Annotated in this window: 54 protein-coding genes, 1 tRNA gene, 1 rRNA gene and 2 riboswitches (1 of these 58 cut by a window edge); of the genes, 22 read left to right on the forward strand and 34 right to left on the reverse strand. The window is 63.6% G+C overall.

Going from position 1 to position 56,140, the window contains the following annotated elements; genetic code table 11:
- A 16S ribosomal RNA gene (locus F615_RS0106290) occupies positions 1 to 748 on the reverse strand; the annotation flags it as partial.
- Positions 749 to 1,248: 500 nt separating this feature from the next.
- Between F615_RS0106290 and aat the strand changes: the two genes are divergently transcribed.
- A complete protein-coding gene (aat, locus tag F615_RS0106295; RefSeq protein ID WP_019560324.1) occupies positions 1,249 to 2,055 on the forward strand; it encodes a leucyl/phenylalanyl-tRNA--protein transferase in 807 nt (268 codons plus the stop codon).
- Positions 2,052 to 2,795, forward strand: coding sequence for an arginyltransferase (locus F615_RS0106300; RefSeq protein WP_026330082.1), 744 nt, complete (start codon positions 2,052 to 2,054; stop codon positions 2,793 to 2,795). Before aat ends, F615_RS0106300 begins: the two co-directional genes overlap by 4 nt.
- 55 nt (positions 2,796 to 2,850) lie before the next feature.
- Here the strand turns inward: F615_RS0106300 and F615_RS0106305 are convergent, their stop codons facing one another.
- Complete coding sequence (locus tag F615_RS0106305; protein ID WP_019560326.1) at positions 2,851 to 3,495, reverse strand: 3-oxoacid CoA-transferase subunit B; 645 nt, start codon at positions 3,493 to 3,495, stop codon at positions 2,851 to 2,853.
- A 12-nt stretch (positions 3,496 to 3,507) separates the two neighbouring features.
- Positions 3,508 to 4,209, reverse strand: a complete 702-nt coding sequence (locus tag F615_RS0106310; protein WP_019560327.1) for a CoA transferase subunit A — start codon at positions 4,207 to 4,209, stop codon at positions 3,508 to 3,510.
- 93 nt (positions 4,210 to 4,302) lie between these two features.
- On the opposite strand from F615_RS0106310, the gene F615_RS0106315 reads away from it, so the two are divergent.
- On the forward strand, positions 4,303 to 4,872 hold the full coding sequence (locus F615_RS0106315; RefSeq protein WP_019560328.1) for a LuxR C-terminal-related transcriptional regulator: 570 nt from the start codon (positions 4,303 to 4,305) through the stop codon (positions 4,870 to 4,872).
- A 92-nt stretch (positions 4,873 to 4,964) separates the two neighbouring features.
- Positions 4,965 to 5,969, forward strand: coding sequence for a glycosyltransferase family 4 protein (locus F615_RS0106320; RefSeq protein WP_019560329.1), 1,005 nt, complete (start codon positions 4,965 to 4,967; stop codon positions 5,967 to 5,969).
- 35 nt (positions 5,970 to 6,004) lie between these two features.
- Here F615_RS0106320 and F615_RS0106325 read toward each other — a convergent pair whose 3' ends face one another.
- Entirely contained in the window at positions 6,005 to 6,424 is a 420-nt protein-coding gene (locus F615_RS0106325) for an acyl-CoA thioesterase (RefSeq protein ID WP_019560330.1), read from the reverse strand.
- A gap of 15 nt (positions 6,425 to 6,439) precedes the next feature.
- Positions 6,440 to 7,222, reverse strand: coding sequence for an SDR family oxidoreductase (locus F615_RS0106330; protein ID WP_019560331.1), 783 nt, complete (start codon positions 7,220 to 7,222; stop codon positions 6,440 to 6,442).
- 254 nt (positions 7,223 to 7,476) lie between these two features.
- Here F615_RS0106330 and F615_RS0106335 point away from each other — a divergent pair, with 254 nt between their 5' ends.
- The 8 genes from F615_RS0106335 (at position 7,477) to F615_RS0106370 (ending at position 18,743) form a co-directional block, all read left to right on the forward strand.
- Entirely contained in the window at positions 7,477 to 9,162 is a 1,686-nt protein-coding gene (locus F615_RS0106335) for an electron transfer flavoprotein-ubiquinone oxidoreductase (RefSeq protein ID WP_019560332.1), read from the forward strand.
- 73 nt (positions 9,163 to 9,235) lie between these two features.
- A riboswitch (glycine riboswitch) is annotated at positions 9,236 to 9,327 on the forward strand.
- A 10-nt stretch (positions 9,328 to 9,337) separates the two neighbouring features.
- A riboswitch (glycine riboswitch) is annotated at positions 9,338 to 9,458 on the forward strand.
- A gap of 57 nt (positions 9,459 to 9,515) precedes the next feature.
- Positions 9,516 to 10,640 carry a glycine cleavage system aminomethyltransferase GcvT gene (gene gcvT, locus F615_RS0106340; RefSeq protein ID WP_019560333.1) on the forward strand — a complete coding sequence of 375 codons (1,125 nt, stop codon included), beginning with the start codon at positions 9,516 to 9,518 and terminating at the stop codon, positions 10,638 to 10,640.
- A gap of 37 nt (positions 10,641 to 10,677) precedes the next feature.
- Positions 10,678 to 11,055, forward strand: a complete 378-nt coding sequence (gene gcvH / locus F615_RS0106345; RefSeq protein WP_019560334.1) for a glycine cleavage system protein GcvH — start codon at positions 10,678 to 10,680, stop codon at positions 11,053 to 11,055.
- Positions 11,056 to 11,126: 71 nt separating this feature from the next.
- On the forward strand, positions 11,127 to 14,021 hold the full coding sequence (gene gcvP / locus F615_RS0106350) for an aminomethyl-transferring glycine dehydrogenase (RefSeq protein WP_019560335.1): 2,895 nt from the start codon (positions 11,127 to 11,129) through the stop codon (positions 14,019 to 14,021).
- Between the two features lie 7 nt (positions 14,022 to 14,028).
- A complete protein-coding gene (locus F615_RS0106355) occupies positions 14,029 to 15,078 on the forward strand; it encodes a threonine aldolase family protein (protein WP_026330083.1) in 1,050 nt (349 codons plus the stop codon).
- Positions 15,079 to 15,102: 24 nt separating this feature from the next.
- Positions 15,103 to 16,494, forward strand: coding sequence for an L-serine ammonia-lyase (locus F615_RS0106360; protein WP_019560337.1), 1,392 nt, complete (start codon positions 15,103 to 15,105; stop codon positions 16,492 to 16,494).
- A gap of 123 nt (positions 16,495 to 16,617) precedes the next feature.
- Entirely contained in the window at positions 16,618 to 17,298 is a 681-nt protein-coding gene (locus F615_RS0106365; protein ID WP_026330084.1) for a response regulator transcription factor, read from the forward strand.
- The gene (locus tag F615_RS0106370) at positions 17,295 to 18,743 is read left to right on the forward strand and encodes a sensor histidine kinase (RefSeq protein WP_019560339.1); all 1,449 of its coding nucleotides are present in this window, start codon (positions 17,295 to 17,297) and stop codon (positions 18,741 to 18,743) included. Before F615_RS0106365 ends, F615_RS0106370 begins: the two co-directional genes overlap by 4 nt.
- On the opposite strand, the gene F615_RS19170 is transcribed toward F615_RS0106370, so the two are convergent.
- The 3 genes from F615_RS19170 to F615_RS0106385 form a co-directional block, all read right to left on the reverse strand.
- Entirely contained in the window at positions 18,723 to 20,123 is a 1,401-nt protein-coding gene (locus F615_RS19170; protein WP_375060583.1) for a tripartite tricarboxylate transporter permease, read from the reverse strand. The two genes, F615_RS0106370 and F615_RS19170, sit on opposite strands and share 21 nt — an antisense overlap.
- Positions 20,124 to 20,247: 124 nt before the next feature.
- On the reverse strand, positions 20,248 to 20,742 hold the full coding sequence (locus tag F615_RS0106380; RefSeq protein WP_019560341.1) for a tripartite tricarboxylate transporter TctB family protein: 495 nt from the start codon (positions 20,740 to 20,742) through the stop codon (positions 20,248 to 20,250).
- On the reverse strand, positions 20,739 to 21,713 hold the full coding sequence (locus F615_RS0106385) for a Bug family tripartite tricarboxylate transporter substrate binding protein (RefSeq protein ID WP_019560342.1): 975 nt from the start codon (positions 21,711 to 21,713) through the stop codon (positions 20,739 to 20,741). The genes F615_RS0106380 and F615_RS0106385 overlap by 4 nt, the downstream gene beginning before the upstream one ends.
- A 226-nt stretch (positions 21,714 to 21,939) precedes the next feature.
- Here F615_RS0106385 and F615_RS0106390 point away from each other — a divergent pair, with 226 nt between their 5' ends.
- The 5 genes from F615_RS0106390 (at position 21,940) to F615_RS0106410 (ending at position 27,338) form a co-directional block, all read left to right on the forward strand.
- Positions 21,940 to 23,220, forward strand: coding sequence for an ABC transporter substrate-binding protein (locus F615_RS0106390; RefSeq protein ID WP_019560343.1), 1,281 nt, complete (start codon positions 21,940 to 21,942; stop codon positions 23,218 to 23,220).
- 85 nt (positions 23,221 to 23,305) lie between these two features.
- Positions 23,306 to 24,196 (forward strand): carbohydrate ABC transporter permease, encoded by an 891-nt coding sequence (locus F615_RS0106395; protein WP_019560344.1) that lies wholly within the window; start codon positions 23,306 to 23,308, stop codon positions 24,194 to 24,196.
- Positions 24,193 to 25,041: a carbohydrate ABC transporter permease gene (locus tag F615_RS0106400; protein WP_019560345.1), complete on the forward strand. Its 849-nt coding sequence runs from the start codon at positions 24,193 to 24,195 to the stop codon at positions 25,039 to 25,041. Before F615_RS0106395 ends, F615_RS0106400 begins: the two co-directional genes overlap by 4 nt.
- A gap of 5 nt (positions 25,042 to 25,046) precedes the next feature.
- Entirely contained in the window at positions 25,047 to 26,114 is a 1,068-nt protein-coding gene (locus F615_RS0106405) for an ABC transporter ATP-binding protein (protein ID WP_019560346.1), read from the forward strand.
- A gap of 9 nt (positions 26,115 to 26,123) precedes the next feature.
- Entirely contained in the window at positions 26,124 to 27,338 is a 1,215-nt protein-coding gene (locus tag F615_RS0106410; protein ID WP_019560347.1) for an AGE family epimerase/isomerase, read from the forward strand.
- Positions 27,339 to 27,357: 19 nt separating this feature from the next.
- Here F615_RS0106410 and F615_RS0106415 read toward each other — a convergent pair whose 3' ends face one another.
- From F615_RS0106415 to F615_RS0106430, 4 genes are all read right to left on the reverse strand, one after another.
- The gene (locus F615_RS0106415; RefSeq protein WP_019560348.1) at positions 27,358 to 29,238 is read right to left on the reverse strand and encodes a carbohydrate-binding module family 20 domain-containing protein; all 1,881 of its coding nucleotides are present in this window, start codon (positions 29,236 to 29,238) and stop codon (positions 27,358 to 27,360) included.
- Positions 29,239 to 29,470: 232 nt separating this feature from the next.
- Positions 29,471 to 30,667 carry an MFS transporter gene (locus tag F615_RS0106420; protein WP_019560349.1) on the reverse strand — a complete coding sequence of 399 codons (1,197 nt, stop codon included), beginning with the start codon at positions 30,665 to 30,667 and terminating at the stop codon, positions 29,471 to 29,473.
- A 4-nt stretch (positions 30,668 to 30,671) separates the two neighbouring features.
- Positions 30,672 to 31,778: a chorismate synthase gene (gene aroC / locus F615_RS0106425; RefSeq protein ID WP_019560350.1), complete on the reverse strand. Its 1,107-nt coding sequence runs from the start codon at positions 31,776 to 31,778 to the stop codon at positions 30,672 to 30,674.
- A 166-nt stretch (positions 31,779 to 31,944) separates the two neighbouring features.
- Positions 31,945 to 32,403 (reverse strand): CBS domain-containing protein, encoded by a 459-nt coding sequence (locus F615_RS0106430; RefSeq protein WP_019560351.1) that lies wholly within the window; start codon positions 32,401 to 32,403, stop codon positions 31,945 to 31,947.
- A gap of 133 nt (positions 32,404 to 32,536) precedes the next feature.
- On the opposite strand from F615_RS0106430, the gene F615_RS0106435 reads away from it, so the two are divergent.
- From F615_RS0106435 to F615_RS0106445, 3 genes are read left to right on the forward strand one after another with little or no spacing between them, the layout of a single operon-like run.
- Entirely contained in the window at positions 32,537 to 33,844 is a 1,308-nt protein-coding gene (locus F615_RS0106435) for an O-acetylhomoserine aminocarboxypropyltransferase (RefSeq protein WP_019560352.1), read from the forward strand.
- Positions 33,841 to 34,671: an alpha/beta fold hydrolase gene (locus F615_RS0106440; RefSeq protein WP_019560353.1), complete on the forward strand. Its 831-nt coding sequence runs from the start codon at positions 33,841 to 33,843 to the stop codon at positions 34,669 to 34,671. Before F615_RS0106435 ends, F615_RS0106440 begins: the two co-directional genes overlap by 4 nt.
- Positions 34,668 to 35,003 (forward strand): Mpo1-like protein, encoded by a 336-nt coding sequence (locus F615_RS0106445; protein ID WP_026330090.1) that lies wholly within the window; start codon positions 34,668 to 34,670, stop codon positions 35,001 to 35,003. Before F615_RS0106440 ends, F615_RS0106445 begins: the two co-directional genes overlap by 4 nt.
- 6 nt (positions 35,004 to 35,009) lie before the next feature.
- Here the strand turns inward: F615_RS0106445 and F615_RS0106450 are convergent, their stop codons facing one another.
- The gene (locus tag F615_RS0106450; RefSeq protein ID WP_019560355.1) at positions 35,010 to 36,242 is read right to left on the reverse strand and encodes a YihY family inner membrane protein; all 1,233 of its coding nucleotides are present in this window, start codon (positions 36,240 to 36,242) and stop codon (positions 35,010 to 35,012) included.
- Between the two features lie 19 nt (positions 36,243 to 36,261).
- Between F615_RS0106450 and F615_RS0106455 the strand changes: the two genes are divergently transcribed.
- Positions 36,262 to 36,645 carry a DUF2069 domain-containing protein gene (locus tag F615_RS0106455; protein WP_019560356.1) on the forward strand — a complete coding sequence of 128 codons (384 nt, stop codon included), beginning with the start codon at positions 36,262 to 36,264 and terminating at the stop codon, positions 36,643 to 36,645.
- A gap of 7 nt (positions 36,646 to 36,652) precedes the next feature.
- Positions 36,653 to 38,059, forward strand: coding sequence for an FAD-binding oxidoreductase (locus F615_RS0106460; protein WP_019560357.1), 1,407 nt, complete (start codon positions 36,653 to 36,655; stop codon positions 38,057 to 38,059).
- Positions 38,060 to 38,092: 33 nt separating this feature from the next.
- Here the strand turns inward: F615_RS0106460 and F615_RS0106465 are convergent, their stop codons facing one another.
- The 21 genes from F615_RS0106465 to F615_RS0106565 all read right to left on the reverse strand — a co-directional run.
- Positions 38,093 to 38,527 carry a DUF1178 family protein gene (locus F615_RS0106465; RefSeq protein ID WP_019560358.1) on the reverse strand — a complete coding sequence of 145 codons (435 nt, stop codon included), beginning with the start codon at positions 38,525 to 38,527 and terminating at the stop codon, positions 38,093 to 38,095.
- Positions 38,524 to 39,138: an NUDIX domain-containing protein gene (locus F615_RS0106470; protein ID WP_019560359.1), complete on the reverse strand. Its 615-nt coding sequence runs from the start codon at positions 39,136 to 39,138 to the stop codon at positions 38,524 to 38,526. The genes F615_RS0106465 and F615_RS0106470 overlap by 4 nt, the downstream gene beginning before the upstream one ends.
- Positions 39,139 to 39,150: 12 nt before the next feature.
- A complete protein-coding gene (locus F615_RS0106475) occupies positions 39,151 to 39,453 on the reverse strand; it encodes a DUF2818 family protein (protein WP_019560360.1) in 303 nt (100 codons plus the stop codon).
- 18 nt (positions 39,454 to 39,471) lie between these two features.
- Complete coding sequence (gene nuoN / locus F615_RS0106480; RefSeq protein ID WP_026330092.1) at positions 39,472 to 40,968, reverse strand: NADH-quinone oxidoreductase subunit NuoN; 1,497 nt, start codon at positions 40,966 to 40,968, stop codon at positions 39,472 to 39,474.
- A 13-nt stretch (positions 40,969 to 40,981) separates the two neighbouring features.
- Positions 40,982 to 42,457, reverse strand: a complete 1,476-nt coding sequence (locus F615_RS0106485; protein ID WP_019560362.1) for an NADH-quinone oxidoreductase subunit M — start codon at positions 42,455 to 42,457, stop codon at positions 40,982 to 40,984.
- Positions 42,458 to 42,473: 16 nt separating this feature from the next.
- A complete protein-coding gene (gene nuoL, locus F615_RS0106490) occupies positions 42,474 to 44,498 on the reverse strand; it encodes an NADH-quinone oxidoreductase subunit L (protein WP_019560363.1) in 2,025 nt (674 codons plus the stop codon).
- Positions 44,499 to 44,519: 21 nt separating this feature from the next.
- Positions 44,520 to 44,828 (reverse strand): NADH-quinone oxidoreductase subunit NuoK, encoded by a 309-nt coding sequence (nuoK, locus tag F615_RS0106495; protein WP_019560364.1) that lies wholly within the window; start codon positions 44,826 to 44,828, stop codon positions 44,520 to 44,522.
- Positions 44,825 to 45,481, reverse strand: a complete 657-nt coding sequence (locus tag F615_RS0106500; protein WP_026330093.1) for an NADH-quinone oxidoreductase subunit J — start codon at positions 45,479 to 45,481, stop codon at positions 44,825 to 44,827. The genes nuoK and F615_RS0106500 overlap by 4 nt, the downstream gene beginning before the upstream one ends.
- A 66-nt stretch (positions 45,482 to 45,547) precedes the next feature.
- A complete protein-coding gene (nuoI, locus tag F615_RS0106505; RefSeq protein WP_019560366.1) occupies positions 45,548 to 46,045 on the reverse strand; it encodes an NADH-quinone oxidoreductase subunit NuoI in 498 nt (165 codons plus the stop codon).
- 25 nt (positions 46,046 to 46,070) lie between these two features.
- A complete protein-coding gene (gene nuoH / locus F615_RS0106510) occupies positions 46,071 to 47,135 on the reverse strand; it encodes an NADH-quinone oxidoreductase subunit NuoH (protein WP_019560367.1) in 1,065 nt (354 codons plus the stop codon).
- A gap of 15 nt (positions 47,136 to 47,150) precedes the next feature.
- Entirely contained in the window at positions 47,151 to 49,469 is a 2,319-nt protein-coding gene (nuoG, locus tag F615_RS0106515; protein ID WP_019560368.1) for an NADH-quinone oxidoreductase subunit NuoG, read from the reverse strand.
- Positions 49,470 to 49,481: 12 nt separating this feature from the next.
- Entirely contained in the window at positions 49,482 to 50,828 is a 1,347-nt protein-coding gene (gene nuoF, locus F615_RS0106520) for an NADH-quinone oxidoreductase subunit NuoF (protein ID WP_019560369.1), read from the reverse strand.
- On the reverse strand, positions 50,828 to 51,358 hold the full coding sequence (nuoE, locus tag F615_RS0106525) for an NADH-quinone oxidoreductase subunit NuoE (RefSeq protein ID WP_019560370.1): 531 nt from the start codon (positions 51,356 to 51,358) through the stop codon (positions 50,828 to 50,830). The genes nuoF and nuoE overlap by 1 nt, the downstream gene beginning before the upstream one ends.
- Entirely contained in the window at positions 51,355 to 52,608 is a 1,254-nt protein-coding gene (locus F615_RS0106530; protein ID WP_019560371.1) for an NADH-quinone oxidoreductase subunit D, read from the reverse strand. The genes nuoE and F615_RS0106530 overlap by 4 nt, the downstream gene beginning before the upstream one ends.
- Before the next feature lie 13 nt (positions 52,609 to 52,621).
- On the reverse strand, positions 52,622 to 53,218 hold the full coding sequence (locus F615_RS0106535; protein WP_019560372.1) for an NADH-quinone oxidoreductase subunit C: 597 nt from the start codon (positions 53,216 to 53,218) through the stop codon (positions 52,622 to 52,624).
- A gap of 10 nt (positions 53,219 to 53,228) precedes the next feature.
- Complete coding sequence (locus F615_RS0106540) at positions 53,229 to 53,705, reverse strand: NuoB/complex I 20 kDa subunit family protein (RefSeq protein WP_019560373.1); 477 nt, start codon at positions 53,703 to 53,705, stop codon at positions 53,229 to 53,231.
- Between the two features lie 15 nt (positions 53,706 to 53,720).
- Positions 53,721 to 54,080: an NADH-quinone oxidoreductase subunit A gene (locus F615_RS0106545; RefSeq protein WP_019560374.1), complete on the reverse strand. Its 360-nt coding sequence runs from the start codon at positions 54,078 to 54,080 to the stop codon at positions 53,721 to 53,723.
- A 212-nt stretch (positions 54,081 to 54,292) separates the two neighbouring features.
- Positions 54,293 to 54,377: transfer RNA gene (locus tag F615_RS0106550), tRNA-Leu, on the reverse strand.
- Between the two features lie 269 nt (positions 54,378 to 54,646).
- On the reverse strand, positions 54,647 to 55,045 hold the full coding sequence (secG, locus tag F615_RS0106555; protein ID WP_019560375.1) for a preprotein translocase subunit SecG: 399 nt from the start codon (positions 55,043 to 55,045) through the stop codon (positions 54,647 to 54,649).
- Positions 55,046 to 55,078: 33 nt separating this feature from the next.
- Positions 55,079 to 55,819, reverse strand: a complete 741-nt coding sequence (gene tpiA / locus F615_RS0106560; protein ID WP_019560376.1) for a triose-phosphate isomerase — start codon at positions 55,817 to 55,819, stop codon at positions 55,079 to 55,081.
- Positions 55,820 to 55,852: 33 nt separating this feature from the next.
- A protein-coding gene (locus F615_RS0106565; RefSeq protein ID WP_019560377.1) for an NAD(P)H-quinone oxidoreductase crosses the window boundary here: on the reverse strand, positions 55,853 to 56,140 show its 3' portion. It continues 723 nt past the right edge of the window; 288 of the gene's 1,011 nt are visible here — the last part of the coding sequence; the start codon falls outside the window, past its right edge — the gene reads right to left on this strand; it ends in the stop codon at positions 55,853 to 55,855.

Raw genomic sequence — 56,140 nt, forward strand, 5'->3', positions numbered from 1 at the left:
GTCAGTGCAGGCCCAGGGGACTGCCTTCGCCATCGGTGTTCCTCCGCATATCTACGCATTTCACTGCTACACGCGGAATTCCATCCCCCTCTGCCGCACTCTAGCCGTGCAGTCACAAATGCAGTTCCCAGGTTAAGCCCGGGGATTTCACATCTGTCTTGCACAACCGCCTGCGCACGCTTTACGCCCAGCAATTCCGATTAACGCTCGCACCCTACGTATTACCGCGGCTGCTGGCACGTAGTTAGCCGGTGCTTATTCTTCAGGTACCGTCATCACTCCGAGGTATTAGCCCAGAGCTTTTCTTCCCTGACAAAAGCGGTTTACAACCCGAAGGCCTTCTTCCCGCACGCGGCATGGCTGGATCAGGCTTGCGCCCATTGTCCAAAATTCCCCACTGCTGCCTCCCGTAGGAGTCTGGGCCGTGTCTCAGTCCCAGTGTGGCTGGCCGTCCTCTCAGACCAGCTACGGATCGTCGCCTTGGTAAGCCTTTACCCCACCAACTAGCTAATCCGACATCGGCCGCTCCAATCGCGCGAGGCCTTGCGGTCCCCCGCTTTCACCCTCAGGTCGTATGCGGTATTAGCTACTCTTTCGAGTAGTTATCCCCCACGACTGGGTACGTTCCGATGCATTACTCACCCGTTCGCCACTCGCCGGCATCCCGAAGGACCCGCTGCCGTTCGACTTGCATGTGTAAAGCATGCCGCCAGCGTTCAATCTGAGCCAGGATCAAACTCTTCAGTTCGATCTCTAAAACTCATCCGGAATTGAAGTGAACTTCACTTCTGCTTCCGTGAGCGTTCAGGAAAGTCTTTCAACTTCCCCACAAGGCATCCGCCTCAAACGCCCACGCTTATCGGCTGTATCTTGTTAAAGAACCCACACCACAAACAAAACCTTCGCTTCGTTTGCGTCGCCAATCAGTGATCAGCGAAGACCGAGATTATTGCAAGATTCTTATTTCCTTGTCAAGTGCTCGGTTATCTTTGCTGCTCGCTTTAGGCTATCTTCGGGCAATTGTTATGGCCGCCATGCTGACTCGCAGCAACCACCACTCTTGCCTTTCACGACTTCGGAAAAGCCGAAGCTTTTGCGCTAAGTCGATCAGCGAAGCCTCGCAGTTTAATCACGACTACGAGTCGGCGTCAAGCCCCTCATGACCATCCGCTGGTGGACCGTTCGCCAGGGAGGCACACGCAGTCGCCAAGTTCGCGCACAGAATGGAGGACGTTGCATCATTGACGCATGAGCACTTTGCCAATCGTGTGGTTGGAACCCGGGGAGATCGACTTTCCCGCGGTCGAGGAGGCGCTGGGCCCGGACTCGGTGGCGCCAGGCTTGCTGGCCGCCGGCGGAGATCTGTCCCCCCAGCGGCTGCGCGCAGCCTATGCCCGAGGAATTTTCCCCTGGTATGGCGCGGGGCAACCGGTGCTTTGGTGGAGCCCGGATCCGCGCATGGTGCTCGAGACCTCGCGCCTGAAGTTGTCGCGATCATTGCGCAAGACGCTGCGACGTTTCCGTCAAGATCCGCGTGCCGAGATTCGTATCGATTCGGCATTCGGGCGCGTGATCCGGGCCTGCGCTGCAACGCCCCGCGCCGGGCAAACGGGCACCTGGATCGTGCCCGAGATGGTGGAAGCGTACGAGCGCTGGCATCGTCTGGGAGAAGTGCACTCGTTCGAGACCTGGGTCGATGGAGAGCTGGTCGGGGGGCTGTACGGCATTGGCATGGGTCGGATGTTCTTTGGCGAGTCGATGTTTGCTTGGCAGACCGATGCCTCCAAGATCGCTCTGGCAGCCCTCGTGGCGTTTTGTTTGCATCACGGCATCGAAATGATCGATTGCCAACAGCGCACAGACCATTTGGCGTCACTGGGCGCACATGAGGTGCCGCGGGCTCGTTTTCTGGCCCATGTGCGGCGCGCCATCGCCTTGCCTGCTCCCGCCAGCTGGACTTTCGAGCCGCAACTGTGGGATCAGCTGCAGGCCCTGCCGCACCATGCCAACCTCGTGAGCGTGCCTTCCTCGACACAGTCCGCACCGTCCGCATGACGCATCCCAAAGAACTTCCGCTCGCGTCGCTCCAGTTCTATGCGACTGCACCTTACCCTTGCAGCTATCTGCCGGGAAGGTCGGCACGCTCGCAAGTGGCCACGCCCAGTCACTTGATCCATACCGATACGTATTCCGATCTGGTGGCCCGGGGGTTCCGCCGCAGTGGGATGTTCACTTACCGCCCTTACTGTGACGGCTGCCGTGCCTGCGTGCCGCTGCGCATCCCGGTGCAACGCTTTCAACCCAATCGCAGTCAGCGTCGGGCTCTGCGTCAACACGCCTCGCTAGAAGTGCGCGTGTTGCGACTGTGTTTCGTGCCGGAGCATTATCAGCTTTATCTGCGCTACCAATCGGGCCGTCACAGCGGCGGCGGCATGGACCACGACAGTGTGGACCAGTACACGCAATTCCTGCTCCAAAGTCGGGTGAACTCTCGGCTCGTGGAGTTTCGGCAGCCGCAGACTGGCCAGCTGAAGATGGTGTCCATCCTCGATGTGCTCAATGACGGGCTGTCGGCGGTATACACCTTTTATGAGCCGGAGCCTGGCTGCAGCTACGGCACCTACAACGTGCTGTGGCAGATCGATCAAACGCGCCAACTCGGCCTGGCTCATGTCTATCTTGGCTACTGGATCCGGGACAGCCGCAAGATGGCTTACAAAGCGCAGTTTCGCCCGCATGAGCTGTTGATCGATGGTCAATGGCGGCCCTCGGACGAGGGCGCGTCCGCCCCTTGAACGACCGAGGGGCCCCACAGGGCCCCTGCGATGACCTCGGCGCCGACGCCGCGACTCAGGCAGCCGCCAGTGCGAATTCCACCGGTGCACCGGTCTTCATCCGCACCTCGTCTTCGGTGACGCCGGGGGCAAGCTCGACACAGCAAAAACCCTGGGGCGTGATGTCGAGGACGCACAAGTCGGTGATGACGCGGTGGACCACCCCGACGCCGGTGAGTGGAAGGGTGCACTGCTTGAGCAGCTTGTGCTCACCATTTTTGGCGCAGTGCTCCATCAGCACGACCACACGGCCCACGCCGGCGACCAAATCCATGGCGCCACCCATGCCCTTGACCATCTTGCCGGGGATCATCCAGTTGGCCAGATCGCCTTTTTCACTGACTTGCATGGCCCCAAGGATGGCCAGGTTGATCTTGCCTCCCCGGATCATCGCGAAGGAGTCGGCCGAGGAGAAGAACGATGAGCCCGGCAAGGTGGTGACGGTCTGCTTGCCGGCATTGATGAGGTCCGGATCGACTTCGTCTTCCGTGGGGAATGGGCCGATCCCCAGCAGACCGTTCTCGCTTTGCAGCCAAACCTCCATGCCAGCGGGCACGTGGTTGGCCACGAGGGTGGGCAAACCGATGCCCAGGTTGACGTAGTAGCCGTCACGCAGCTCACGGGCGGCGCGCGCCGCCATCTCGTCACGATTCCAAGCCATGTGCAGTCTCCTTCAAGCAGCAGCGCGCACGGTGCGCTGCTCGATGCGTTTTTCGGGGTTGGCGTTCAGTACGATGCGGTGCACGAAGATGCCCGGCAGGTGAATCTGATCGGGATCGAGCTCACCGGTTTCGACGATTTTTTCGACCTCGACCACGGTGATCTTGCCGGCCATGGCCACGTTGGGGTTGAAATTGCGGGCGGTTTTGCGGAACACGAGGTTGCCGCATTTGTCGGCAATATAGGCTTTGACGAGCGAGACGTCAGGCACCAGCGAGCGCTCCATCACGTACTTGATGCCATCGAATTCCCGGACCTCCTTGCCTTCGGCCACCACGGTGCCCACTCCCGTGCGGGTGAAGAAGGCCGGGATGCCGGCCCCGCCAGCGCGCAGCTTCTCGGCCAGCGTTCCTTGCGGGGTGAACTCCAGCTCGAGTTCGCCGCTGAGGTACTGGCGCTCGAATTCCTTGTTCTCGCCCACATAGCTGGAGATCATCTTTTTGATCTGCCGCGTGGCCAGCAGCTTGCCCAAGCCGAAGCCGTCCACGCCAGCGTTGTTGGAGATCACGGTGAGGTTCTTCACACCGCTGGCCTGCAACGCGTCGATCAGGGCCTCGGGAATACCACACAGGCCAAAGCCGCCGACAGCCAGCATTTGGCCGTCCTTGACGATCCCTTTGAGCGCGTCGGCCGCACTGGGATAGATCTTGTTCATGCGAGTCTCCTTCGCAAGGGGGTTGGGACAAACCCACAGCGTACTACGTATCTGAATACGTAGAATCGCCTAAGCAGTCTCCTCGAGCTTGTGATGATGCCCGCACTTGCGTCCATCGATTACCGTGCCGCATTCGAGATGGCTCCCGTCGGTCTGGTGCTGTCACGCCATCGCATCATCGTCGATTGCAATCACGCGCTGGCCGAGATGTTCCGCACCTCGCGTGAAGCGCTGATCGGGCAATCGTTCCTGGTGCTCTATCCCAGCCGCGACGAATTCGAGCGCACCGGACGTCGCATCGAGCCCATTCTCGGGGCAAGCGGACGCTATGCCGATGAACGAATCATGAAGCGATCACCAGGGGATCCCCGGGGCGAGCTGTTTTGGTGCCACGTGAGCGGCCGGGCCTTCCATCGGGACACGCCGCATGCGGCGGGCATCTGGACCTTCGAGGATCTGTCATCCAAACGGCCTGTCACGCTGGAGCTGACCGGCCGCGAACGGGAGGTGGCCGCGTTGTTGATCGAAGGGCAGACCAGCAAGCAAATCGGTAAAGCGCTAGGCGTGAGCCACCGCACCGTGGACATCTATCGAGCGCGCTTGCTGCGCAAGTACCGGGCCAATACGACACCGGAGCTGGTGCAAAAGCTCATGGGGGGCTAAACCCCGTTTTTCTGTCATCGTCCTTCCGCGCGCCGTCACGACAGTGCAACGGCGATGGTCTCCAATCGAGTCGCCGTCGTCGCGGAGCGTGCATGAAGATCCTCATCGTCACGGATGCCTGGGAACCACAGGTCAATGGCGTGGTGCGAACGCTGAAAATGACCCGGCGCGAGCTGCTGGCCCTGGGTCATGAGGTGGAGGTGTTGTCGGCGCAGGGGCTTCCCACCGTGCCGTGCCCCACTGACCCGCAGATCCGCCTGGCGTGGATCTCCCGCCGCCGCATGGCCACTGTGATCGATGCCTTGAGCCCGGACTGCATTCACCTGGCCACCGAGGGTCCGCTGGGATGGCAGGCGCGGGCCGTGCTGCGGGACCGCGGGTGGCCATTCACGACCGCCTATCACAGCCGTTTCCCGGAATATGTGCATGCGCGCCTGCGCCTGCCGCCGGCTTGGACTTACGCGGCACTGCGTCGTTTCCACAACGCCGGGGTGGCCACGCTGGCGCCCACCCCGACCATCGTGGCCGACTTGCGCGCCCGCGGCTTCGTCCACGCCAGACTCTGGTCTCGGGGGGTCGACTCGTCAATGTTCACGCCGCACGGTCCACAGCTGCCGCGCGGACCCGCGCCGGTCTTTTTGTATGTCGGGCGTCTGGCGGTGGAAAAGAACATCGACGCCTTTCTGAGGCTGGACCTTCCTGGCGCAAAGTGGGTGGCCGGTGATGGGCCGCTGCGCGCCAGGCTGCAAAGTCAGTACCCCGGGGTGCGTTGGTTCGGAATCCTCGATGGTCCGACGCTGGCCCAGCTGTACCGCACGGCCGATGTATTGGTCTTTCCCAGTCTGACCGATACCTTCGGATTGGTGATGGCCGAGGCCATGGCCTGCGGGACACCGGTGGCGGCATTTCCAGCGCCGGGGCCGATCGACGTGGTAGGCCAGTCTGCCGGTGGCGTGCTCGACACCGATCTGCGCGCGGCGTGCCTGCGCGCGTTGGCCTTGCCACGCGAAGCGGTGCACGAATATGCCCGCCGCTATTCCTGGCGCGCCGCAACAGAACAGTTCGTCGCCGCCCTGCAGCCGCTTGAGCCAAGGTAGTCGCTGGCAGCCCGCAGTCGCAGGCATGCATGACTTCAGCTGACGGCTGCCCTCAGCCAGTCCGGCATCGGCACCGAGGTCTGCCGCGGGAAGTCCACCCACACCAGGGTCGCGCCTCCGGCCGCATCGATCTGGCCGGGGCAGTCGGTACGCTCGAGCGTGATGAAGGTGTCCACGCTGCTGCGACCAGGATTGGCCACGTAGTGACGGGCCAGCAACGTGCCTGGAAAGGTGATCTGGCGATAAAAGTTGCAAAAGGCATTGACGATGACCGGCCCCGTGCCGCGGGGGTCTGGCGCGCCGCCCAGCCGATGCAACCAATCGATGCGCACTGTTTCGAGATAGCGAAAGTACGCAGCATTGTTGACATGACCCATGGCGTCCATGTCGCCCCAGCGGATAGGAATCAGCATCTCATGGACGAGCTTTTTGTGCTCGGGGATGTCGATACGCATGTCCGAGCCGATCCTTTAGAGGGCGAAACCGTCATCAGCGGCGATCACGGCCCCATTGATGAAATGGCTTTCGTTGGAACAGAGCATCACGAGCAAAGCATCCAGGTCTTTGGGCTCACCGAGGCGTTTGCGCGGCAGCATTGCGATGAGTTTTTGACCTTGTTCGGTCTGCCAGTGATGGTGGTTGATCTCGGTGTCGATGTACCCGGGACAAATGGCATTGACGTTGATGCCGTACTTGCCCCACTCCAAGGCCATCGCACGAGTCATGTGGATGACCGCCGCTTTGCTCATGCAATACACGCCGATCTGGCCGAGCACCCGCAGGCCCGCCATGGACGCGATGTTGACGATGCGGCCGCCGATGAAGGTGCCTGGCGCGGCACCGCGCGCGCGAGCCAGCATGCGCTTGCCGACCTCTTGAGCCACGAAAAAGGCCCCGCGGGTGTTGGTGTCGAAGACGTAGTCGTAGTCTTCGGGCGTGACATCCACCAGCTTCTGAGTGGTGCTCACGCCGGAATTGTTGACCAGGATATCGATCGCCCCCACCTCGGTCTCGGCATGGGCCACGGCCGACCGGATGCTGTCGGTGTCCGTGACATCCATGCCCACCACATGGGCATCTCCTCCCAGGGCCTCGATCTCCGAGCGCAGGGTTTTGAGCCGCTCGACCCGACGGCCCGCGAGCACGACGGCTGCCCCGGCGCGAGCCAGAGTGCGGGCGAACTGTTCGCCCAAACCGCTGGATGCGCCGGTGATCAGGGCCACACGGCCGGATAAGTCGATGCTGTAACTCATGCGGGCCTCTCGGAAATGCGTGAAATGGGCTCGAAACCCGGGGACCCCAAGCATAACGAGACCCCGAGGCCGGTCCAAGCCTGTCGCACGGCCGACAGCGGCGCCTCGAGCGCCTGCGCTAGAGTGCACTGTCGAGCATCGAATCGAACGATCGTTCGATTTTCCGCCGCAACCCGATAGAATCCTGGTCATGCGGGGTGGACGCGTCGGCATCCCCCCAGGCGACCCCCTATCCATTCAAAGAGGAAGACACGATGACTGCGCAAGAGATCCTGGAGCAGTACGGCCCGCGCGAATCCATGGAATATGACGTCGTGATCGTCGGTGCCGGCCCTGCAGGGCTGGCCACGGCCATCCGGATCAAGCAGCTGGCCGCCCAGAAGAACCAGGACATATCGGTCGTGGTGCTGGAGAAAGGCTCGGAGCCAGGGGCCCATATTCTGTCGGGCGCGGTGATGGATCCTCGCGCGATGAACGAGCTGTTTCCGAACTGGAAGGAGCTGGGCGCACCGCTGAACCAGCCAGTCACCGCCGATGATGTGCTCACGCTCACCGAGACCGGTAGCACGCGCATTCCAGACTTTTTCGTGCCACGCAACTTCCACAACAAGGGGTGCTACGTCATCTCGCTGGGCAAGGTGGTCAAATGGATGGCCGAGCAAGCCGAAAGCCTAGGGGTGGAAATCTTTCCAGGGTTCCCCGCGGCCGAAGTCCTGTATGACGAGCAAGGCCGCGTGCGCGGCGTGGCCACCGGCAATATGGGCATCGGCAAGGATGGCAAGCCCACGGATCATTTCCAGCTGGGGATGGAACTGCTCGGCAAATACACCATCTTCGCCGAGGGCGCACGCGGGCATCTGGGCAAGCAGCTCATCGCTCGCTACAAGCTCGACGAGGGCAAGGATCCGCAGACCTATGCCATTGGCATCAAGGAGTTGTGGGAGATCGACCCGGCCAAAGCCAAGCCGGGCCTGGTGGTACATACGGCCGGCTGGCCCATGGATGATCAGACCTTCGGCGGGGGTTTCCTTTATCACCTCGAAGACAACAAGGTCACGTTGGGTTTCGTGATCGGGCTGGATTATCAGAATCCCTGGCTCAGCCCCTTCGAGGAGATGCAGCGCTGGAAGACGCACCCGGCCATCCGCGCGCACATCGAAGGTGGCAAGCGCTTGAGTTATGGCGCTCGTGCCATCAACAACGGCACACCCCAAGCCCTGCCCAAGACCGTGTTTCCTGGCGGCGCCTTGGTGGGCTGCGATGCGGGCTATTTGAACGCGGCGCGCATCAAGGGCAGCCATGCCGCCATCAAGAGCGGCATGCTGTGCGCGGAGGCTGTGTTCGAGGCCGTCACGGCCGGGCGTTCGGGCGACGAGCTGAGCGCCTACCCCGAAGCCTTCGAAAAGAGCTGGTTGTATGAGGAGTTGCAGCAGTCACGCAACTTCAAGCATTGGTTCAAGAAGGGACCGCTGGTGGGCAAGCTGATGACCGGCGTGGAGCAGTGGTTGCTGCCCAAGCTGGGGATTCAGAGCCCCCCTTGGACTTTGCATCGCGATCAGCCCGACCACGTGTATCTGAAGCCGGCCGACCAGTGCGAGAAGATCGTCTACCCCAAGCCGGATGGCAAGCTCACGTTCGACCGGCTGTCCTCGGTGTTCGTGAGCAACACCAACCATGAAGAAAACCAACCGGCTCATTTGACGCTCAAGGACCCCAGCGTGCCGGTTGCGATCAACCTGGCGCGGTTTGCCGGGCCCGAGAGCCGTTACTGCCCCGCTGGCGTGTATGAGTTCGTCAAGAACGAGGACGGCAGCGACCGGCTGCAGATCAACGCTCAGAACTGCGTGCACTGCAAAACCTGCGACATCAAGGATCCGACGCAGAACATCGTTTGGGTCACACCGGAAGGTGGTGGTGGGCCCAACTATGCGGGCATGTGATCCCCCGCGTCGACCAAGTCACGGAAAAAATGGCGGCGCCTAGGCCGCCATTTTTCTGTCGGGTGAATTACACTGACATCTGTCAGGAGAGAGCCCCCTGGTGGGGCCGCCGAAGGCGCAGGGCGCAAGCCCGAACGCTCAGGCACCCAGGACTGACAAGCGCCTCGTGGACGAGGCGTTCCTCACTGGAGAGAGGCTGGGCGACCGTGGTCACCCAGCCCACCGAAGGGGCAAGCCGCTGCGGCTGAAACAGCCAGGCGGCCAATCTCTCAGGTAAAGCGGACAGCGAGGGCAGCACGTGCCGGACCGATTGTCGGGACGGCAGGTTCGCATCACAGCCCCAGGAGATCGCCATGTCCGCCCAAGTCTCGACGCCCGCGCTGCTGCGCACGCCCCTGTATGCCCTGCACCGAGAGCATGGCGCCCGCATGGTGCCTTTTGCCGGCTACGAGATGCCGGTGCAGTACGAGGGCATCATCGCCGAGCACCGGCACTGTCGGCAAAGTGCAGCCTTGTTCGACGTGTCTCACATGGGGCAGATTCGTTTGGCCGGGGAAGAGGCCGCCCGCGCCCTGGAAACACTGGTCCCGGTGGACGTGGTCGATCTGCCCGTGGGCAAGCAACGCTATGGCTTCTTTACCAATGCCAGCGGCGGCATCCTCGATGACCTGATGATCACGCGCCGGGAACACGATCTGCTGCTGGTGGTCAACGCGGCCAACAAGCAAGCCGACCTGGCGCATCTGAACACCCATATCGGTCACCGCTGCACGGTGCAGTCTCTGCCCGACCGGGCCCTGCTGGCCCTGCAGGGCCCGCTGGCCGTGGAGGCCCTGGCCCGTGTGAATGCCGACGTGCAGCGGCTGAGCTTCATGACCGGCGATCATTTCACACTCGCTGGCAAGACCTGCTATGTGACCCGCTCGGGTTACACCGGCGAGGACGGTTTCGAAATTTCGGTGGCGGCCGAGGACGCCGAGGCCCTGGCCCGCGTGCTGCTGATGCAGCCCGAGGTGAAGCTGGCCGGTCTGGGCGCGCGCGACACCTTGCGGCTGGAGGCGGGTCTGTGCCTGCACGGTCACGACATCGACCCGCATACCACGCCGGTGCAAGCCGCGCTGAGCTGGGCGATCTCGAAGGTACGCCGCCCTGGCGGCGCGCGTGCCGGCGGCTACCCCGGCGCCCAGACGATCGAGTCTCAACTGGCGCAGGGGGCCTTGGTCAAGCGCGTGGGCCTGGTGGGCCTGGAGCGGACCCCGGTGCGCGAAGGGGCCAAGCTGCTCGATGCGGCCCGGCACAATGCCGGGCACGTCACCAGCGGCACCGTCAGTCCTACCTTGGGCGTGCCCATCGCGATGGGCTATTTGCCCGTGAACCATGCAGCCACCGGCGCCATCGTGCATGCCGTGGTGCGTGAGAAGACGCTCCCGATGCGCGTGACGCCCCTGCCCTTCGTGCCGCACCGCTACCACCGCTGATCCACTTGCTCCATTTCATTCCTCCGAGGAGTTCTGCATGACCGTCAAGTACACCCCCGACCATGAATGGATTGAACTCGATGGCGACGAAGGCGTGGCCACCGTCGGCATCACCGCCCATGCGCAGGATGCGCTGGGGGATGTGGTCTTCGTCGACCTGCCCGCCGTGGGGGCCGAGTTCAAGAAGGGCGAGGTGGCTGGTGTGGTGGAATCGGTAAAGGCCGCCGCCGATGTCTATGCGCCAGTCAGCGGTCGCGTTCTCGAGGTCAATGAGGACCTGCGGGCCGATCCATCGCTGGCCAATTCCGATCCTCTGGGCAAGGGCTGGTTCTTCAAGATCAAGCTGAGTGATTTGGCCGAGTTCGATGCCCTGTTGGACGCGCCGGCCTACGACGCCCTCCTCAAAAACACCTGAGCACTGCCTTCGCCGGCGGCCATCGGCCTGCGCAGGCACCGTCGGCGCGTGACTTTCTTCGCCCCAACGCCATGCTCATGTCTGCCCTCACCCCTTTGAGCGACCTCGAAGCTCACGATGAATTCGTGGCCCGCCACATCGGCATCGATGCCGCCGATGAACGAGCCATGCTGTCGGCCATCGGCGCAGCCTCCCGCGAAGGACTGATGGAAGCCTTGGTGCCCAGCAGCATCCGCCGCAGCACCCCGATGAAACTGCCGGCACCCGTGCCGGAGGCTCGCGCCCTCAAGGAGCTCAAGGCCATCGCCGCGCGCAACCGGGTGCTGCGCAGCCACATCGGCCAGGGCTACTACAACACGCACACGCCGGCGGTCATTTTGCGCAACGTGCTGGAAAACCCCGCGTGGTACACGGCGTATACCCCGTACCAGGCCGAGATTTCGCAAGGGCGCATGGAAGCTCTGGTGAACTTCCAGACCATGGTGTGCGACCTGACGGGCATGGCCATTGCCAATGCCTCGATGCTGGACGAGGCGACCGCCGCCGCCGAGGCGATGACGCTGGCCGCCCGGGTGGGCAAGAGCAAGAGCACCGTCTTTTTCGTTGCCGAAGACGTTCTGCCACAGACTTTGGAGGTGGTGCGCACGCGCGCGCGGCCGCTGGGTCTGACGGTGGTCACCGGTGCGGCCGAGCAGGCCGCCCAGACGGACTGCTTCGCCGCGCTGTTTCAGTATCCCGGCGTGACCGGACGCATCATCGATCTGCGCCCGCTGATCGACGCGGTCCATGCCCGCGGGGCCTTGGCCGTCGTGGCAGCCGACTTGCTGGCCCTGACGCTGCTCGCGCCGCCGGGCGAGCAAGGCGCCGACATCGTGGTGGGCACGACGCAGCGCTTTGGCATGCCCATGGGCAACGGCGGGCCACATGCCGCCTACATGGCCACGCGCGACGAGTTCAAGCGATCTCTGCCGGGCCGGCTGGTGGGCGTGAGCGTGGACGCTCATGGGCATCCGGCCTATCGGTTGGCGCTGCAAACCCGCGAGCAACACATCCGCCGCGAGAAGGCCACGTCCAACATTTGCACGGCCCAGGTGCTGCCGGCCGTGGTGGCCAGCATGTATGCGGTCTATCACGGCCCCCAGGGCCTCAAGCGCATCGCGCAGCGGGTGGCCAGCTACACCGCCGTGCTGGCCCAGGGTCTGGCCAGCCTGGGCTGGGCCCTCACGCACGACACGGCCTTCGATACCTTGGAGGTGCGCACTGGAGAGCACACGGAAGCCTTGATGGCCGCGGCCGTGGCCGCCGGCATGAACCTGCGCCGCGCCAGCCCAACGACCATCGGCATCTCGCTGGACGAAACCACGACACGCGAGCATGTGCAGGACTTGTGGCAGGTTTTCGCCCAGGGCCGTCCTCTGCCGGCTTGGGACACGGTCGAAAAAGGGGTCGCGGCGCTCATCCCAGAGGCGCTGCGCCGCACCAGCCCCTACCTGACGCACCCGGTGTTCAACACGCATCACTCCGAGACGGAAATGCTGCGTTACTTGCGCAGCCTGGCGGACAAAGATTTGGCGCTGGATCGCACGATGATCCCCTTGGGTTCGTGCACGATGAAGCTCAATGCCACCAGCGAGATGATTCCCATCACCTGGCCGGAGTTCGCGCAGATCCACCCCTTTGCGCCGCAAGACCAGCTCCAGGGCTACGCGCTATTGAATGAGCAGTTGTGCCACTGGCTGAGCCAAGCCACGGGCTATGCCGGTATCAGCTTGCAACCCAACGCCGGCTCGCAAGGCGAATATGCTGGGCTGTTGATCATCCGGGCCTACCACGAGGCGCGTGGCCAGGGACACCGCAATGTGTGCCTGATTCCGGAATCGGCCCATGGCACCAATCCGGCCTCGGCCCAGATGGCGGGCATGCAGGTCGTGGTCACCCGGTGTGACGCCGACGGCAATGTGGATCTGGACGATCTCCGAGCCAAGTGCGAGCAGTACAGCGAGCGCCTGGCCTGCGTGATGATCACCTACCCTTCGACCTACGGGGTCTTCGAAACACGGGTCAAGGAGCTGTGCGAGTTGGTGCATGCCCATGGCGGACGCGTCTATGTGGACGGTGCCAACATGAATGCCCTGGTCGGCGTGGCCGCCCCGGGCGAGTTCGGCGGCGATGTGAGCCACCTGAATTTGCACAAGACGTTCTGCATTCCGCATGGCGGCGGCGGCCCCGGCGTGGGCCCGGTGTGCGTGGTGGCCGACCTGGTGCCCTTCCTGCCGGCGCACCGCAGCGCAGGCCTGGGGCACGAGTCGCAGGTGGGGGCCGTCAGCGCCGCTCCCTTGGGCAATGCGGCCGTGCTGCCGATCTCCTGGATGTACATGCGCATGATGGGCGCCGAAGGCCTGAAGGCTGCCACCGAGACGGCCATCCTGAATGCCAACTACATCGCCGCACGTTTGGATGGCGCCTACGAACTGCATTTCAGCAGCAATGTGCCGGGCATCAAGGGAGGGGGCGTAGCCCATGAGTGCATTCTGGATTTGCGCCCGCTGAAGGAAACCTCCGGCATCACCGCCGAGGACGTGGCCAAGCGCTTGATCGACTATGGCTTTCATGCGCCCACGCTGAGTTTTCCGGTGGCCGGCACGTTGATGGTCGAGCCCACCGAGAGCGAGTCGCTGGCCGAGCTGGATCGCTTCGTCGAAGCGATGCTGGCCATCCGTGAGGAGATCGCCAAGGTCGAGCGGGGTGAATGGCCGCGCGACGACAACCCGCTGAAGAACGCGCCGCACACGGCCGAGAGTCTGCTCAAAGCCGAGTGGCACCACCCCTACACCCGCGAAGAGGCCGCCTACCCGCTGGCGCGCCTGCGTCGGCAGAAATATTGGTCGCCGGTGGGTCGGGTGGACAATGTCTATGGCGACCGCAATCTGTTTTGCAGCTGCGTGCCGTTGAGCGAGTACCGATAACACCGTCATGAAACAGCAATTCGCCAGCGATAACTATGCAGGGATGTGCCCGGAAGCCACGCACTGGTTCATGCAGGCCAATGCGAGCGGACACCAGCCCGGCTACGGCGAGGACATCTGGACCCAGCGCTCCACGGACAAGATCCGCGAGCTCTTCCAAACCGACTGCGACGTTTATTTCGTCTTCAATGGCACGGCGGCCAATTCGTTGGCCTTGGCCGCGATGTGCCAGAGTTATCACTCGGTGATATGCACGCCGGTGGCCCACATCGAAACCGATGAATGCGGCGGGCCGGAGTTTTTCTCCAACGGATCCAAGCTGCTGCTGGCCGAAGGTGAAAGCCCGTCGGCGCGCCTGGGCAAGCTCACGCCCGACGCGGTCGAGCAGTTGGTGACCAAGCGCAGTGACATCCATTACCCCAAACCCAAGGTGGTCAGCCTGACGCAAGCCACCGAATTGGGCACGGTCTACACCGTGGAAGAAGTGCGCGCGATCTCGGCCATCGCCAAGCGGCGCAAGCTCAAGCTGCACATGGATGGTGCACGCTTTGCCAATGCGGTGGCCGCCTTGGGCTGCCACCCCAGCGAGATCACTTGGCGCGCGGGGGTGGACGTGCTGTGCTTCGGTGGCACCAAGAATGGCCTGCCCATTGGCGAAGCCGTGGTGTTTTTCGACCGAGAGCTGTCCGAGGACTTCGCCTATCGTGTCAAGCAGGCCGGCCAACTGGCTTCGAAAATGCGCTTCATCTCGGCACCTTGGGTGGGACTGCTGGAAAACGACGTGTGGCTGCGCAATGCCCGACACGCCAACGCCATGGCGCAACGCCTGTACGAGGCCATCCGGGACGTTCCCGGCGTGCAAGTGCTGCATCCACCGCAGGCCAACTCGGTGTTCGTCCAGCTGCCAGCGCCGGTGATCGAGGGCTTGTACGCGAAGGGCTGGAAGTTTTACCAGTTCATCGCCGGTGGTGGTTGCCGCCTGATGTGTGCCTGGGACACCACGACCGAAGCGGTGGATGCCTTTGCCGCCGATGTGCGGCAGCTCTGCCAGGTCTGACCTTCCCCCTGCCGCAACCCGACCATGGCCGTCTCGGTCTTCGACCTGTTCAAGGTGGGCATCGGCCCGTCGAGCTCGCACACCGTGGGCCCGATGCGTGCGGCACGGATGTTCATCGAGCGGTTGCGGCAGGAGGGCAGGCTCGATGCCGTTGCACGCGTGCGCTGCGAGTTGTACGGCTCGCTGGGGGCCACGGGCAAGGGCCACGGCAGCGACAAAGCCGTGCTGCTGGGGCTGGCCGGCCACGAGCCCGATACCGTGGACGTGGACCAGGTGCCCTCGATGCTGGCGGCCATCCGCCTGGAGCGCAAGCTCGTGCTGGGAGGCACGCATCCCATCACGTTGGACGAAGCCGAGGACCTGGTCTTCCTGCGCCGGCAGAGCCTGCCGTTTCATGCCAACGGCATGCGCTTCCTGGCCTACGACGCCAGCGGCACCGAGCTGGCTGCGCGCATTTATTACTCGGTAGGTGGGGGCTTCGTGGTCAGCGAAGACGTGGCCGCCGACGGCAGCCGTCAAAAGCGCATCGCGCCGGACACCACCGTGCTGCCCCTGCCCTTCCACAGCGCAGCCGAACTGCTGGCGCTGACCCGACGCGAGGGCTTGTCCATCGCCGGCGTGATGCGTGTGAACGAGCGTCACTTGCGCAGCGATGCCCAGATCGATGCAGGGCTGTTGCACCTCTGGGGCGTGATGCAAGATTGCGTGAAGCGCGGCTGTCAGGCCGAAGGCACGCTGCCCGGCGGCTACAAGGTGCGCCGGCGCGCCGCGGCGTTGTATCGCTCGCTCACGGCCCATCCGGAAGCCGCCCTGCGAGATCCCTTGCAGGTGATGGACTGGGTCAACCTCTATGCGCTGGCCGTCAACGAGGAAAACGCGGCCGGCGGTCGCGTGGTGACGGCGCCCACCAACGGCGCAGCAGGCATCGTGCCCGCCGTGCTGCACTACTACACACGCTTCGTCCCAGGCGCCACCGAGGCCGGTGTGATCGACTTCCTGCTCACCGCCGGGGCGATCGGTATTCTTTACAAGGAAAACGCCTCGATCAGCGGTGCCGAGGTGGGTTGTCAGGGCGAGGTGGGCGTGGCCTGCTCGATGGCCGCCGGTGCGCTCTGTGCGGTCTTGGGTGGCACCCCAGCGCAGGTGGAAAACGCCGCGGAGATCGGCATGGAACATCACCTCGGCCTGACCTGCGACCCCGTGGGCGGACTGGTCCAAATCCCTTGCATCGAACGCAATGCGATCGCCTCGGTCAAAGCGATCAATGCCGCGCGCATGGCCCTGCGCGGCGACGGGGTCCATCACGTGAGTCTCGACCAGGTCATCAAAACCATGCGCGAAACCGGCGCGGACATGAAGACCAAGTACAAGGAAACCGCCCGGGGCGGGCTGGCCGTGAACATCGTCGAGTGCTGAGGCCCGCCAGGCAGCCCCGCCGTGGTGAATGGGCCCTGCCCCCTCGAGGGGCGCGGCAGCCCGGCCCTTCCATAGTGCAAGCCCCAGGGTGGTTTTTTTGTAATTTCGCGTTAAGCTTCCGGCATGCGACTCTTGTTAGCCGAAGACGACGCCATACTCGCCGACGCCTTGGTGGCCAACCTCGAACACGCCGGCTTCGAGGTGGAGACGGCCGACAACGGCGCCGTGGCCGAATATCTGCTCAACCGCCAGCACTTCGATGCGGCCATCCTCGACATCGGGCTGCCGCTGATCGATGGTCTGACCGTGCTCAAGCGCGTGCGCGCCAGCAAGCCAGCCCAGCCCATTTTGGTGCTGACGGCGCTGTGCGATCTGGAACACCGTGTCGAGGGGCTCAATGCCGGGGCCGACGACTATCTGACCAAACCTTTCGAGTTTCCCGAACTCGAAGCCCGGGTGCGAGCCCTGCTTCGGCGGGCTCAGCCGGGCCATGGATCGCTGCTGCAAGCCGGGCAATTGCAGATGGACCGTGACGCACGACGCGCCACCATCGCCGGCGAGGTGGTGGACCTGTCGCCTCGGGAATGGTCTTTGCTGGAGCTCTTGCTCAGTCAGCGCGACAAGGTCGTCACCAAGGAACAGATCACCCAGTCCTGGAGCGGTGAGGCCGCGGCCAAGGGTGAGCCTGCCGGGTCGATCGAGGTGTATATCCACCGTCTGCGACGCAAGCTGGAGCCCTCGGGCTTGTCGATTCGCACGGTGCGCGGCCTGGGCTACTTGCTTGAAACGGATCCCAAGGCGTGAACCTTCCGCGCTGGAGCGCCCTGCAGGCGCGCTTGGGTCTGGCCCCCGGGCGGCGCTCGCTTCATCGCCACTTGATGTGGTGGCTGCTGATGCCGCAGCTCGTGCTGTGGATCGCTGCGGCCTTCGTGACCTACAGCGTGGCCGCGCGTCACGCCAATCTGGCCATCGATCGCAGCCTGTACCAGTCCTCACGCGCGCTGGCGCAGCAAGTCAAACCGATCGACAATGGATTGCTGATCGACTTGCCCAAGGCGGCACAGGCCATTTTGGAGACGGACCCGGATGATCGCGTCTACTACATGGTCAGCACGCCCCCGGGCCAGTTCATCCTGGGTAACAACACGCTGCCGCCCCCACCGCCGATCCCCAATCTGGAACTCGATCGCCCCTACTTCTACGACGGTCTGGTCGATGGCGTGCCGGTGCGTGTGGCGGCCTTGTACCTTGCCTATGGCGATCAGTCCTCGCCGCAGCACATGCTGGTGCAGCTGGCCAAGAGCCGAGCCAGCCGGGAGGAGCTGGCCCGACAGATCCTGATCGATACGGTCTTGCCTCTGTCGGGCTTGATCCTGTTGATGTCACTGATCGTTTGGGGCGGCATCCGCGCCGGCCTGGCCCCGCTGGCACGGCTGCAGGCCGTGGTGGAAGACCGTGCCCCCAACGACTTGGCCCCCATCGAACTCGAAGCCGCCCCCCAAGAGGTGCGTGCCCTGGCCCAAGCCGTCAACAGCCTGTTGGCCCAGGTGCAGGAGAGTGTCAGCACGCAGCGCCGCTTCATCAGCAATGCCGCTCACCAGTTGCGCACCCCTTTGGCCGGGCTGAAGTCGCAAGTCGAGCTCGCCTTGGCCGAGGCCCAGGACCCGGCTCTGCGGACACGGCTGCAACGCGTCCACGAAAGCGCCACTCGTGCGGCCCACTTGGTGGGACAGCTGCTGGTGCTGGCACGCGCCGAACCGGAATCGGCTGCCGCGCTCGGCCGTCGCCGCTTCGATCTGGACCGGCTGGTGCGCGAGGTGACCGCCGAGCAAGTGCCCCGCGCCCTGCAAGCAGGAGTGGATCTGGGCGTGGAGGACCGCGATGCACAGCCTTTGCCTGTCCTGGGCAACCCGTTGTTGATTCGTGAGCTGCTGCTCAACCTCATCGACAATGCCGTGCGCTACGCTGGCCGAGGTGCCAGCGTTACCGTGCTGACCCGCGCGGTGCACGGGCAGGCCGAAGTGGTGGTCGAGGACGATGGGCCGGGCCTGCCCGCCGAGGCCGGCCCCGATGCCCACCAACGGGTCTTCGAGCGTTTCGTGCGCGCCAGCCAGGACGGCCATGGCTGTGGACTGGGATTGGCGATCGTCAAGGAAATCGTCGAGCGCCATGCCGGCCATGTCCACCTGGAACCCGTGCAGCCGCACGGTTTGCGGGCCGTGGTGTGCCTACCGATGGCGACGGACTGACACTCGCTTCCACAGAGGAGGCACCACCAGCAGCAGTGCGGCAATCAACAGCAACGAGCCCGAGATCGGCCGGGTCACGAAGGTGCTCCACTGGCCCTGACTGATGGTGAGCGCCTGACGCATCGATTGCTCCAGCATCGGGCCCAGAATGAGCCCCACGACCAAAGGCGCGACGGGGAAATCGAAGCGCCGCATCGCATAGCCGACCACGCCAAAGACGTACAGCAAGGCCACATCGAACAGCGAGTTGCCAGCCCCGTAGACCCCAACCGTGGAAATCAGGATGATGCTGGCATAGAGCAGTGGCACCGGAATCGACAGCAGCTTCACCCACAGCCCCACCAACGGCAAGTTGAGCATCAGCAGGATCACATTGCCAATGTACAAACTGGCAATCAAGGTCCACACCAAGCCGCCTTGGGAAGCAAAGAGCGTGGGTCCCGGTTGCAAGCCATAGCTCTCGAAAGCCGACAGAATGACTGCAGCGGTGGCCGATGTTGGAATGCCCAGGGTGAGCAAGGGCATCAGCACGCCTGCGGCCGAGGCATTGTTGGCCGCCTCCGGTCCGGCCACGCCTTCGATGGCGCCGTGACCGAATTCGTCTTTGTGCTTGGAAAGCTTTTTCTCGGTGTAATACGACAGCAGTGTCGGCAACTCGGCGCCTCCGGCGGGCAAGGCTCCGATCGAAAAGCCAAAGCCCGCGCCACGCACCCAGGGCCAGAAGCTGCGCCGCCAGTCCTCGCGCGTCAGCCATACCCGCCCTTGCAGCCTGAGCACTTCGCCTTGCCCCGCTCGCCCCTGCCAGGCCAAATACAAAGCCTCACCCACCGCAAACAGGCCCACGGCCACGGCAGTGAACTCCACGCCATCGAGCAGCTCGGCCTGCCCGAAGGTGAACCTTGGCTGACCGGTTTGCAGGTCGATGCCCACCAAGCCCAACAGCAAACCCAGCGCCAGTGCGATGAGGCCACGCAGCATCGAGCGGCCCAACACCGCCGAGACGGCCACCAGCGACAGCAGCATCAGGCTGAAATACTCGGCCGGCCCGAAGCGCAAGGCCAGCTCGACCACCCCGGGCGCCACGAAGGTCAGCGCAATGGTGGCCAAGGTGCCTGCCACGAAGCTGCCGATGGCCGCCGTGGCCAGCGCGGGGCCGGCGCGGCCGTTCTTGGCCATCTTGTAGCCCTCCAAGGCCGTCACCACGGTGGCCGACTCCCCGGGGGTGTTGATCAGGATGGACGTGGTCGAGCCCCCGTACATCGCGCCGTAGTACACCCCGGCAAACATCACGAACATCGCCGCGGCCGGCACCTTGTAGGTCAGTGGCAGCAGCAAGGCGATGGTCAGTGCCGGCCCGATCCCGGGCAACACCCCCACCATCGTCCCGAGCAGACAGCCCAAAAACATAGAGCAGGATCTCGGGCTGTAGCGCGGCGGCAAAGCCGCCCATCAGGGCTGCGAAGGTGTCCATGCAGTCAAGGCAATGGCCAAGGTCATGAGGCGCTCAAGGCCAGGGCAGGAAGTTGGCAAAGCGGCCGAGCGACACACCCAGCAACCGGTCGAAAAGGATCCACACCGCAAGAGAAACACACCCTCCCACGCACAGATCTCGCCCCCAGCGCGCGCTGTCGAAGGCTCGGGCGATCCCCACGAAGGCCAGCACACCGGCCAGCCCGATGCCCACCACGGGCGTGAGCCCCAACAGAGCCGCCAAGCCGCCGACAAGCCAGGCCACCCGGCGGTGCTGCCCCGGCAAGGGCGACTCGTGTTCATCGAGCAGCACGTCGCTGCTGCGGCCCTGCAAGCTCATGGCCAGATACAACACCGACAGCACGGCCAACGCTGCCACCAGGATGCGGGGCATCACTGCTGGCCCCACCGCCGCAAACACCGGGGCCTCGGGAATCCTGCCGACCTGCCAGGCCGCCACCCCGACCACAGCCAACAACGCCAGCCCCATGCCGATGGGGCCTGCACGCGGGCGCAGCGGTCCGGTCATGCCAGGCCCAAATCTTTCATCACGGCCTCGGTGGCCGCGATGTCTGCCGCCAGCATTTGCGCAAAGGCATCCCCGGCCAGGAACACATCGGTCCATTTGCGTTGCTCGAGTGCCTCCTTCCAGGCCGGCGAGGCATGCATGCGGGTCAACAAATCGATCAGCGCTTGGCGCTGTGATGCCGAAATCCCGGGCGCGCCGAACACACCGCGCCAATTTGCGGCCGTCACGTTCAGGCCCTGCTCCTTCAGCGTGGGCACGTCCACGCCCGGGATGCGCACACTGCCGGACACCGCCAGGGCCCGCAGCCGACCGCTACGGATGTGTTCGGCGAACTCGGAATACCCCGAGATCCCCGCCACCACCTGGGCGCCCAACACCGCCGCCGTGGCCGGGCCCCCACCGGCAAATGCCACATAGGCCGCCTCGCGGGGGGTCTTGCCCAGCGCCCGCAGGATGAGCCCCAGCAGCAAATGATCGGTTCCTCCGGAAGAGCCGCCGGCCACACTGACGGCCTTCGGGTCGGCACGCAGGGCGTTCTCGAGGTCCTTCCAGGTCTTGTGTGGACTGCTGGCCGGCACCACGATGACGCCAGCTTCTTCGGTCAATCGGGCCAGCGGGGTGACGTCTTTGATCGTGACCGGGCTTTTGTTGGCAATGCCCCCACCGACCATCACCGAGCCGCCCACCATCATCGCGTTGCCCTGGCCTCGGCGCTGGTTGACGAAGCGCGGCAAGCCCACCATGCCCGCGGCCCCACCGACGTTTTCGAACTGGAAACTCCCCACCAGGCCGGCGGCCTTGCAGGCCGCCTCGATGGCCCGGGCCGTGCCGTCCCAGCCACCGCCGGGAGCCGCAGGCACGAACATCAGGATCGATTCGAACAGCTGCTGAGCCCAAGCCAAAGAGGACAGGCCCCCCAGCGTGGGAGCCAGACCGGCCGTCACGATGATTCGTCGGCGAATGGGGTTCATGAGCGTCTCCAATCAATTGATCCTGTCATGGGGCTGCGGCACTCGCGCCCGCGCCTGTCGAGCGTAATTGGCGGCGCTGATCCTGGCATCAGCGTTTGCGAGGGGTGGGGCAGCGCGCCTATCCGTGGAATCCCTCATTAATACTGCATGGATAATTCTTTAATTTTTTCTTAACATTGGCAGACACGTCCCCGACGTGCATACCCACAACCTGAGGAGCAAGGACATGACCCTGACCCGATCCACACGCTCGCGCCTCGCGCGCCTTTCAAAGCAGGCCTGGGCGGCCTGCGCCGCCCTGGGCCTGAGCACGGCCGTGACGGCCGGTGAGGTGGAAGTGCTGCATTGGTGGACCTCTGGCGGCGAAGCCAAGGCCGCCACCGCGTTGAAAGGCCAAATGCTCAAGCTCGGACACACTTGGCGCGATTTCGCGGTGGCCGGCGGCGGTGGCGACTCGGCGATGACGGTACTCAAATCGCGTGTGGTGTCGGGCAATGCACCGGCAGCCGCCCAGATCAAGGGACCGTCGATTCAGGAGTGGGCCCGCGAAGGCGTGCTGGCCAGCATCGATGACGTGGCCAAGGCCAACAACTGGGACGCCCTGCTACCCAAGCCCATTGCCGATGGACTGAAATACAAAGGCAGCTATGTGGCCGCACCGGTCAACGTGCATCGCGTGAACTGGCTATGGGCCAACCCGGCGGTCTTGGCCAAGGCTGGCGTGAAGATGCCGACCACCTGGGACGAATTCTTTGCCGCGGCCGAGGCCCTCAAGAAGGCCGGTGTGATCCCCGTGGCCCATGGCGGCCAGAATTGGCAGGACTTCACCACCTTTGAATCGGTCGCTCTGGGCGTGGGCGGCGTGGGCTTCTACAAGAAAGCCCTGGTGCAACTGGACCAGACCGCGCTCAAGAGCCCGACCATGGAGAAGGTGCTCACCACCTTCAAGCGCATCAAGGACTACACCGACCGCAACGCCCCGGGACGCGACTGGAACCTGGCCACTGCGATGGTCATCAACGGCCAAGCCGGCATGCAGCTGATGGGGGACTGGGCCAAAGGCGAGTTCGTCGCCGCTGGCAAAGTGCCCGGCAAGGACTTCCTCTGCGCCCCGGCCCCTGGTACGGCCCAGGCCTTTACCTACAACGTCGACAGCTTCGCGATGTTCAAGATCAAGAACGAAGCCAACGTCAAGGCGCAGAAAGACTTGGCCGCAGCCCTGGTCTCGCCGGAGTTCCAGGAGGTGTTCAATCTGAACAAGGGGTCGATCCCGGTGCGCTTGAACATGGATTTGTCCAAGTTCGATGACTGCGCCAAACTCTCGGCACGCGACTTCGCCGCCTCGGCCAAGTCCGGCACCTTGGTGCCCTCCATCGCCCATGGCATGGCCGTTCCCTCGGCCATCGAAGGCGCGATCAAGGATGTGGTCTCGCAGTTCTGGAACAGCGACCGCATGAGCGCGAAAGAAGCCATGGATCGTATCGCTGCGGCGGCCCGCGCGCAGTGATTTCTTTGTCCCCGGCGTGTGTTGCGCCGGCGGCCGCGGCCCTGGGGCCGCGGCCGCCGTCTCTGAAGTTCCTCACCGATCCCGCATGACCTCCTCCCCTGCCTTGCGGCCGCGCCAGCCTTGGCTGCCGCGCTTGGTGCTCGCGCCTTCTTTCGTGCTGTCGATGATCTTCATCTACGGCTTCATCGCCTGGAACGGCTACCTTTCGCTGTCGGCCTCACGGCTGCTACCCAACTACGAATTCGTCGGTCTCGAGCAGTACGTCACCTTGTTCGAGAGCGAACGTTGGTGGCTGGCCATGCGCAACCTGGGCATCTTTGGTGTGCTCTTCATCGGCCTGTCGATGGCCTTGGGCTTGTTGCTGGCCATCTTGCTGGACCAGAAGGTGCGCGCCGAAGGCGCCTTGCGCACCATCTTCCTCTATCCGATGGCGCTGAGCTTCATCGTCACCGGCACGGCCTGGAAATGGATTCTCAATCCGGGCCTGGGCCTGGAGCACCTGATGCACCAATGGGGCTTCGAGAGCTTTCGTTTCGACTGGCTCATCGACCCCGATCGGGCCATCTACACCGTGGTGATCGCCGGGGTGTGGCAATCGGCCGGCTTCGTGATGGCCCTGTTCCTGGCCGGGCTGCGCGGCATCGACGACAGCATCATCAAGGCCGCCCAACTCGACGGCGCCAGCCTGCCGCGCATCTATTGGCGCATCCTCATCCCCAGTCTGCGCCCCGTCTTCTTCAGCACATTGCTGGTGCTGTCACACATCGCAATCAAGAGTTTCGACTTGGTCATGGCGCTGACCGCCGGTGGCCCTGGTTTCGCCACCGACGTGCCTGCCACTTTCATGTACACGATGGCTTTCACTCGTGGTCAGATCGGCCTGGGAGCGGCATCGGCCACCATCATGCTGGCCACGGTCGCAGCCATCGTCGTTCCCTACCTCTACAGCGAACTGCGCACGAAGAAGTCCGCATGAAGCATTTGCATCGATTCCTCATCTTGGGCGCCTTGGCGGTCTTCGCTGCGCTGTTCCTCGCGCCGCTGTATGTGATGGTGGTCACCTCCCTGAAGGACATGGACCAGATCCGTGCCGGCGGCCTGCTGGACCTGCCATCCAACCCAAGCTTGGCCGCTTGGTCCAAAGCCTGGTCCAGTGCCTGCACGGGCACCGACTGCGGAGGGCTGCGGCCCTTCTTCATGAACTCCATCGCGATGGTGGTGCCTGCCGTGCTGATCTCCACCGTGCTTGGCGCTCTCAATGGTTATGTGTTGAGCAAGTGGCGCTTCCGCGGCAGCGAGCTGGTGTTCGGGCTGATGCTCTTTGGTGTGTTCATGCCCATGCAGGTGGTGCTGCTGCCGATGTCGCAAGTGCTGGGCTGGCTGGGGCTGTCGACCTCCATCTGGGGCCTGGTGCTCGTCCACGTGCTGGCTGGCCTGCCCTCCACCACGCTGTTCTTCCGAAACTACTACGTGGGGCTGCCCGACGAGTTGGTCAAAGCCGCCATGATCGATGGTGCCGACTTCTGGCGCATCTTCTGGCGCATCGTCCTGCCGCTGTCCACGCCCATCCTGGTCGTCACCCTGATCTGGCAGTTCACGCAGATCTGGAACGACTTCCTCTATGGCGTGGTGTTCACTGGCGCAGAGTCCAAGCCGGTCACGGTGGGCCTGAACAACCTGGCCAACACCACCGCCAACGTCAAGGAGTACAACGTCGACATGGCCGCCGCCATGATCGCCGCCCTGCCCACGCTGATCGTCTACATCATCGCTGGCAAATATTTCGTGCGCGGCCTCACCGCCGGCGCCGTGAAAGGTTGAGTCCCATGGGAGCCCTCTCCATCCGCCAAGTCCGCAAGGCCTACCATTCCATCGAAATCCTCAAAGGCATCGATCTCGAAGTCGAGGCGGGCGAATTTCTGATCCTCGTCGGCCCTTCGGGCTGCGGCAAGTCCACGCTGCTGGCGATGATCGCCGGACTGGACCACCCGACCTCCGGCAGCATCCACATCGGCGATCGCGATGTCACCCACGCCCTGCCCAAGGATCGCGACATCGCCATGGTGTTCCAGAGTTATGCGCTCTATCCGAACATGACGGTGGCCGACAACATCGGCTTTGCCCTGGAGATGCGCAAGGTGCCCAAAGCCGAGCGCCAAGCCGCGATTGCCCGCGTGGCCAAGATGCTGCAAATCGAGCATCTGCTGGACCGCAGGCCGGCCCAGCTTTCGGGCGGCCAACGCCAGCGTGTGGCCATGGGCCGGGCCCTGGCGCGCAATCCCAAACTATTTCTCTTCGACGAACCCCTGTCCAACCTCGACGCCAAGCTGCGCGTGGAGATGCGCGCGGAAATCAAACTGCTGCACCAGCGCACCCGCACGACCACCGTGTACGTCACGCACGATCAGGTCGAAGCCATGACACTCGGAGACCGCATCGCCGTGATGAGGGACGGCCAGGTCCAGCAGTTCGGCACCCCTGAGGACATCTACAGCCGACCGGCCAACCGTTTCGTTGCCGAATTCATCGGCTCACCGGCCATGAACTTCATCGAGGCCTCGCGCACCGGCTCCGAGGAGCTGCAGGCCCATGGATGGAGTCTGGCGCTCACTCCTGGGCAGCAGCAAGCCCTGCAGGCGCATGCCGGTCAGGCCATCAGTTACGGCCTGCGCCCTGAAGCCCTGCAGTTCTCAGACCACGGTCTGCCCGGTGAGTTGGGCATGGTCGAACCCACGGGGCCGGAAACCTACGCCTTGGTGGACACCCCCCTGGGCCGCCTTACGGTGCGCGTGCCCGGCAAGGTCACGCAACGCGTGGGCGAGCGCGTCCATCTGACCTGGTCTGCCGAGCACAGCCACCTCTTCGACGGACAGACCGAGCTGCGCATCGCCTGATACTCTTGCATGATGCAAGTCTTTCCGCTCTATCGCTCCGCTGCCTTTTTGAAAGAGCACATCTTTCACACGATGGCCTTCTACCACCCGCGCTGCATCGATCGGCGCGGGGGGTACTTTCACTTCTTCCTCGACGACGGCACGGCTTACGACACACAACACCGGCACCTCGTCAACAGCACGCGCCTGATCTACAACTACGCCCAGGCGCATTTGCATTTCCGCACGCCGACCTATCTAGACGCCGTTCGCCACGGCCTGGCCTTCTTGCGCGAAGCCCACCTCGATGCAGCCACCGGCCGCTATGCCTGGATGCTGCGCGTGGAGGACCGCCCCGACGGCAGACGTGAATACATGGTGGAAGATGACGCGCAATATGCCTATGGCTTGGGCTTCGTGATGCTGGCCTATGCCCATGCGCTCAAAGCCGGCGTGGTGCAAGCGCGCGAATGGCTGACCCAGACCTGGCAGACCTTGAATGACCTATTCTGGGACCCATCCCAAGGGCTGTATGCCGACGAGCTGACCGAAGATGGCCGCTGGGGGTCGTACCGCGGCCAAAACGCCAACATGCACGTCTTCGAAGCGCTGCTGGGCGCCTTTGAAGCCACGGGGGACACGACCTACCTCGACCGGGCCGAGCAAATCGCCCGACGTGTCACGGTGGATCTGGCCGACCAGACCGACGGCCATATCTGGGAGCACTACCACGCCGACTGGACGCCCGATTGGACCTACCACCGCGACCAGCCCGACGAGATCTTTCGTCCCTGGGGCTACCAATTGGGTCATCAAACGGAATGGGCCAAGCTGTTGCTCATCCTGGACCGCCTGCGTCCGGCCCCGTGGCTGTTGCCGCGCGCCCAGGCCCTGTTCGACTTTACCGTGGCCCATGGCTGGGACGAAGAAGCCCGTGGCCTGTTCAACCGCATGGCGCCCGACGGCAGCATATGCGACGACCGCAAGGCCTTCTGGGTACAGTCCGAAACCGCCACCGCGGCCGCCCTGTTGGGCCACCGCACCGGCCTGGAAACTTATTGGCGCTGGTACGACCGACTGTGGTCTTACTGCTGGGACTATTTCATCGACCACGAACACGGCGCCTGGTACCACACGCTCACCCGCGACAACCGCCGACTGGGCGAAGAAAAAACCCCGGTGGGCCGGCTGGACTATCACACGCTGGGCAACTGCTACGAGATGCTGCGGGTGGTGGGCGCCTGAAGAGCGCCCCCGCCGCCGGCTACTGCCAATTGCCGCCCGTGCTCACCGATCCGCCCCCAGACGGCGTGGTCACGACGCGATTGCCACCGCCCTCCCAAACCACGTTTCCAGCCCCGTCCTTCTTGATGAACTTGTATTGGTAGGTGGTATTGGCCGGCAAATTGAGCACCGCGCGCCAGTTCCCGCGCGTGCCCGAACCGGAAATCCAAGTCATCGGCCTGGCGGCCGCCGGCGACCAGTTGCCCAGTGCGCTGTGGTTGCCCACGACGAACAGGTTCTGTCCCCAAAAGGTATCGGCCGACGCGTTGAACGTCACCGAGGCGGTCGTCGGCGGCTGAGAGGCGCCGTCCAGACGGGCGCCCACGTGGATGGCCGCCGCACCATTGGGCCCGGCCGTCAGCGTCACGTAGCCGCCGGCATCGACCGTCACCACATGGCCCGTGCACTGACCATTGTTGAAGTCCCCGGAGATGACATCGCAGTACTGGCCGGCTGGCAGGCTGGTCTTGAAGTTGCGCGTCAGCGCGGCGTCTTCGCGGTTGATCACCACGAAGCCCTTGTCACCCCGCCCGAAAGCGATCTGGTTATTGCCGTTGTCCCACCAGTCGGTCACGGTCCAGTTGGGCAGCGTGGCGTTGCGGAAGGCCACCATATTGGCGATGCCCCGCCAGCGGTGCTCACACACCCAGCCACCGATGCTCTGGTTGAAGCAGGCCGGCTGGCTGCCGCCACCATCCCAGGGGCCACGGGTGGCGCCACCACTGTCGTGTGGCGGGCCAAAGCTCGTGTCGTAGGCCGTGCTGCGGTTGAAGGCATAGCTGGACATCAGCGCCGGGTAGCCATAAGGCCAAGCCAGCATGAAGATGTTGGCCAGATCGTAGGTCGAGCCATGGTGGTAGGTCAGATAGTTGCCACCGCCGCCATGACCGCGCTGCTTGTCGTGGTTGTCGATGAAAGCAATCGCTTTGCTGCTGGGCATCAGGCCCCAGGTTTCACCGAAGCTGCGCAGCTCGGCCAGACGGCCGCCACCGGCGAACTTGCCGAAGATTTGCTTCCCATAGTTGAACTCGGTCACGGTGACCTGGCCGCCGCCGAGCGAGAAGTACTGGTTCGGCTGCACTGCCTCGCCGGCCGCGCCAATCACCTCCAGAAACCAGAAAGGGCGGTTCGCGCCGGTGCGGCTGTTGACCGCATCGATGATGGCGCCCAGGTCGGTCGGGCTGATGTGCTTGGCCGCATCCACCCGGAAGCCCTTGACCCCCATGTTGACCAGATCCACCAGATAGTCGGCGATCTTGCCGCGCACATAAGCGCTCCCAGTGTCCAGGTCCTGCAAGCCCGAGAGCTCGCAACGCTGCACATTGTTCGCATCCCCGTAGTTGGTGATGCTGCACACCGGCTGGTGGAAGTCGTTGGGGCCATAGAGCCCAGGGTAGTTGTGATAGCTCCAGCTGCGCCCAGCGCTCGAGGTGCCGCCCGTGCCGCCGGACATGTGATTGATCACGGCGTCCACGTAGATGCCCACGCCCACGGCATTGCATCGGTTGACCATGTCCTGGAACTCGGCGCGCGTGCCGCTGCGGCTGCGGTCCAGGCTGTAGCTCACCGGCTGGTAGCGCATCCACCACGGATAAGGTGCACCATCACCGCTGGTCACCCAGTTGTGCTCGTTCGGGGGCGACACCTGCACCGCCGCGAAGCCCTTGGGCCCGAGGAAGGTCTCGCACTCGCGCGCGATGTCGGTCCACTTCCATTCGAACAGATGCACGAAGGCCGTGCGCGGTGCACTCTGGGCCTGGGCCGTCGAGATGCCCAGGGCCGTGGTGGCCAGCGTCAAGGCGGCCAGGCCCTGCCGGGCCGCGCGCCGCCAGCGCGGCGGCAATGGGTAAAGCTGCGGCATCGATGTCTCCTGCGGTGCTCGATGGGGTGTCGGCCGGTGCCGCCGGCCTCGGTTGGGGAATGAGCCGCAGCATAGGCAGCCTGGCCTGGGGGCGCCAGAGGTCGAGCCCCGGTACGCCCGCGTTACATCGGACTTTTTTGTAAGGACTACGCACACTACACGGCCAAGCCGTCAGCAGCGGCCCGTTTTGCGCCGAAGCATCAGGGAAAACCAGCCACGCTGCGCTCGAGGCTCATCCCTCGATCTGCGCCACCCGCCACGCCGCCAGCGTGGCCAAGCCTGCGGCCAGCGCGGCCGCCCAGAACACGCTGGACCAGCCCCACGCATCACCCAATGCGCCGCCGACCACCCCCCCGAGCACGCCTGGCACCCCATAGCCCAGCACCGAGTACAAGGCCTGGCCGCGTCCGCGCAGGCGATCACCAAAGTGCCGATGGATGAAGGCCATGCACACCGTGTGATGGGTGGCAAACGTCAAGGCATGGCTGAGCTGCGCGACCACCAGCACCACCAGGCTGGTTCCGAACGCGGCGGTGGCTCCGAAGCGCAACGCAGCCACCCCACAGACCAAGACCATCCAATACGACAGCGGCCAGCGCACCAACCAGCGCCCCTGCAACAAAAACCAAACGATCTCCACCATCACCGACACGGCCCACAGCATCCCCACCACACGCTTGCTGTGGCCCAGGGCGTCCAGGTACAGCGAGAAAAAGGCATACAACGCGACATGCGCCAGGATCATGAAGAACACCGAGACGAAAAACCAGCGCACCGCTGGCAGCGCCAACACCGGTGCCAAGGCCGGCGCCGGGCTGCCGGCTGTGGACGCCTCATCGCCAGCCGGCAAGCGCCAGCACACGGCCACCAGGGCCGCCAGCAGGGCCACCGTGCCCGTCGCAAACCAAGCCAAGCCAAAACGCTCGAACACGCAACCGAAGACCAGCACCGTGACGATGAAGCCCACCGAACCCCACACACGCACCTGGCCGTAGCGAGCGAGGTCCAGGCCCTGCGACGTACTCACCCGCTGGGCCAGGGCTGCCTCGGCCATGGGCATCATCGCGCTGGTGTTGAAGAACATCAAAAAGAGCACCACCGCGACAAGGCTCACCGAAGGCGGCACCCACTGCGGCATCCACAACAGGCCCAGACTGCTGGCCAAACCCAGGCTGGCAGCCCAGCGCATCAGCAACGTGCGTCGGCCTGTGTGGTCGGACAGCCACCCCCAGCTATAAGGCGCGATCACCCGAGTGAGGCTTTGGACGGCGGTCAGTCCACCGATGGCCAGCGAGCCAAAGCCCAACTCCTTCAACCACAACGGCAAATACGGGTTGAAATAGCCAATGAAGCCAAAGTAGACCGCCGCCAGTGCGGCAAATCGCCACAGGCCCTGGGGGCGCGCGGGCACGCCGGTGGCCGCCGCCACGGGCTCAGGCCTGCGCTGCGCTGGCGGGGATCTTGGGCGTGGTCACCGCCACATCACCACATTGGGCGCGGTGACGCAAGGCGTGATCCATCACCACCAGGGCCAGCATGGCCTCGGCAATCGGCGTGGCACGGATGCCCACGCAGGGATCATGGCGCCCGAAGGTCTCCACCGTGGTCGGTTGGCCTTGCAGGTCGATCGAGCGACGCGGCGTGCGGATCGAACTCGTCGGCTTGATCGCCAGATGCACCACCAGATCCTGACCGGTACTGATGCCGCCCAGCACACCGCCGGCGTTGTTGCTCAAAAAGCCCTCCGGCGTGAGCTCATCCCCATGCTCGGTGCCCTTCTGAGACACGCTGGCAAAACCTGCACCGATCTCCACCCCCTTGACCGCGTTGATGCCCATCATGGCGTAGGCAATGTCGGCATCGAGCTTGTCGAACAACGGCTCGCCCAAGCCCACCGGCACGCCGCAGGCCTCCACACGCAGACGGGCGCCGACCGAATCACCGGCCTTGCGCAGGGCATCCATGTAGGCTTCCAGCCGCTCGATCATGCTGGCATTGGGGGCGAAGAAAGGATTGTGGGGCACATGCTCCCAGGACTCGAACGGAATCTCGATCTCGCCCAACTGGGTCATGCAGCCACGGAACGTGGTGCCGTACTGCTGGCGCAACCATTTCTTGGCCACAGCCCCCGCAGCCACCATCGGGGCGGTCAGCCGCGCCGAGGAACGCCCGCCGCCGCGCGGATCACGGATACCGTACTTGTGCCAGTAGGTGTAGTCGGCATGCCCCGGGCGGAAGGTCTGCAAGAGATTGCCGTAATCCTTGCTCCGTTGGTCCGTGTTGCGGATCAGCAGGCAAATCGGCGTGCCGGTGGTCCGCCCTTCGTACACACCCGAGAGGATCTCCACCGTATCGGGTTCGTTGCGCTGGGTCACATGACGCGAAGTGCCAGGACGGCGACGGTCCAGATCCGGCTGGATATCAGCCGGCGACAAGGCCAGTCCAGGCGGGCAACCGTCGATCACGCAGCCAATGGCCGGACCGTGGGACTCGCCGAAGTTGGTGACACGAAAGAGCTGGCCGAAAGTGCTGCCGGACATGGAACCCAAGCGATCAAGGGACCGGAGTCGCACCAACATGGCAGCCCCGGCCTATGGAAGAGAACCCCCGATTTTACGGGCCGAAGCACCGCTCGATACGGCGCGGGCTGCGCCAAGACGCCTGGGCCCCGGTGGCCGGGGCTGGGCAGGGCCCGCCCCGCAGCGTTCAGGAGGCCTGCGCCGGCTCGTCGCCCACGGGCCAGTCGCGGATATAGGCCTTGAGCATGCGGTTTTCGAAATCTTGGCTTTCCACCACCGCTTTGGCCACGTCGTAGAACGAAATCACGCCCATCAAGGTGCGATCGTTCATCACTGGCATGTAGCGGGCATGCCGTCCCAGCATCATGCGACGCACCTCGTCGATCTCGGTCTCCAGGGTGCACGTCAGTGGCGCCGCATCCATCACGGTGCGAACGATCGTCTGACCCACCGAGCCCCCATTGGCCACCACGGCCTGGATGCACTCACGGAAGGTCAACATCCCCACCAGCTCGCCGTGCTCCATCACCACCAGCGAACCGATGTCGTGCTCGGCCATGGTCTTCATGGCCTCTCCCAGGCGCTCGTCGGGCGACACCGTGAACAGCGTACCTCCCTTGACACGCAAGATGTCACTGACTTTCATGGTGGCCTCCTCTGGCAAGACTCGGATCGGCGAAACGGAAACGGGACTTCAATATAGCCCACAATGCCGGTGCGCGAGCAGTACGCCTTCTCCTGGATCATCCCAGGAGCCAGACCAAGACCTTGGAGACATCATGCCAGGATATTCCGACCCCGGCTTCGACACACTGGCCTTGCACGCCGGCAGTGCGCCCGACCCCACCACCGGCGCCCGCGCGGTGCCCATTTATCTCAGCACCTCGTTCGTCTTCGACGACTGCGATCATGCCGCTGCGCTATTCAACATGGAGCGCGCCGGCCATGTGTACTCCCGCATCTCCAACCCCACCACGGCCGTGCTGGAGGAGCGCATGGCCGCTCTCGAAGGCGGCGTCGGAGCCATTGCCACGGCCAGCGGTCAGGCTGCGCTGCACTTGGCGGTGGCCACGCTGATGGGCGCCGGCTCCCACATCGTCGCCAGCTCGTCACTGTATGGCGGCTCGCACAACCTCTTGCACTACACCTTGCCTCGCTTCGGCATCGAGACGACCTTCGTCCCGGCTGGTGACCTGGACGCCTGGCGGGCCGCCATCCGCCCCAGCACCCGGCTGTTTTTCGGTGAAACACTGGGCAACCCTGGGCTGGACGTGCTGGACATTCCCGCCGTCAGCGCCATCGCCCATGAGCACGGTGTGCCCCTGCTGGTGGATTCCACCTTCACCCCACCGTCACTGCTGCGCCCCCTCGAGCATGGCGCCGATCTGGTGATGCACTCGGCCACCAAATTCCTCAGCGGCCATGGCACCGTCATCGGCGGCGTGCTGATCGACGGCGGGCGCTTCGACTGGGAGGCTTCGGGGCGTTTCCCCGAACTGACCCAAGCCTACGAAGGCTTTCACCAGATGGTGTTCACCGAGGAAAGCAGCGTGGGCGCCTTCTTGCTGCGCGCACGCCGCGAGGGCCTACGCGACTTCGGTGCCTGCCTCAGCCCGCATTCGGCCTGGTTGATCCTGCAAGGGATCGAAACCCTGTCGATGCGCATGGAACGTCATGTCGCCAACACCCGAGCCGTGGTGAAATTTCTGGCCGAGCACCCGATGGTCGAATCGGTCGCCTATCCCGAACTGCCCACCCACCCCGGCCATGCATTGGCCCAACGCCTCCTGCCCAAAGGCTGCGGTGCCGTCTTCAGCTTCAACCTACGGGGCAGCCGCCAGCAAGGCCGCCGCTTCATCGAAAGCCTGCGCTTGTTCTCACACCTGGCCAATGTGGGCGACTGCCGCTCGCTGGTCATCCACCCGGCCAGCACCACCCATTTCCGCATGGACGACGCCGCACTGGCCCGAGCCGGCATCACACCGGGCACCATCCGCCTATCCATCGGCCTGGAAGACCCGGCCGATCTGATCGACGATCTGGGTCGCGCCTTGAAGGCCGCCGAAAAAGCAGGGGCAAGCACATGAAACTCTCGGTTCAGGGCCGTCAAGCCCATGTCTACACCGGTGGCAAGCCCTTCGATCCGGCTCTGCCTTGTGTGGTCTTCATCCATGGTGCGCTGCACGACCACAGCGTCTTTGCCTTGCAAACCCGTTACCTGGCCCATCACGGCCACGCCGTGCTCGCAGTGGACCTTCCGGGGCATGGGGGCAGTCCCGGACCGGCCCTGGACAGCGTCGAGACGCTGGCCGACTGGCTCATGGCCCTGCTGCAGGCCGCCGGCGTCAGCCGAGCGGCTCTGGTGGGGCACAGCATGGGGTCGCTCGTCGCGCTCGAGGCTGCCGTCCGCCTGGGCGACCGCGCGACCCACCTGGCGCTACTGGCCACGGCCTACCCGATGAAGGTCTCGCCGGCGCTGTTGGACACCGCGCTCAAGAACCCGCACCAGGCCATGCGCATGGTCAACGGCTTCTCCATCGGCACGCTGGCGGCCAAGCCATCGGCGCCAGGGCCCGGCGCCTGGTTGCACGGGGTCAACCTGGCCCTGATGCAACAGACCCAAGCCCGCTATGCCCGGCAACACGACGGCGCCAACCTCTTCCACATCGATTTCTCCATCTGCGACCGCTACGCCGCCGGACTGCAAGCGGCGCAGCGCGTGCAGTGCCCGGCCCTGCTACTGCTGGGCGCCCGAGACCAAATGACCCCACCCGCGGCAACGAAATACCTGAGGGCGGCGCTGCGCGCGCACGTCCAGACCTTGCCTGCCGGGCATTCCCTGATGACGGAAAACCCCGATGGGGTGTTGAATGCCCTCAAAGGTTTTCTGGCCTCGCCTGGGAGTCCCACATGAGCACCCCATTGCCAGCGCAGGGTGTGGACCCGCGCAGCTTCAGGAGCTTTTCCGAGTTTTACCCCTTTTATCTCAGCGAACACAGCAACCGCACCTGCCGTCGGCTGCATTTCGTCGGCTCCACCTTGGCCTTGATCTGCTTGGCAGCGCTGCTCATCACCGGCCAGCCGCTGTACTTGCTCTACGGTTTGTTGGCCGGATACGGCTTCGCGTGGATCGGCCACTTCGGCTTCGAGAAAAACAAGCCCGCGTCCTTCAAGCGCCCGCTGTACAGCTTCATGGGTGACTGGGTGATGTACAAAGACATCTGGACGGGCAAGATCCCGTTCTGATGAGGCTCACTCCAGCAAGTCGGCCAGCGTCATGCGGCCGAAGCCGGCTTTGTCCCAAAAACGACGCACATCGGGAGCCGGATCGAGCAGCAGCTCGGCCACCAAGGGCTGCGCCAACGTGTGCTCTGGCTCGACCAGCAGCACATGGCGCGCCCCGCCCTCCTCGTCCAACCGGCCCACCCAATCCAAGGCACGCAGCTTGTCCAGCAAAGGCTCGATCTGCAAAGGATCCACACGCAACCGCCGCGACAACGCCTCCACGCTCAGCCCATGACTGGCCTGCTGGCGACTGGAGCGCAATTCGCGCAGCACCGACAAGGCCAAATGGAAACGGTGCCCCGGCGTGGGCGGGCGGCGCACCACCCGCATCTGCAAACTTGGTGCATACGCGGCAATCACCGCCCCCAGCAACACCACCACCCACACCAGATAGAGCCACACCAAAAAAATGGGCACCGTCGCAAACGTGCCATACAAGGCCGAGTAGGTCGGCACGCTGCGCACGTACCAAGCCAACAACGCCTTGGCCAGCTCCAAACCCGTGGCCACGAACACCCCACCGGCCAACGCATGTGACCAGCGCACATGGGTATTGGGCACATACCGGAACAAGCCGGCAAACGCCACGGCCATCAATAGGTATTCCAATGCGTTGAACAACAGGTTCACGCCGGCGGGCAACTGGCCGACCCAGCCGCGCGATGCCGTCAGCGCATACGAGGTCAACGTCAGGCTCATGCCCAGCAACAGCGGCCCCAACGTCGCCGCGGCCCAATACACCAGCACCCGCTGCGCGATCGGACGCGACTTGCGCACCCGCCAAATGGCATTGAGCGTGCGATCGATCGTCAGCATCAGCGACAGCGCCGTCAACACCAACACCACCAAACCCGCCGTCCCCAGCCGATTGGCATTGGCTGCAAAACGGGTCAGCGCCTTCAGCACGGGCTTGGCGATGGCCTCGGGCACCAAGGTTTTGATGAAATAAGCCTCCAACGCCGCCTGAAAACTGGCGAACATCGGAAATGCCGTGAACACCGCCAACGTCACGGTGAACAGTGGCACCAAGGAAATCAGCGTGGTGAACGTCAGACTGCCGGCGGTCAGACCCAATCGGTCCTCACGGAAACGCTGACCCAACGTTCGCAAGGTCTCGCGCCAAGGCCAGTCCTGCAAGGCATGGACCAGCGCCGACAGCCGCTCGCGCGCCGACAGCGGCAGCTGCTTGGGAACATTCATGCCCGTTATGATGCCACCGATGGAGCATCACGACCGCATCGACCTCACGCGCGCCTTGGCCGTCGGCAGCCTTACGGGCCTGATCCTGCTCGGCCTAGCGTGGGAGCTGTGGCTTGCCCCCCTGCGCCCCGGGGGCTCCTGGCTTGCGCTGAAGGTCTTGCCCCTGCTTCTTCCCTTGAGCGGCTTGCTCAGACACCGCATGTACACCTACCGCTGGGTGAGCCTGCTGGTGTGGATCTACTTCACCGAAGGCGTGGTGCGCGCCACCTCCGACCGCGGCTTCAGCGCCGTGCTCGCGGCCATCGAAGTCGTGCTGTGTCTGCTGCTGTTCACCGCTTGCGCCTTGCACGTGCGTTGGCGGCTACGCCATGCGCGCAACGCCTCCCCCCATCCCTCGGCCTGAACCCCTTATGAGTCTGCTCGACGATTTACGCGCAGCGGTAGGCGCCTCTCAGGTGCTCACCGATGGTGACCTCTCGGCATACGAACTCGACTGGCGACGCCGCTATCGAGGCAAGGCCCTGGCCGTCGTTCGCCCCGCCAACACAGCCGAAGCCGCCGCCGTGGTCCGCGCCTGCGCCCGACACGGCGTGAGCGTGGTACCCCAGGGCGGCAACACCGGCTTGGTCGGCGCCTCGGTGCCCGACGACAGCGGCCGACAAGTCTTGCTGAGCACGCAAAGAATGCAGCGCATTCGCGACATCGACAGCGCCAACCTCACGATGACGGTGGAGGCCGGCTGCGTGCTGCAAGCCGTGCAAGAAGCCGCCGCGGCAAAAGGGCTGCTGTTCCCCCTGAGCCTAGCAGCCGAGGGCAGTTGCACCATCGGTGGCAACCTGGCCACCAATGCCGGAGGCACCCAGGTGTTGCGTTACGGCAACGCTCGCGAGCTGTGCCTGGGCCTGGAGGTCGTGACGGCCGATGGCGACATCTGGGACGGCCTGAGTGGCTTGCGCAAGGACAATACTGGCTACGATCTGCGCGACCTCTTCATCGGCAGCGAAGGCACTCTGGGCCTCATCACGGCCGCCACCCTGCGGCTGTACCCGATGCCCGCGGCCCGCATGACCGCATGGGCCGCCCTACCCTCGATGGACGCTGCCGTGCGTCTGTTGCAGTGCGCGCAGACCCGCCTGGGCCCCAGTCTCACCGGCTTCGAGGTGATGAACCAGTTCTCACTCGACCTCGTACGCCGCCATTTCCCGCAACGGCCTCAACCGCTACCCCCTTCGCCTTGGACGGTGCTGATGGAAGCCTCCGATCACGAATCCGAGGCCCACGCGCGCGCGCTGTTCGAGCAGCTGCTCGAGCAAGCCTATGAAGCTGGCCTCATCAGCGACGCGGTCGTCGCCGAAAGCCTGGAGCAATCCCGCGCGCTGTGGCATCTGCGGGAATCCATCCCACTGGCGCAGGCCGAGGAAGGCCCCAACATCAAACACGACATCTCGCTGCCGGTGTCGCGCATCCCCGCCTTCGTCGCGGCCACCGACGCGACCCTTGCCGCCCGACTGCCGGGAGTCCGCCTGGTCGATTTTGGTCACCTGGGCGACGGCAACCTGCACTACAACGTCCAGGCCCCGGCAGGCATCTCCGGCGCGGAGTTCCTGGCCGCCCATGAAAAGACCGTCAATCGCATCGTTTACGACGCCGTCACGGCGCATGGCGGCTCCATCTCGGCCGAGCACGGCGTGGGGCAGCTCAAGCGCGACGAACTCGCGGCACGCAAATCACCGGTCGCCTTGGGCTTGATGCGGGCCATCAAACGGGCCCTGGACCCTCAGGGCCTATTCAACCCGGGACGGCTGCTGAGTCCTTGAGCCCAGGGCGCCGCAACCGCAAGGGGCACCGTCTTACTGCAACGGCCCCTTCATGCCCACCGGCAATGGCAGGGTCAGCACCTCGATGCCCTCCTCGCGCAGTGCTTGAGCATCTTCCTGCGTCGTCTGACCACGGATGCCTCGCGAAGGCACCTCGCCGTAATGGATACGCCGCGCCTCCTCGGCGAAGCGCTCCCCCACATCCTCCGTGTGTTCGAGCACATGCCGCACCGCCCGCAGCCAAAGCTGTTCCGGCGTTGGCATCGCCTCCTGCGGCGCGGACGCCTCGGGTTGGCTGCCCGCGCCCAGGTTCAGCCGCGGGGCACTGGGCAATTTTTCGACCGTGGCATCCCCACACAGCGGACAGCTCAACAAACCCCGCGCGAGTTGGGACTGAAAGTCCTCCTCCGAAGCGAACCAGCCTTCGAAGCCGTGGCCATGACCACAGCGCAGATCGAACACCTTCATGGCGTAGATGATGCCTGATTTGAGTCATCCACGTCTTGCCAATCCGGGCACCAAAGCCCAGCTTGCCATTGCTGCCACCACAGCAAACCGATCAGCGTCTTGGCATCGGTGACCGTTCCATCGCGAACCCAGGCCTCGAGCTGCTGCGGCCAGGCCGTGAACACCTCGACGAACTCGCCCTCGTCCAAGCTTGCCGGCCCCGGGCTCAGTCCACGCGCAAGCCACACCTCGATCCCCTCGGTGGAATAGGCCATCGCATTGTGCAACACGCCCGCCCGAGCCCATTGGCGAGCGACATAGCCGGTCTCCTCGCGCAGCTCACGCATGGCGCATCGCAAACCCGGCTCGCCCGCATCGAGCTTTCCAGCAGGGAACTCGATCATCACGCGCCCGAGGGGATAGCGGAACTGGCGTTCCAACACCAAGCGGCCATCGTCGAGCACGGGCACCACCATCACGGCCCCAGGATGCACGACGTATTCGCGCTTCGCCAGCCGCCCATCGGGCAAGCGCACACGGTCGCTGCGGACCTTCAGAAAGCTGCCTTCGTAAGCGACACGGCCTTCCACGCAGGTTTCGAGCAAGGAGCGATCGTCTTCATGTCGACTCATGTCCGCCTCGGATCAGCGATGCCGCCGCCGCAAGTAGCGCCACACGAAGCCGGGAAAGGCCAAGGTCGCGAACAGGCAGACAGCCACGACATAAAACTCCCAGCCCTGCGCATGACGCTGACCCAGGCGGGCCTCCAGCCCCATGCCCAGCGCCAGCACCAAGCCCAGCAAGACCAGCCATTCCAGCAGCCGCCACGCCAGACGCTTCGGATGCTGCACAGGCCCAACGAAAAAGACCCGCTCACTGAAGAAAGGCAAGTTGGCCGCAACAGCCGCCGCAATCACGATCACCCAGATCGACGCCGACTGGTCCATGCGCCAACCCGGCCTCGCTCAGACCGAGAAGGCGCGCACGATGGCCTGGGCGCACATCGCCATCAGACCACCGGGCAAGACGCCCAGCACCAAGACCGCCAAGCCGTTGACCGACAGCACCGCACGCGCCTCGGCACTGGCCTGGATCGGCGTGCGATCCTCGGCCTCATCGAAATACATGACCTTGACCACACGCAAGTAATAGTAGGCTCCCACCAGCGACAGCAGCACCGCAAACACCGCCAAGCCGATGTAAAGCTCCACGTTGGTCGACACCAGCGCCTGCAACACCGCCAGCTTGGCGTAGAAACCCACCGTGGGCGGAATGCCCGCCAGCGAGAACATGAAGATGGCCATCACTGCGGCATACCAAGGGCTGCGCTGATTCAGCCCCTTGAAGTCCTTGATCTCTTCCGCCTCGAACCCTTCACGCGACAGCAGCAGAATCAGGCCAAAGGTTCCCAGCGTCGTGAGAACGTACGTGACCACATAGAACATCGCCGAACTGTAGGCATTGGCTGCGGACAAGGTATTGCCATTGACCACGCCGCTGGTCAGGCCCAGCAGCATGAAGCCCATCTGAGCGATGGTGGAATACGCCAGCATGCGCTTGAGATTGGTCTGCGCAATGGCTGCAAGGTTGCCCACCAACAAGGACACCACCGACAGCACGATCAACATCTGCTGCCAGTCCACCGCCAGGGCGATCATTCCGTCGATGAGCAAGCGCACCGTGATCCCGAAAGCAGCCAGTTTCGGAGCGCCAGCGATCAACAATGTCGCAGCCGTGGGCGCCCCCTGGTAGACATCGGGCACCCACATATGGAACGGCGCCGCACCCAACTTGAACGCCAAGCCAGCCACCACGAAGACCAGGCCGAAGACCAGCACCTGACGGTTGACCTGTCCGGCAGCGATCGCTTTGAAGACTTCGTCGATGTCCAGCGATCCGGTCGACCCATACATCATCGACAAACCGTACAGCAGGAAACCGCTGGCCAACGCGCCCAGCACGAAATACTTCATGGCCGCCTCGGTGGCCACGAGATCGTCCCGCCGCAAAGCCACCAAGGCATACAGCGACAGCGACATCAACTCCAGCCCGAGATAGATCACCAGGAAGTTGTTGCCCGAGATCATCACCATGATCCCTAGCAGGGCCAGCAAGCTGAGCGTGAAGAACTCCCCGCCGCGCAGCATGTCGCGCTTGGCGCTGTACAGATGACCGTAGATCAGCGTCACGAACACCGACAGCGTCGCAAAAAACTTCAGCAAATTGCCCAGCGGGTCATTGACGACCATGCCATGCGCCGCATAGACCGTCTGCCCGTCCAGGTAGTACCCCAAGAAATAGGCCATTTGCATCGCACCCACCACGGCCAACGTGGCCAACGCAAGGCCATACGTCAGGCGGCGCAGAGGATGCGTCACGAACAGGTCGATCACAAGGATGGCGCTGGCCAGCACCAGCAAGGTGATTTCGGGGTAGATGGCGATCCAGTTCATCGTGTTCATGGTCATCGCCCCGTCAGTTCAGCTTGGACACGGCCACGTGTTTGAGCAAATCCACCACCGATTGATGCATCACATCGGTGAAGGGCTTGGGATACACGCCCATCCAAAGCACCGCCAGGGCCAGCAGCGCCAGCATGAAGAACTCGCGCTTGTTCAAGTCTTGCAAGGCACGCACGTTGTCATTCGCGACATCGCCAAAGTACACGCGCTTGACCATCCACAGCGTGTACGCCGCACCGAAAATCAGCGTGGTGGCCGCCAACAGCCCAATCCAGAAGTTCACCTTCACGGCCCCCAGGATCACCATCCATTCGCCCACGAAGCCAGCCGTCCCCGGCAGGCCACAGTTGGCCATGGCAAACAGCACGGCAAACGCGGCAAACTTCGGCATGGTGTTGACCACCCCGCCATAGGCAGCGATTTCTCGGGAGTGCACACGGTCATACAACACACCGATGCACAGGAACATCGCCCCCGAGACGAAACCGTGCGCAATCATCTGCACGATCGCCCCCGAGACGGCCAGCTCATTGAACAAGAAAAAGCCCAAGGTCACGAAGCCCATGTGGGCAATCGAAGAATAGGCCACGAGCTTCTTCATGTCCTGCTGCACCAAGGCCACCAAGCCGATGTACAGCACGGCGATCAGCGACAGGCTGATGATGAGCCAATCCAGCTCACGCGCCGCATCAGGCACGATGGGCAAAGAAAAGCGCAGGAAGCCATACGCGCCGAGCTTGAGCATGATGGCTGCCAGCACCACCGAGCCACCGGTGGGGGCTTCCACGTGGGCATCGGGCAGCCAGGTGTGCACCGGCCACATCGGCACCTTCACCGCAAAAGCCAAGAAGAAGGCCCCAAACAGCAACATTTGCACGTCCAGCGGCAACGGCAACTGATGCCAGCTCAAGATGTCGAAACTGCCGCCCGACTTGTAGTACAGATAGGCCAGCGCCACCAGCATCAACAGCGAGCCCAGCAGCGTATAGAGGAAGAACTTGAACGCGGCATAGACCCGCCGCGGACCGCCCCAGATGCCGATGATGATGTACATCGGAATCAGCGTGGCCTCGAAAAACACGTAGAACAGCAGTCCGTCCAGGGCCGAAAACACCCCCACCATCAGGCCGGAGAGGATGAGGAAGGCCCCCATGTACTGGTTCACGCGTTCGGTGATCACCTCCCAGGCCGAGATCACCACCACGACGGTGATGAAAGCCGTCAGCAACACGAACCAAACGGACAAGCCATCCACGCCCAGGTGGTAATGGACATTGAAGCGCTCGATCCAGGTCACGTGTTCGACGAACTGCATCGCCGAAGTGCTGGTGTCGAAGCCGGCGATCAGCGGGACGGTGACGAAAAAGCTCAACACAGCCCCGGCCAGAGCGATCCAGCGTACCGCGTTGGCATGCTCATCGCGCCCCAGGGTCAGCAAGATGACGCCAAAGAGAATGGGCGTCCAAATCGCGAGGCTCAGCAGACTCATGTTCAGACCACCTCGCTCAACGAACCAGGAAGGACTGCAGGTGTGGCCACAACTGCCAGGTGATCAGCGCGATCACGCCGACGATCATCACCAAGGCATAGTGGTAGATGTAGCCCGACTGCACCAGACGCACCACCGAGGCGGTCCAGCCCACCAGTTTGGCCGAACCATTGACGAACAGGCCGTCGATCAAACCCACATCGCCCCCCTTCCACAAACCGCGGCCCAGCAATCGCGCGCCTGCGGCGACGACCTTCTCGTTGATCCAATCCATGTAGTACTTGTTCTCCATGATGCGCACCAGCCACCCCAGGCGAGCGCGCAGCGCCGCTGGAATCTCGGGTTTGACTAGGTAGAAGACATAAGCCGTGACAACCCCCGCCAACGCCAGCCAGAACGGAAGCGTCTGCAACCCGTGCAAAGCCATCGCCGCTGCACCATGAAACTCCTCGGCCAACACCTTCATCGCGGGATGGGCCTGGGTATCGACGAAGATGGCGTCTTTGAGGAAGTCGCCAAAGAGCATCGGACCAATGGTCATGAAGCCGATCACCACCGACGGCACGGCCAACAGCAGCAGTGGCGCGGTCACCACCCAGGGCGACTCATGCGGCTCATGATGGCCGTGTGCATCGTCATGGTGGCCATGGTCATCCGCTGAGGGATGAGGTTTGTCGTGGAAGCGCTCCGGGCCATGAAACACCAGGAAATACATCCGGAACGAATAAAACGCAGTGATGAACACACCGGCCACCACGGCGAAGCTGGCAAAGCCAGCCCCCGGCAAGGTGCTGGCCTGCACGGCCAGGATGATGCTGTCCTTCGAATAAAAACCCGAGAACAGCGGCGTACCGATCAGCGCCAAGGAGCCCAACAGCGAAGTGATCCAGGTGATGGGCATGTACTTGCGCAGGCCGCCCATGTTGCGGATGTCCTGATCGTGGTGCATGCCGATGATCACCGACCCAGCGGCCAGGAACAGCAAGGCCTTGAAGAACGCGTGCGTCATCAGGTGGAACACCGCGACCGAATAAGCCGACACGCCCAGCGCCACGGTCATGTAGCCCAGCTGCGACAACGTGGAATAGGCCACCACGCGTTTGATGTCGTTCTGGATGATGCCCAGCAACCCCATGAACAGCGCCGTGATGGCCCCAATCACCAGCACGAAGTTCAAGGCCGTGTCCGACAACTCGAACAGCGGCGACATGCGCGCCACCATGAAGATGCCAGCCGTCACCATGGTCGCGGCATGAATCAGCGCCGAGATCGGCGTAGGGCCTTCCATCGAGTCCGGCAGCCACACATGCAGCGGAAACTGGGCCGATTTACCCATCGCACCGATGAACAAACAGATGCAAATCACCGTGATCAGCATCCACTCGGTGCCCGGGAAGCTCAAACGAGCCAGCTCGCCGGCTTTGCCAAAAGCTTCGGTGTAATTGAGCGTGCCGGCAAACGCCGCGATGAGGCCGATCCCGAGAATGAAGCCAAAGTCGCCCACCCGGTTGACCAAGAAGGCCTTCAAGTTGGCGAAGATGGCCGTCGGTTTCTTGTACCAGAAGCCGATCAACAGATACGACACCAGCCCCACCGCTTCCCAGCCAAAGAACAGCTGAAGGAAGTTGTTGCTCATCACGAGCATCAACATTGCGAAGGTGAACAGCGAGATGTACGCAAAGAATCGCTGATAGCCGGGGTCTTCCTCCATGTACCCGATGGTGTAGATATGCACCATCAAGGACACGAAGGTCACGACGCACATCATCATGGCCGACAGGCCATCGATGAGAAAGCCCACCTCCATCTTCAGATCGCCCAACACCATCCACTCGTACACGGTGGCATTGAAGCGCGCCCCGTCCGCCGCCACGGCCTTGAGCACCATGGCCGACAGGATGAACGAGATCAGCACCCCAAGGATGGTGAAGAAGTGAGCACCGCGACGGCCGACGTAACGACCGAACAAACCCGCGATGATGGCTCCGGCCAACGGCGCCAAAGGCACCGCCACCAGCATGTTCTGTGAGAGTTGCGACATCTTGTGGTGTCCTGTGCTGCGTCAACCCTTGAGGGCGTCGAGTTCGTCCACGTTGATGGTCGAGCGGTTGCGGAACAACACGACCAGAATGGCCAAACCAATGGCCGACTCGGCCGCAGCCACGGTCAGGATGAAGAAGACGAACACCTGGCCGGCCAGGTCGCCCAAATAATGCGAAAAAGCCACGAAGTTCAGGTTGACGGCCAACAGCATCAGCTCGATGGCCATCAGCAGAACGATCAAATTGCGCCGGTTCATGAAGATGCCGATGACCGACATCGCGAACAGAATGCCCCCGAGCGTCAGGTAATGTCCCAGCGTGATGCTCATGCCTTGCCTCCAGTGGTGGGCTGTTCACCGCCTGGGGCGGTTGCCGCAGCCGGCTTGTCGACGACCGGATCGATGCGCAGCACGCGCAGGCGCTGTGCTTTGGTCACGCGGATCTGGTCGGCCGGGTTCACATAGCGAGAATCCTTGCGCCGGCGCAGCGTCAGGGCAATCGCCGCGACGATGGCCACCAGCAAAAGCACGGCGGCCACTTGCAACGGATAGAGATAGTGCGTGTACATCTCGATGCCCAGCAGCTTGGTGTTGCCCATCTGCAGCTGCTCGGGGCTGAGCTGCGGTGGGCTGGCTGGCGTAAAGCCCGTCATCAGCACCAAAGCCATCTCCAAGGCAATCAACACCCCCACCAGACCCGCAATTGGAAAGTGCTTCCAGAAGTTCTGCCGCAAAGCATCGACGTTGACATCGAGCATCATCACGACGAACAGGAACAGCACCATCACCGCACCGACGTAGACCAGCACCAAGGCGATGGCGAGGAACTCGGCCTGCAGCAGCATCCACACGCCGGCAGCGTTGAAAAACGCCAGCACGAGGTACAGCGCGGCATGCACCGTGCTTCGCGCCGTGATGACGCGAAATGACGCGAACAGCAACACTGCTGAGAACACGTAGAAAAGCGCGCTTAGGGTATCCATATCTTTGTTCTCGGTTGGCCAGTGGCCCGGCGTGCCTCGGCACTGGCAGGGCCCGAAGGGCCGGAATCACCGGTACTTCGCGTCCGCCTCCTTGTTGGCCGCGATTTCTTTTTCGTAACGGTCGCCCACGGCCAACAACATGTCTTTGGTGAAGTAGAGGTCACCGCGCTTTTCGCCGTGATACTCGAAGATGTGCGTCTCGACGATGGAATCGACCGGGCAGCTCTCTTCACAGAAGCCGCAGAAGATGCACTTGGTCAAATCGATGTCGTAGCGGGTCGTGCGGCGCGAACCGTCCTCACGCACCTCGGACTCGATGGTGATGGCCATGGCTGGGCACACCGCCTCACACAGCTTGCAAGCGATGCAGCGCTCCTCACCGTTCTCATAGCGGCGCAAGGCATGCAAGCCCCGGAAGCGGGGTGACAAGGGGGTTTTTTCCTCCGGAAACTGCACGGTGATGTGCGGCGAGAGGAAATGCCGCCCCGTCAGGGCCAGGCCCTTGATCAGCTCCGTGAGCATGAAGCTGTTGATGAACCCCTTGAGGGAAGCTACAGCAGACATCGTGGGACCTCGTCAGACTTCCGGTTCAGTGCCAGATGTTCCAGGGCGATTGGATCCACAGACCCACCACCACCAGCCACACCAAGGTCACGGGGATGAACACCTTCCAGCCCAGGCGCATGATCTGGTCGTAGCGGAACCGGGGGAACGTGGCGCGCACCCACAGGAAAATGGTGACCAGCACGAAGGTCTTCAGCCCCAACCAGATCCAACCCGGGATCCAGTTGAACAGCGCACTGTCCAGTGGCGGCAGCCAGCCGCCAAAGAACATCAGTGCCGCCAGGGCCGACACCAGGATCATGTTGGCGTACTCGGCCAGGAAGAACATCGCGAAGGACATGCCGGAGTACTCGATCATGTGTCCGGCGACGATTTCCGATTCACCTTCGACCACGTCGAAAGGGTGGCGATTGGTCTCTGCCAATCCGGAAATGAAGTAGACGACACAGATGGGCAGCAGCGGCAGCCAGTTCCACGACAAAAAGTTGAGCCCCAAATCGGCGAAATAGCCCTTGTCCTGGCTGAGCACGATGTCGGTGATGTTCAGGCTGCCGGCCACCATGAGGACCACGACGAAGGCAAAGCCCATGGCGATCTCGTACGACACCATCTGCGCCGACGCGCGCATGGCGCCCAAGAACGCATACTTCGAATTGGAAGCCCAACCCGCGATGATGATGCCGTAGACCTCCAGCGATGTGATCGCCATCAAGAACAGCAGGCCGGCGTTGATGTTGGCCAGCGCCACCTCCGGACCAAAGGGAATCACCGCCCAAGCCGCCAAGGCGGGCATGATGGTCATCACCGGCGCCAGGTAATACAAACCCTTGTTGGCCGCCGTGGGTGTGATGATCTCCTTGAAGATCAGCTTGACCGCATCGGCAATGGGCTGCAACAAGCCAGCGGGTCCGACCCGGTTGGGTCCAGGGCGCACCTGGGTCCAGCCGATGGCCTTGCGCTCCCACAAGGTGAGGTAGGCCACGCAAATCATCAGTGGCACCACCAAGGCCACGATCTTGATCAGGGTCCAGACCACGGGCCACGCACCACCGAGCTGGGCCTGGCCGTATTGAGAGAGGGTCTCAAGCATTTGCAGCGTCCTCGATCACGCCTTGCTCAGTTCAACGGCCGCAAACATCGGCCCCAGTTCGGCGGTGTGGGCATGCCCCGCAGCCACGCGCACGACATTGGCCGCCAAGCTCGCATCACAACGCACCGGCAAGGTGGCCACACCACCACCGACTTGCACACGCACGCGATCGCCGTCCTGCAACCCCAAACGCTCCCAGGTGGCAAGTCCGACGCTCACCACCGGGCCTTGCGCATCGCGCGTGCGCTGCAGCGCGGGCGCGCGTCGCACCAGCATGTCGCTGCTGTAAATGGGTACGTCGGCGATGCGCTCCAGGCCGGCCGAGCCCGCCGTCGGACGCACCGTCACCTGCACCTCGTTGTTCAGCCGCGCAGACAGCGTCGTCACGTCACCCAAAGCCAGGGCCCGCACTTCTTCGGCGGTCTCGAAGGCAAAACCAGGCAGCTCGAGCATCGTGCCCAGCACCCGCAGCACCTTCCACGCCGGGCGAGTCTCGCCCAAGGGCTTGACCACACCATAGAAACTTTGCGCACGACCTTCAGTGTTGACGAAGGTGCCGGCCGTCTCGGTAAAGGGGGCGATGGGCAACATCACGTCCGCATGCGCCGATGCGGCCGACTTGAACGGGGTGAGCGCCACGACCATGTCGGCGGCTTGCAAAGCCCGCGTCGCACGCAACGGATCGGCCACATCGAGCGAGGGCTCGACGTGCAGCAGCACGTAAGCCTTGAGCGGCTGCGCGAACATGCCTGCCACATCCAGCCCGCCCGGCCCAGGCAGGGCCCCTACGAGCTGCGCACCCACGCTATTGGCCGCCTCGCCCAACACGCCGCAGGTCGCACCCGTGTGGGCAGCGATCCAGTGGGCCAGCGCGAGCAACTCCGAGGCCTGCGGATGCTGCACCGCGGCGTTACCCAATAGCACGGCCTTGCGTTGTCCTGAGAGCAGGGAGCGGCCAATCGCGACGGCCTCCTCATCGACTGCGACTTGCACCGGGGCTTCCACGCCCCGCTCGGCCGCGATCGCTGCAGCCACCGACGCCAGGGCCTGCACCCAGGCCGAAGGCGCTGCCGTCAGGCTGGAGGCCATGGGCATCAGCCAGTCATCGCGCAGCGCATGCAGGCTGTGGATGCGCGCCCCACGCCGCGCCGCCTGACGCAAGCGCTGCGCCAACAGGGGATGATCTTTGCGCAGGAACGACCCGACGATCAGCGCGGCCTCCAACTGTGACAGCGAGGCGATGGAGCACCCCAACCAACGCGCTTGGCCGGCAGGCGGCGCCGTGAAGTCGGCATGCCGCAATCGATGGTCGACGTTCTGGCTGCCCAGGCCTCGCATCAACTGCCCCAGCAGGTACAGCTCCTCGGCGGTGGCATGGGGACTGCCCAAGGCGCCGATGGCTTGCGCACCATGCTGCTGGCGGATCTGCTTGAGACCGTTGGCCACATACTCGAGTGCGGTCTGCCAATCGACCTCGCGCCATTGGCCGCCTTGCTTGATCATCGGAACTGTCAGGCGGTCTTCGACGTTCAAAGCCTCGTAGGAGAAGCGGTCACGGTCGGCGATCCAGCATTCGTTGACCTCCTCGTTTTCGAGGGGCACGACACGCATGACCTTGTTGTTCTTGACCTGCACGATCAGGTTCGCCCCGGTGGAGTCGTGCGGACTGACGCTCTTACGGCGCGACAGCTCCCAGGTGCGCGCCTTGTAACGGAAGGGCTTGCTCGTCAGCGCTCCGACCGGGCAGATGTCGATCATGTTGCCCGACAACTCGGAATCGACCGTCTGTCCCACGAAAGTGGTGATCTCGGAATGCTCGCCGCGATGCAGCATGCCCAGCTCCATGACGCCGGCGATCTCTTGACCGAAGCGCACGCAGCGGGTGCAGTGAATGCAGCGGCTCATTTCCTCCATCGAGATCAGCGGGCCGACCTCCTTGTGGAAGACCACACGCTTTTCCTCCTGGTAGCGGGAGGACGAGCCGCCGTAGCCCACGGCCAGGTCTTGAAGCTGGCATTCGCCGCCCTGATCGCAAATCGGGCAGTCCAGCGGATGGTTGATGAGCAAGAACTCCATCACCGCCTGCTGGGCCTTGATCGCCTTGTCGCTCTTGGTACGCACGACCATGCCCTGCGTCACCGGCGTGGCACAGGCGGGCATGGGCTTGGGCGCCTTCTCGACATCGACCAGGCACATGCGGCAGTTGGCCGCGATCGACAACTTCTTGTGGTAGCAGAAGTGCGGGATGTAGGTACCGGCCTTCTCGGCCGCATGCATCACCATGCTGCCTTCGGGCACCTCGACCTTGCGGCCGTCCAGTTCGATTTCAACCATATGCTGCAAGCCTCAAACGTAGGCCGGAACCTGGCAGGTCTTGTGTTCGATGTGGTGGGCGAACTCGTCACGGAAATGCTTGATCATGGCCCGCACGGGCATCGCCGCCGCATCGCCCAAGGCGCAAATGGTGCGGCCCTGGATGTTGTCGGCCACCGAGTTCAGCAATTCGAGGTCTTCGGGGCGGCCCTTGCCATGCTCGATGCGGTGGACCATGCGCCACAACCAACCCGTGCCCTCGCGGCACGGCGTGCACTGTCCGCAGGACTCGTGCATGTAGAAGTACGACAGTCGCAGCAGCGACTTGACCATGCAGCGCGTCTCGTCCATCACGATGACCGCCCCCGATCCCAGCATCGAGCCGGCCTTGGCGATGGAGTCATAGTCCATCGTGCACTCCATCATGATGGATGCAGGCAGCACCGGCGCCGAGGAGCCGCCCGGAATCACGGCCTTGAGCCGGCGCCCCTGACGCACCCCGCCGGCCAGTTCCAACAAGGTGGCAAACGGCGTGCCCATCGGGATCTCGTAGTTGCCCGGACGCTCGACATCCCCCACCACCGAGAAGATCTTGGTGCCACCATTGTTGGGCTTGCCCACCTGAAGGTAGGCATCGCCCCCGTGGCGAATGATCCAGGGCACCGCCGCGAAGGTCTCGGTGTTGTTGATCGTGGTGGGCTTGCCGTACAAACCGTAGCTCGCCGGGAATGGCGGCTTGAACCGCGGCTGACCCTTCTTGCCTTCCAGGGATTCCAGCAACGCGGTCTCTTCCCCGCAGATGTAGGCCCCAAACCCATGGTGGGCATGCAGCTGGAACGAGAAACCGCTGCCCAAGATGTTGTCGCCCAGATAGCCGGCCGCACGCGCTTCTTCGATCGCTTCCTCGAAACGCTCGTAGACCTCGAAAATCTCGCCGTGGATGTAGTTGTAGCCGACGCTGATGCCCATCGCATAGGCGGCAATGGCCATGCCTTCGATCACGATGTGCGGGTTGTAGCGCAGGATGTCACGATCCTTGCAGGTGCCCGGCTCGCCTTCGTCGGAGTTGCACACGAGGTACTTTTGCCCAGGGAACTGGCGGGGCATGAAGCTCCACTTGAGCCCCGTGGGGAAGCCTGCGCCGCCACGGCCGCGCAAGGCCGAGGCCTTCACTTCGGCAATCACCTGGTCCGGCGTCATGCCTGCCCCACCGTCCACGCCCAGCACCTTGCGCAGCGCTTGGTAGCCGCCACGAGCCTCGTAATCCTTCAGGCGCCAGTTGCGGCCGTCCAATCCGGCATAGATCTGCGGCTGGATGTGGCGACCGTGGAAACAGGTCTCAAGGCCGGTGGCCTGGAACTTGGACAGGTCGAGGGCCATCACTTCACCCCTTGCTTGGCGGCCGACTCCAGCTCGGCCAGCAGCGCATCGAGTCGCTCGTTGCTCATGAAACTGCACATCTGGCGATCATTGACCAGCATCACCGGCGCATCGGCGCACGCTCCGAGGCACTCGCATTCCTGCAGGGTGATCCGCCCATCGGGCGTGGTGCCTCCGATCTCGATGCCCAGACGTTGGGCCAAATACTCGGCAGCGGCCAGCCCGCCGCGCAACTGACACGGCAGGTTGGTGCAGACGTTGAGCTTGAACTTGCCCACCGGCTGCTGGTTGTACATGTTGTAGAAGGTGGTGACCTCACGCACCGCCACCGGGGGCATGCCGAGGTACTGGGCCACGCCCAACTCAGCCTCGGCCGACACCCAACCTTGCTCCTGCTGCACGATGGCCAGACACGCCATCACGGCCGACTGCTTCTGATCGGGCGGGTACTTCGCCACCTCGCGGGCAAAACGCTCCAGCGTGGCCGGCGCGAACTGCATCGGCTGGACCTGCTTGGCTTGGGCGCTCATCGGTCAATCTCTCCGAACACGATGTCCATGGTGCCGATCACGGCCACGGCATCGGCAATCATGTGCCCCCTGGACATTTCATCCATCGCGGCCAGGTGGGCAAATCCCGGGGCACGGATCTTCAGGCGATAGGGCTTGTTGGCACCATCGCTGATGATGTAGATGCCGAACTCACCCTTGGGATGCTCGACGGCGGCATAGGCTTCGCCCTCGGGCACATGGAATCCCTCGGTGAAGAGCTTGAAGTGATGGATCAGCTCTTCCATGCTGGACTTCATCTGCACACGCGACGGCGGTGCCACCTTGTGGTTGTCGGTGATGACCGGCCCCGGGTTTTTGCGCAGCCACTCCACGCATTGCTGGATGATGCGATTGGACTGCCGCATCTCCTCCACGCGCACCAGGTAGCGGTCGTAGCAGTCACCATTGGTGCCCACCGGCACGTCGAACTCCATGCGGTCGTACACGTCATAGGGCTGCATCTTGCGCAGATCCCAAGCGACGCCCGAGCCGCGCAGCATCGGACCGGTGAAGCCGAGGTTGAGCGCACGCTCCGGGCTGACCACGCCGATGCCCACCGTGCGCTGCTTCCAAATCCGGTTGTCCGTCAGCAGCGTCTCGTATTCGTCCACATGCTTCGGGAAGCGGCGGGTGAAGTCCTCGATGAAGTCCAGCAGCGAGCCTTGCCGGTTCTCGTTGAGCTTGGCCACCGCCTTGGCGCTGCGAATCTTGGAAGGTTTGTACTGCGGCATGCGGTCGGGCAGGTCGCGGTAGACCCCGCCAGGGCGGAAATAGGCCGCGTGCATGCGCGCCCCCGAGACCGCCTCGTACATGTCGAAAAGATCTTCCCGCTCACGGAAGCAGTAGATGAGCATGTTCATCGCACCGCAGTCCAGCCCATGAGCGCCCAGCCACAACAAGTGGTTCAGCAGCCGGGTGATCTCGGCAAACATGACGCGGATGTATTGCGCACGCTCGGGCACCTGGATGCCCAACAGCTTCTCGATGGCCAGACAGTAAGCATGCTCATTGCACATCATGGACACGTAATCGAGACGGTCCATGTAGGGCAAGGACTGGATGTAGGTCTTGCTCTCGGCCAGTTTCTCGGTGGCTCGATGCAGCAGCCCAATATGGGGATCGGCGCGCTGAATGACCTCTCCGTCGAGTTCCAGCACCAGGCGCAACACGCCGTGGGCGGCAGGGTGCTGTGGGCCAAAGTTGAGCGTGTAGTTCTTGATGTCAGCCATGGTTGCCTCGGGCTCAGTGCAAGCCGCCGTAGCGCTCTTCGCGGATCACGCGCGGCGTGATTTCGCGCGGCTCGATCGTCACCGGCTGGTAGATGACGCGCCGCTGCTCGGGGTCGTAGCGCATCTCGACATGGCCCGTGGTGGGGAAATCTTTCCGGAACGGATGCCCGATGAAGCCGTAATCGGTCAGGATGCGGCGCAAGTCCAGATGCCCTTCGAAGACGATGCCAAACAAATCGAAGGCCTCGCGCTCGTACCAGTTGGCCGAATTCCAGATTTCGTTGACCGAAGCCACCATGGGCAAGTCGTCATCGGGGCAGAAGGTGCGCACACGCAAGCGCCAGTTGTGCGTGATCGACAACAGGTGGCACACCACCGCGAAGCGCGGCCCGTCATGACGGCCGTCGCCATAGGTGCTGTAGTCCACGCCACACAAGTCGATGAGCTGCTCGAAGCGCAAAGCCTCGTCGTCGCGCAGGATGCGGCATACACCGAGGTAGTCGGCGGCAGCCACCTCGACAGTGAGCTCGCCGCGCTCACGCCGCAGCGAACGGATCTGACCGCCCAGACGGGCCTCGAGCGCGCTTTGCAAAGTGTCGAGTCGGGTCATGGGCGTCTCTTCAACGGGCAATGGTGTTTTCGCGGCGGATCTTGGACTGCAGCTGCAAGATGCCATAGAGCAAGGCCTCGGCCGTGGGCGGACAGCCCGGCACATAGACATCGACCGGCACGATGCGGTCGCAACCGCGCACGACCGAGTAGCTGTAGTGGTAATAACCACCCCCGTTGGCACACGAACCCATGCTGATCACCCAGCGCGGCTCGGCCATCTGGTCATAGACCTTGCGCAGCGCCGGCGCCATCTTGTTGCACAAGGTACCCGCTACGATCATCAGGTCGGACTGGCGCGGGCTGGGGCGAAACAACATGCCGAATCGGTCGATGTCATAGCGCGACGCACCGGCGTGCATCATCTCCACCGCACAACAAGCCAACCCAAAGGTCATGGGCCACAACGAGCCGGTCTTGGACCAGTTGACCAGCTTGTCCACCGTCGTGGTGATGAAACCTTCCTTGAGAACGCCTTCGATACTCATGACTGCACTCCTTGGTCATTCCCAATCCAGGGCGCCCTTCTTCCACTCGTACACAAAGCCCACCACGAGAATGGACAGGAAAACCATCATGGCCCAGAAGCCCGCCGGCCCGATCTCGTGCAAGGCCACGGCCCAGGGGAAGAGGAAGGCGATTTCGAGGTCGAAGAGAATGAACAGAATGGCCACGAGGTAGTAGCGCACATCGAACTTCATGCGCGCGTCTTCGAAAGCCTCGAAGCCACACTCGTACGGGGAATTCTTCTCGGGATCGGGCCTTCGCGGCCCGAGGAGCAACCCAAGCAGCTGCGGCGCCACGCCCACCGCGACGCCGACCAGAATGAACAAAAGGACGGGGAGATACTGGTCGAGGATCATAGGCGTTGCGTCGCTTGGCTCATCGTTTCGTGGGTCCTGGCTGCGCCATGTCTGCGTCGTCCGGCCTTGCCGCAAGCGGCAAAAATAAGGCGCGCTGTCCTCAGCGGTCAACCGCTGCTTCAGCACGCCCGATTTCCCTGCACCCGCCTCAATGGACCGGCCTCAGGGTCGGCGAAGCACCGGATGAGGACTCCGCCGAAGATGCATTTCAATGGTGCCGACGGCGAGACTCGAACTCGCACAGCTTTCGCCACTACCCCCTCAAGATAGCGTGTCTACCAATTCCACCACGTCGGCCCGGAACACTTTCGCAGGCCAAGCCTGCGACATGCACCAATCGTTGGGTTGGGTCCCGTAAGCGGCCGCAAAATCTGAGGGGCGCCGCTTACTGCACAGACATAAATTCTAACCCGAAATGCAGGGTTTTCTCCAAGCGTCCTGAGCGATTTTTAAGACCGCTTTCCGGGTTTGCCGCCACGTCATCGGCGCATCGACCCCAACCCGCGGCGCTCTGGCTGCAGGCCCACTGGCAGGCTCCCCTCCCGGAGGTCCCCCCTGCTTCGGCCTCACTGCCCCGAGGCTGGAATCTGCGCGGCTCCAGCCGCCGAAGCCGGCTGCCCAGCCGCAGGGGCCGACGCGGCCTCGGGCGCCGCCGGAATTTGTGCGGCCGCCGGGTTGGCGGGCTGGTCGAGCACACTGGCACCGGGTGCAGCCGCCCCCCGGATCTCGGGCGTGGAGAGATAGGCCAAGGCCAGCGTGCAGGCAAAGAAGACCGTGGCACACACCGCGGTGGTCCGCGACAAGAAGTTGGCGCTGCCGCTGGCTCCGAACAAGCTGCCCGAGGCTCCGCTGCCGAATGAGGCCCCCATGTCAGCCCCCTTGCCGTGTTGGATCAGCACCAACCCGATCATGGCCAGCGCAGCCAGCAACTGCACCACGAGGATCAGGGTCATCATGAACTGCATCAGTGTTCTCCGGTGATTCAGGAGCCGCTCGCCTCATTGGGCCGCGCGGCAGATGGCGATGAAGTCGGCGGCCTTCAGCGAGGCGCCACCGATGAGCCCGCCGTCGATGTCGGGCTGCTGGAACAAGGCAGCGGCATTGTCGGGTTTGACGCTGCCCCCGTAGAGAATGCGCATGCTCTGGGCATGCGGCGTGGCCGCCGCGAGCTGCGCACGCAACACGGCGTGCACGGCCTGCGCCTGCTCAGGGGTGGCGGTCTGGCCGGTACCGATGGCCCACACGGGCTCGTAAGCCACCACGATTTGCGGTGTGCAAGAACCCAAGGCGTGAATCACGGCCGACAGCTGACGCTTGACGACCGACTCGGTCTGCCCGGCCTGGCGCTCGGCCAAAGTCTCGCCCACGCACACCACCGGGATCAGGCCCTTGGCAAGGGCCATCTTCGCCTTGTCGGCCACGAGTGCGTCGGTCTCGCCATGCAGGCTGCGACGCTCGGAATGGCCGACGATCACGTAGCGGCAGCCCAGGTCGGCGAGCATGGCCGCGGACACTTCGCCGGTGTAGGCGCCCTGCTCGTGGGCCGAGCAATCCTGCGCACCCAAGGCGATGCGGCTGCCCTGCAAGGCCAGCACACAAGCCGCCAGATAGGGATATGGGGGGCACACCGCCGTATCGCATCCGAAAGGCTCGGCCGCACGCAAGCCGGCCAGCAGCTCGGCGTTGGAGGCCAGGCTGCCGTGCATCTTCCAGTTGCCGATGACGAGTTTGCGTCGCATGGACGAAGCACTCCGCGCAAAAAGCTGCGAATTTTAAGGGGACGCGGGGTCCGCAGGGCGCCACTGCAGAATCAGCTTGCCAATGTGCTGATTGGACTCCATCAGTGCGTGCGCCTGGGCCGCCTCCTGCGGCTCGAAGCATCGAAAGACGACCGGCACGATGCGTCGCGAGGCGAGCAAAGGCCACACCTGCTGGCGCAGTTCACGCGCGATCTGGGCTTTGAAGGCCACAGAGCGAGGACGCAGTGTCGAGCCCGTCACCGTCAGGCGCCGACGCATCAACGCCCCCAGGTCGAGCTCGGCCTTGGACCCCCGCTGCAA

This window comes from Caldimonas manganoxidans ATCC BAA-369, assembly GCF_000381125.1.
Lineage (GTDB): Bacteria > Pseudomonadota > Gammaproteobacteria > Burkholderiales > Burkholderiaceae_C > Caldimonas > Caldimonas manganoxidans.

What these genes read in the sequence shown, in the direction of transcription:
- aat (WP_019560324.1), top strand. Translation starts at nt 1,249, where the DNA reads ATGAGCACTTTGCCAATCGTGTGGTTGGAACCCGGGGAGATCGACTTT.
- F615_RS0106300 (WP_026330082.1), top strand. Translation starts at nt 2,052, where the DNA reads ATGACGCATCCCAAAGAACTTCCGCTCGCGTCGCTCCAGTTCTATGCG.
- F615_RS0106305 (WP_019560326.1), bottom strand. Translation starts at nt 3,495, where the DNA reads ATGGCTTGGAATCGTGACGAGATGGCGGCGCGCGCCGCCCGTGAGCTG.
- F615_RS0106310 (WP_019560327.1), bottom strand. Translation starts at nt 4,209, where the DNA reads ATGAACAAGATCTATCCCAGTGCGGCCGACGCGCTCAAAGGGATCGTC.
- F615_RS0106315 (WP_019560328.1), top strand. Translation starts at nt 4,303, where the DNA reads ATGATGCCCGCACTTGCGTCCATCGATTACCGTGCCGCATTCGAGATG.
- F615_RS0106320 (WP_019560329.1), top strand. Translation starts at nt 4,965, where the DNA reads ATGAAGATCCTCATCGTCACGGATGCCTGGGAACCACAGGTCAATGGC.
- F615_RS0106325 (WP_019560330.1), bottom strand. Translation starts at nt 6,424, where the DNA reads ATGCGTATCGACATCCCCGAGCACAAAAAGCTCGTCCATGAGATGCTG.
- F615_RS0106330 (WP_019560331.1), bottom strand. Translation starts at nt 7,222, where the DNA reads ATGAGTTACAGCATCGACTTATCCGGCCGTGTGGCCCTGATCACCGGC.
- F615_RS0106335 (WP_019560332.1), top strand. Translation starts at nt 7,477, where the DNA reads ATGACTGCGCAAGAGATCCTGGAGCAGTACGGCCCGCGCGAATCCATG.
- gcvT (WP_019560333.1), top strand. Translation starts at nt 9,516, where the DNA reads ATGTCCGCCCAAGTCTCGACGCCCGCGCTGCTGCGCACGCCCCTGTAT.
- gcvH (WP_019560334.1), top strand. Translation starts at nt 10,678, where the DNA reads ATGACCGTCAAGTACACCCCCGACCATGAATGGATTGAACTCGATGGC.
- gcvP (WP_019560335.1), top strand. Translation starts at nt 11,127, where the DNA reads ATGCTCATGTCTGCCCTCACCCCTTTGAGCGACCTCGAAGCTCACGAT.
- F615_RS0106355 (WP_026330083.1), top strand. Translation starts at nt 14,029, where the DNA reads ATGAAACAGCAATTCGCCAGCGATAACTATGCAGGGATGTGCCCGGAA.
- F615_RS0106360 (WP_019560337.1), top strand. Translation starts at nt 15,103, where the DNA reads ATGGCCGTCTCGGTCTTCGACCTGTTCAAGGTGGGCATCGGCCCGTCG.
- F615_RS0106365 (WP_026330084.1), top strand. Translation starts at nt 16,618, where the DNA reads ATGCGACTCTTGTTAGCCGAAGACGACGCCATACTCGCCGACGCCTTG.
- F615_RS19170 (WP_375060583.1), bottom strand. Translation starts at nt 20,123, where the DNA reads ATGGTGGGGGTGTTGCCCGGGATCGGGCCGGCACTGACCATCGCCTTG.
- F615_RS0106380 (WP_019560341.1), bottom strand. Translation starts at nt 20,742, where the DNA reads ATGACCGGACCGCTGCGCCCGCGTGCAGGCCCCATCGGCATGGGGCTG.
- F615_RS0106385 (WP_019560342.1), bottom strand. Translation starts at nt 21,713, where the DNA reads ATGAACCCCATTCGCCGACGAATCATCGTGACGGCCGGTCTGGCTCCC.
- F615_RS0106390 (WP_019560343.1), top strand. Translation starts at nt 21,940, where the DNA reads ATGACCCTGACCCGATCCACACGCTCGCGCCTCGCGCGCCTTTCAAAG.
- F615_RS0106395 (WP_019560344.1), top strand. Translation starts at nt 23,306, where the DNA reads ATGACCTCCTCCCCTGCCTTGCGGCCGCGCCAGCCTTGGCTGCCGCGC.
- F615_RS0106400 (WP_019560345.1), top strand. Translation starts at nt 24,193, where the DNA reads ATGAAGCATTTGCATCGATTCCTCATCTTGGGCGCCTTGGCGGTCTTC.
- F615_RS0106405 (WP_019560346.1), top strand. Translation starts at nt 25,047, where the DNA reads ATGGGAGCCCTCTCCATCCGCCAAGTCCGCAAGGCCTACCATTCCATC.
- F615_RS0106410 (WP_019560347.1), top strand. Translation starts at nt 26,124, where the DNA reads ATGATGCAAGTCTTTCCGCTCTATCGCTCCGCTGCCTTTTTGAAAGAG.
- F615_RS0106415 (WP_019560348.1), bottom strand. Translation starts at nt 29,238, where the DNA reads ATGCCGCAGCTTTACCCATTGCCGCCGCGCTGGCGGCGCGCGGCCCGG.
- aroC (WP_019560350.1), bottom strand. Translation starts at nt 31,778, where the DNA reads ATGTCCGGCAGCACTTTCGGCCAGCTCTTTCGTGTCACCAACTTCGGC.
- F615_RS0106430 (WP_019560351.1), bottom strand. Translation starts at nt 32,403, where the DNA reads ATGAAAGTCAGTGACATCTTGCGTGTCAAGGGAGGTACGCTGTTCACG.
- F615_RS0106435 (WP_019560352.1), top strand. Translation starts at nt 32,537, where the DNA reads ATGCCAGGATATTCCGACCCCGGCTTCGACACACTGGCCTTGCACGCC.
- F615_RS0106440 (WP_019560353.1), top strand. Translation starts at nt 33,841, where the DNA reads ATGAAACTCTCGGTTCAGGGCCGTCAAGCCCATGTCTACACCGGTGGC.
- F615_RS0106445 (WP_026330090.1), top strand. Translation starts at nt 34,668, where the DNA reads ATGAGCACCCCATTGCCAGCGCAGGGTGTGGACCCGCGCAGCTTCAGG.
- F615_RS0106450 (WP_019560355.1), bottom strand. Translation starts at nt 36,242, where the DNA reads ATGAATGTTCCCAAGCAGCTGCCGCTGTCGGCGCGCGAGCGGCTGTCG.
- F615_RS0106455 (WP_019560356.1), top strand. Translation starts at nt 36,262, where the DNA reads ATGGAGCATCACGACCGCATCGACCTCACGCGCGCCTTGGCCGTCGGC.
- F615_RS0106460 (WP_019560357.1), top strand. Translation starts at nt 36,653, where the DNA reads ATGAGTCTGCTCGACGATTTACGCGCAGCGGTAGGCGCCTCTCAGGTG.
- F615_RS0106465 (WP_019560358.1), bottom strand. Translation starts at nt 38,527, where the DNA reads ATGAAGGTGTTCGATCTGCGCTGTGGTCATGGCCACGGCTTCGAAGGC.
- F615_RS0106470 (WP_019560359.1), bottom strand. Translation starts at nt 39,138, where the DNA reads ATGAGTCGACATGAAGACGATCGCTCCTTGCTCGAAACCTGCGTGGAA.
- F615_RS0106475 (WP_019560360.1), bottom strand. Translation starts at nt 39,453, where the DNA reads ATGGACCAGTCGGCGTCGATCTGGGTGATCGTGATTGCGGCGGCTGTT.
- nuoN (WP_026330092.1), bottom strand. Translation starts at nt 40,968, where the DNA reads ATGAACACGATGAACTGGATCGCCATCTACCCCGAAATCACCTTGCTG.
- F615_RS0106485 (WP_019560362.1), bottom strand. Translation starts at nt 42,457, where the DNA reads ATGAGTCTGCTGAGCCTCGCGATTTGGACGCCCATTCTCTTTGGCGTC.
- nuoL (WP_019560363.1), bottom strand. Translation starts at nt 44,498, where the DNA reads ATGTCGCAACTCTCACAGAACATGCTGGTGGCGGTGCCTTTGGCGCCG.
- nuoK (WP_019560364.1), bottom strand. Translation starts at nt 44,828, where the DNA reads ATGAGCATCACGCTGGGACATTACCTGACGCTCGGGGGCATTCTGTTC.
- F615_RS0106500 (WP_026330093.1), bottom strand. Translation starts at nt 45,481, where the DNA reads ATGGATACCCTAAGCGCGCTTTTCTACGTGTTCTCAGCAGTGTTGCTG.
- nuoI (WP_019560366.1), bottom strand. Translation starts at nt 46,045, where the DNA reads ATGTCTGCTGTAGCTTCCCTCAAGGGGTTCATCAACAGCTTCATGCTC.
- nuoH (WP_019560367.1), bottom strand. Translation starts at nt 47,135, where the DNA reads ATGCTTGAGACCCTCTCTCAATACGGCCAGGCCCAGCTCGGTGGTGCG.
- nuoG (WP_019560368.1), bottom strand. Translation starts at nt 49,469, where the DNA reads ATGGTTGAAATCGAACTGGACGGCCGCAAGGTCGAGGTGCCCGAAGGC.
- nuoF (WP_019560369.1), bottom strand. Translation starts at nt 50,828, where the DNA reads ATGGCCCTCGACCTGTCCAAGTTCCAGGCCACCGGCCTTGAGACCTGT.
- nuoE (WP_019560370.1), bottom strand. Translation starts at nt 51,358, where the DNA reads ATGAGCGCCCAAGCCAAGCAGGTCCAGCCGATGCAGTTCGCGCCGGCC.
- F615_RS0106530 (WP_019560371.1), bottom strand. Translation starts at nt 52,608, where the DNA reads ATGGCTGACATCAAGAACTACACGCTCAACTTTGGCCCACAGCACCCT.
- F615_RS0106535 (WP_019560372.1), bottom strand. Translation starts at nt 53,218, where the DNA reads ATGACCCGACTCGACACTTTGCAAAGCGCGCTCGAGGCCCGTCTGGGC.
- F615_RS0106540 (WP_019560373.1), bottom strand. Translation starts at nt 53,705, where the DNA reads ATGAGTATCGAAGGCGTTCTCAAGGAAGGTTTCATCACCACGACGGTG.
- F615_RS0106545 (WP_019560374.1), bottom strand. Translation starts at nt 54,080, where the DNA reads ATGATCCTCGACCAGTATCTCCCCGTCCTTTTGTTCATTCTGGTCGGC.
- secG (WP_019560375.1), bottom strand. Translation starts at nt 55,045, where the DNA reads ATGCAGTTCATGATGACCCTGATCCTCGTGGTGCAGTTGCTGGCTGCG.
- tpiA (WP_019560376.1), bottom strand. Translation starts at nt 55,819, where the DNA reads ATGCGACGCAAACTCGTCATCGGCAACTGGAAGATGCACGGCAGCCTG.